This window comes from Alkalicoccus urumqiensis (assembly GCF_002993335.1).
GTDB lineage: Bacteria > Bacillota > Bacilli > Bacillales > Salisediminibacteriaceae > Alkalicoccus > Alkalicoccus urumqiensis.
Window position 1 is genome coordinate 345,342 of sequence record NZ_PVNS01000001.1, and the last position, 44,324, is coordinate 389,665.

43 protein-coding genes (1 of these 43 only partly in view) are annotated in these 44,324 nt (G+C 54.7%); 17 read left to right on the top strand and 26 right to left on the bottom strand.

All coding sequences use genetic code 11. The annotated features are described in order from the left end of the window. Together C6I21_RS01500 and araA are read left to right on the top strand one after the other, a co-directional pair. Window positions 1–619: the end of a ribulokinase gene (locus C6I21_RS01500; RefSeq protein WP_105957648.1), read on the top strand. It extends 1,082 nt beyond the left edge of the window; only the last 619 of its 1,701 coding nucleotides appear in the window; its start codon lies beyond the left edge, outside the window; its stop codon occupies window positions 617–619. Beyond that, on the top strand, window positions 606–2,081 hold the full coding sequence (gene araA, locus C6I21_RS01505) for an L-arabinose isomerase (RefSeq protein ID WP_425352465.1): 1,476 nt from the start codon (window positions 606–608) through the stop codon (window positions 2,079–2,081). The genes C6I21_RS01500 and araA overlap by 14 nt, the downstream gene beginning before the upstream one ends. An 87-nt stretch (window positions 2,082–2,168) precedes the next feature. Here araA and C6I21_RS01510 read toward each other — a convergent pair whose 3' ends face one another. The 3 genes from C6I21_RS01510 to C6I21_RS01520 all read right to left on the bottom strand — a co-directional run bounded on the left by C6I21_RS01510 (window position 2,169) and on the right by C6I21_RS01520 (window position 6,588). After that, window positions 2,169–2,735: a DUF7010 family protein gene (locus tag C6I21_RS01510; protein ID WP_105957649.1), complete on the bottom strand. Its 567-nt coding sequence runs from the start codon at window positions 2,733–2,735 to the stop codon at window positions 2,169–2,171. Window positions 2,736–2,792: 57 nt separating this feature from the next. Next, window positions 2,793–4,499, bottom strand: a complete 1,707-nt coding sequence (locus tag C6I21_RS01515; RefSeq protein ID WP_105957650.1) for a DUF2207 domain-containing protein — start codon at window positions 4,497–4,499, stop codon at window positions 2,793–2,795. A gap of 64 nt (window positions 4,500–4,563) precedes the next feature. Continuing rightward, window positions 4,564–6,588 (bottom strand): hypothetical protein, encoded by a 2,025-nt coding sequence (locus C6I21_RS01520; RefSeq protein ID WP_245411503.1) that lies wholly within the window; start codon window positions 6,586–6,588, stop codon window positions 4,564–4,566. A 101-nt stretch (window positions 6,589–6,689) separates the two neighbouring features. Between C6I21_RS01520 and C6I21_RS01525 the strand changes: the two genes are divergently transcribed. The 3 genes from C6I21_RS01525 (at window position 6,690) to C6I21_RS01535 (ending at window position 8,173) form a co-directional block, all read left to right on the top strand. Further along, entirely contained in the window at window positions 6,690–7,238 is a 549-nt protein-coding gene (locus C6I21_RS01525) for a GNAT family N-acetyltransferase (RefSeq protein WP_105957651.1), read from the top strand. Window positions 7,239–7,310: 72 nt separating this feature from the next. Further along, the gene (locus C6I21_RS01530) at window positions 7,311–7,571 is read left to right on the top strand and encodes a hypothetical protein (RefSeq protein ID WP_105957652.1); all 261 of its coding nucleotides are present in this window, start codon (window positions 7,311–7,313) and stop codon (window positions 7,569–7,571) included. A gap of 56 nt (window positions 7,572–7,627) precedes the next feature. After that, entirely contained in the window at window positions 7,628–8,173 is a 546-nt protein-coding gene (locus tag C6I21_RS01535) for a macro domain-containing protein (RefSeq protein WP_105957653.1), read from the top strand. Window positions 8,174–8,214: 41 nt separating this feature from the next. Here the strand turns inward: C6I21_RS01535 and C6I21_RS01540 are convergent, their stop codons facing one another. Further along, window positions 8,215–8,403: a hypothetical protein gene (locus C6I21_RS01540; protein WP_105957654.1), complete on the bottom strand. Its 189-nt coding sequence runs from the start codon at window positions 8,401–8,403 to the stop codon at window positions 8,215–8,217. A gap of 43 nt (window positions 8,404–8,446) precedes the next feature. Further along, window positions 8,447–9,883: an MDR family MFS transporter gene (locus C6I21_RS01545; RefSeq protein WP_105957703.1), complete on the bottom strand. Its 1,437-nt coding sequence runs from the start codon at window positions 9,881–9,883 to the stop codon at window positions 8,447–8,449. Window positions 9,884–10,033: 150 nt separating this feature from the next. On the opposite strand from C6I21_RS01545, the gene C6I21_RS01550 reads away from it, so the two are divergent. From C6I21_RS01550 to C6I21_RS01570, 5 genes are all read left to right on the top strand, one after another. Continuing rightward, the gene (locus tag C6I21_RS01550) at window positions 10,034–11,197 is read left to right on the top strand and encodes a pyridoxal phosphate-dependent aminotransferase (protein ID WP_105957655.1); all 1,164 of its coding nucleotides are present in this window, start codon (window positions 10,034–10,036) and stop codon (window positions 11,195–11,197) included. A gap of 137 nt (window positions 11,198–11,334) precedes the next feature. After that, window positions 11,335–12,090, top strand: coding sequence for a PAS domain S-box protein (locus tag C6I21_RS01555; RefSeq protein ID WP_181186031.1), 756 nt, complete (start codon window positions 11,335–11,337; stop codon window positions 12,088–12,090). Beyond that, window positions 12,087–12,278, top strand: coding sequence for a hypothetical protein (locus C6I21_RS01560; RefSeq protein WP_105957657.1), 192 nt, complete (start codon window positions 12,087–12,089; stop codon window positions 12,276–12,278). Before C6I21_RS01555 ends, C6I21_RS01560 begins: the two co-directional genes overlap by 4 nt. Before the next feature lie 62 nt (window positions 12,279–12,340). Next, window positions 12,341–13,186 (top strand): alpha/beta fold hydrolase, encoded by an 846-nt coding sequence (locus tag C6I21_RS01565; RefSeq protein ID WP_105957658.1) that lies wholly within the window; start codon window positions 12,341–12,343, stop codon window positions 13,184–13,186. Window positions 13,187–13,342: 156 nt separating this feature from the next. Then, window positions 13,343–14,887, top strand: a complete 1,545-nt coding sequence (locus tag C6I21_RS01570) for a BCCT family transporter (RefSeq protein WP_105957659.1) — start codon at window positions 13,343–13,345, stop codon at window positions 14,885–14,887. Window positions 14,888–15,723: 836 nt separating this feature from the next. Here C6I21_RS01570 and C6I21_RS01585 read toward each other — a convergent pair. From C6I21_RS01585 to C6I21_RS01630, 10 genes are all read right to left on the bottom strand, one after another. After that, window positions 15,724–17,022 carry a CapA family protein gene (locus tag C6I21_RS01585; protein ID WP_105957662.1) on the bottom strand — a complete coding sequence of 433 codons (1,299 nt, stop codon included), beginning with the start codon at window positions 17,020–17,022 and terminating at the stop codon, window positions 15,724–15,726. A gap of 13 nt (window positions 17,023–17,035) precedes the next feature. Next, window positions 17,036–17,782: an oxygen-insensitive NADPH nitroreductase gene (gene nfsA / locus C6I21_RS01590; RefSeq protein WP_105957663.1), complete on the bottom strand. Its 747-nt coding sequence runs from the start codon at window positions 17,780–17,782 to the stop codon at window positions 17,036–17,038. Further along, a complete protein-coding gene (gene allB / locus C6I21_RS01595; protein WP_105957664.1) occupies window positions 17,772–19,196 on the bottom strand; it encodes an allantoinase AllB in 1,425 nt (474 codons plus the stop codon). The genes nfsA and allB overlap by 11 nt, the downstream gene beginning before the upstream one ends. After that, on the bottom strand, window positions 19,175–20,125 hold the full coding sequence (locus C6I21_RS01600) for a dihydroorotate dehydrogenase (protein ID WP_105957665.1): 951 nt from the start codon (window positions 20,123–20,125) through the stop codon (window positions 19,175–19,177). The genes allB and C6I21_RS01600 overlap by 22 nt, the downstream gene beginning before the upstream one ends. Next, on the bottom strand, window positions 20,122–20,898 hold the full coding sequence (locus C6I21_RS01605) for a dihydroorotate dehydrogenase electron transfer subunit (RefSeq protein WP_105957666.1): 777 nt from the start codon (window positions 20,896–20,898) through the stop codon (window positions 20,122–20,124). Before C6I21_RS01605 ends, C6I21_RS01600 begins: the two co-directional genes overlap by 4 nt. Next, a complete protein-coding gene (locus C6I21_RS01610) occupies window positions 20,895–22,145 on the bottom strand; it encodes a Zn-dependent hydrolase (RefSeq protein ID WP_105957667.1) in 1,251 nt (416 codons plus the stop codon). Before C6I21_RS01610 ends, C6I21_RS01605 begins: the two co-directional genes overlap by 4 nt. A 103-nt stretch (window positions 22,146–22,248) precedes the next feature. Next, window positions 22,249–23,859: a PucR family transcriptional regulator gene (locus C6I21_RS01615; protein ID WP_105957668.1), complete on the bottom strand. Its 1,611-nt coding sequence runs from the start codon at window positions 23,857–23,859 to the stop codon at window positions 22,249–22,251. Window positions 23,860–23,888: 29 nt separating this feature from the next. Continuing rightward, complete coding sequence (locus tag C6I21_RS01620) at window positions 23,889–25,166, bottom strand: TRAP transporter large permease (protein WP_105957669.1); 1,278 nt, start codon at window positions 25,164–25,166, stop codon at window positions 23,889–23,891. Between the two features lie 73 nt (window positions 25,167–25,239). Further along, window positions 25,240–25,863 carry a TRAP transporter small permease gene (locus C6I21_RS01625; RefSeq protein ID WP_245411504.1) on the bottom strand — a complete coding sequence of 208 codons (624 nt, stop codon included), beginning with the start codon at window positions 25,861–25,863 and terminating at the stop codon, window positions 25,240–25,242. A gap of 103 nt (window positions 25,864–25,966) precedes the next feature. Beyond that, the gene (locus tag C6I21_RS01630) at window positions 25,967–27,085 is read right to left on the bottom strand and encodes a TRAP transporter substrate-binding protein (RefSeq protein ID WP_245411505.1); all 1,119 of its coding nucleotides are present in this window, start codon (window positions 27,083–27,085) and stop codon (window positions 25,967–25,969) included. Window positions 27,086–27,232: 147 nt separating this feature from the next. Here C6I21_RS01630 and C6I21_RS16280 point away from each other — a divergent pair, with 147 nt between their 5' ends. Continuing rightward, window positions 27,233–27,730, top strand: a complete 498-nt coding sequence (locus tag C6I21_RS16280) for a hypothetical protein (protein ID WP_105957670.1) — start codon at window positions 27,233–27,235, stop codon at window positions 27,728–27,730. A 429-nt stretch (window positions 27,731–28,159) separates the two neighbouring features. On the opposite strand, the gene C6I21_RS01640 is transcribed toward C6I21_RS16280, so the two are convergent. Both C6I21_RS01640 and C6I21_RS16145 read right to left on the bottom strand, forming a co-directional pair. Further along, window positions 28,160–29,653 carry a sensor domain-containing phosphodiesterase gene (locus C6I21_RS01640; RefSeq protein ID WP_280953431.1) on the bottom strand — a complete coding sequence of 498 codons (1,494 nt, stop codon included), beginning with the start codon at window positions 29,651–29,653 and terminating at the stop codon, window positions 28,160–28,162. A gap of 30 nt (window positions 29,654–29,683) precedes the next feature. After that, a complete protein-coding gene (locus C6I21_RS16145; RefSeq protein WP_142393198.1) occupies window positions 29,684–29,893 on the bottom strand; it encodes a hypothetical protein in 210 nt (69 codons plus the stop codon). Window positions 29,894–30,121: 228 nt separating this feature from the next. Here C6I21_RS16145 and C6I21_RS01650 point away from each other — a divergent pair, with 228 nt between their 5' ends. From C6I21_RS01650 to modB, 3 genes are all read left to right on the top strand, one after another. Then, complete coding sequence (locus C6I21_RS01650; RefSeq protein WP_105957673.1) at window positions 30,122–31,069, top strand: DUF4349 domain-containing protein; 948 nt, start codon at window positions 30,122–30,124, stop codon at window positions 31,067–31,069. Between the two features lie 76 nt (window positions 31,070–31,145). After that, entirely contained in the window at window positions 31,146–31,886 is a 741-nt protein-coding gene (gene modA, locus C6I21_RS01655) for a molybdate ABC transporter substrate-binding protein (protein WP_181186032.1), read from the top strand. After that, window positions 31,883–32,539 (top strand): molybdate ABC transporter permease subunit, encoded by a 657-nt coding sequence (gene modB, locus C6I21_RS01660; protein WP_105957675.1) that lies wholly within the window; start codon window positions 31,883–31,885, stop codon window positions 32,537–32,539. Before modA ends, modB begins: the two co-directional genes overlap by 4 nt. Before the next feature lie 96 nt (window positions 32,540–32,635). On the opposite strand, the gene C6I21_RS01665 is transcribed toward modB, so the two are convergent. From C6I21_RS01665 to C6I21_RS01685, 5 genes are all read right to left on the bottom strand, one after another. After that, complete coding sequence (locus C6I21_RS01665) at window positions 32,636–34,843, bottom strand: alpha-galactosidase (protein ID WP_245411506.1); 2,208 nt, start codon at window positions 34,841–34,843, stop codon at window positions 32,636–32,638. After that, window positions 34,844–35,665: a carbohydrate ABC transporter permease gene (locus C6I21_RS01670; protein WP_105957676.1), complete on the bottom strand. Its 822-nt coding sequence runs from the start codon at window positions 35,663–35,665 to the stop codon at window positions 34,844–34,846. Further along, complete coding sequence (locus C6I21_RS01675) at window positions 35,665–36,498, bottom strand: carbohydrate ABC transporter permease (protein ID WP_425352466.1); 834 nt, start codon at window positions 36,496–36,498, stop codon at window positions 35,665–35,667. Before C6I21_RS01675 ends, C6I21_RS01670 begins: the two co-directional genes overlap by 1 nt. Window positions 36,499–36,583: 85 nt before the next feature. Beyond that, on the bottom strand, window positions 36,584–37,816 hold the full coding sequence (locus C6I21_RS01680) for an ABC transporter substrate-binding protein (protein ID WP_105957677.1): 1,233 nt from the start codon (window positions 37,814–37,816) through the stop codon (window positions 36,584–36,586). 17 nt (window positions 37,817–37,833) lie between these two features. Further along, window positions 37,834–38,898 carry a LacI family DNA-binding transcriptional regulator gene (locus tag C6I21_RS01685; protein ID WP_105957678.1) on the bottom strand — a complete coding sequence of 355 codons (1,065 nt, stop codon included), beginning with the start codon at window positions 38,896–38,898 and terminating at the stop codon, window positions 37,834–37,836. A 637-nt stretch (window positions 38,899–39,535) separates the two neighbouring features. Between C6I21_RS01685 and C6I21_RS01690 the strand changes: the two genes are divergently transcribed. Then, complete coding sequence (locus C6I21_RS01690) at window positions 39,536–40,753, top strand: Glu/Leu/Phe/Val family dehydrogenase (RefSeq protein WP_181186033.1); 1,218 nt, start codon at window positions 39,536–39,538, stop codon at window positions 40,751–40,753. Between the two features lie 60 nt (window positions 40,754–40,813). Here C6I21_RS01690 and C6I21_RS01695 read toward each other — a convergent pair whose 3' ends face one another. Beyond that, window positions 40,814–41,260: a YkvA family protein gene (locus C6I21_RS01695; protein ID WP_105957680.1), complete on the bottom strand. Its 447-nt coding sequence runs from the start codon at window positions 41,258–41,260 to the stop codon at window positions 40,814–40,816. Between the two features lie 137 nt (window positions 41,261–41,397). On the opposite strand from C6I21_RS01695, the gene C6I21_RS01700 reads away from it, so the two are divergent. Continuing rightward, complete coding sequence (locus C6I21_RS01700; RefSeq protein WP_105957681.1) at window positions 41,398–41,580, top strand: CsbD family protein; 183 nt, start codon at window positions 41,398–41,400, stop codon at window positions 41,578–41,580. Between the two features lie 45 nt (window positions 41,581–41,625). On the opposite strand, the gene C6I21_RS01705 is transcribed toward C6I21_RS01700, so the two are convergent. From C6I21_RS01705 to C6I21_RS01715, 3 genes are all read right to left on the bottom strand, one after another. Next, complete coding sequence (locus C6I21_RS01705) at window positions 41,626–41,919, bottom strand: hypothetical protein (protein WP_105957682.1); 294 nt, start codon at window positions 41,917–41,919, stop codon at window positions 41,626–41,628. A 216-nt stretch (window positions 41,920–42,135) separates the two neighbouring features. Further along, window positions 42,136–42,570, bottom strand: coding sequence for a hypothetical protein (locus C6I21_RS01710; protein ID WP_105957683.1), 435 nt, complete (start codon window positions 42,568–42,570; stop codon window positions 42,136–42,138). A 95-nt stretch (window positions 42,571–42,665) separates the two neighbouring features. Next, window positions 42,666–42,869: a hypothetical protein gene (locus C6I21_RS01715; protein WP_105957684.1), complete on the bottom strand. Its 204-nt coding sequence runs from the start codon at window positions 42,867–42,869 to the stop codon at window positions 42,666–42,668. Between the two features lie 123 nt (window positions 42,870–42,992). Here C6I21_RS01715 and C6I21_RS01720 point away from each other — a divergent pair, with 123 nt between their 5' ends. Continuing rightward, window positions 42,993–44,156: an iron-containing alcohol dehydrogenase gene (locus C6I21_RS01720; protein ID WP_105957685.1), complete on the top strand. Its 1,164-nt coding sequence runs from the start codon at window positions 42,993–42,995 to the stop codon at window positions 44,154–44,156. Window positions 44,157–44,324 lie beyond the last annotated feature (168 nt).

The following is a 44,324-nucleotide window of genomic DNA, read 5'->3' on the forward strand; positions in this document are numbered from 1 at the left end:
GCTTTTAATGGAGAAGGCAGACACCCTTTCGCCCGGCGAAAGCGGCGTTATCGCGCTGGACTGGTGGAACGGCAACCGCTCCGTCCTTGTCGACACCCAGCTGTCCGGCATGTTTCTCGGAATGACACTGCAGACGAAACCGGAAGAGATGTACCGCGCGCTGCTTGAAGCTACGGCGTTTGGTACGCGCCAGATCGTCGACAGTTTCCATGAAAACGGCGTGCCGGTCCATGAGCTTTACGCCTGCGGCGGCCTCCCTCAGAAAAATCCGCTTCTGATGCAGATTTATGCGGACGTCACGAACCGGACGATTTATGTAGCGGATTCGGTCCAGACGCCGGCTGTCGGCGCCGCTATGTTCGGCGCTGTCGCTGCCGGGAGCGCCCGCGGAGGCTTTGATTCCATTACGGACGCTTCCGCTGTCATGGGACGCGTGCAGGAGAAAGCCTACCAGCCGGATCCGGAGAATGTACGTAAGTACGACACGCTTTTCCAGGAATACAAAGAGCTTCACGATTATTTCGGCCGTGGAGGCAACGACGTAATGAAACGACTTCTGCGCGGACGCACCGCAGAAGAAATGACGCAGGCAGCAGGGAGTGGAAATGATGACAGATAACAAAACATCCTTCTGGTTTATTACCGGAAGCCAGCATTTATACGGCCCGGAAACGCTCGATCAGGTAATGGAGCAGACCCGGGATATTACGGGAACGTTGAACGAAGCGCTCCCCTTCCCCGTAGAAACAAAATCCGTGGTAACCACCGAAGAAGAAATTACACGTGTCCTGCGGGAAGCCAATGCGGCAGCAGACTGTGCCGGTGTCATTCTATGGATGCACACCTTTTCCCCGGCCAAGCGCTGGGTGCAGGGACTGATGGAGCTGCAGAAACCGATGCTTCACCTGCACACGCAGCACCATGAACAGATTCCGTGGAACGAAATCGATATGGATTTCATGAACTTAAATCAGTCCGCCCACGGGGACCGCGAGTTCGGTTTTCTCGTGACACGGCTCGGGAAGAACCGCCGCGTCATCGCGGGACACTGGAAGCATGAAACGATCCAGCAGGAAATCGCCGGCTGGATGCGTACGATGGCTGCGGTTCAGGAAAGCCGCCGGCTGAAAGTCGCCAGAATCGGCGACAACATGCGCGGCGTTGCTGTGACAGAGGGCGATAAAGTCCAGGCGCAGAAAGAGTTCGGCTGGACCGTCGACGGCTACGGTATCGGCGACATCAACGAAGTGGCAGCCCGTTTTTCAGAAGATGAGGTTGCTGCCCGCGCCGAGGAATACAAGCAGAGCTACCATATTCCGGAGGAAAAATGGCAGGAGGAAGACTTCCGTCAATCCGTCCTCGGCCAGGCGCGCATTGAACTCGGCATCGAAGCTTTTCTGACAGAGAACGGCTACCATGCGTTCACAACGACATTTGAAGACCTTCACGGCATGGAGCAGCTCCCCGGCCTTGCCGCACAGCGCCTTATGGAAAAAGGCTTCGGTTTCGCCGGTGAAGGCGACTGGAAAACAGCCGCTCTTCTCCGCATGATGAAGACGATGACAGGCAATGACCGCACCACGTTTATGGAGGATTATACGTATCACTTCACTCCGGACGGCGCTCAGGTTCTCGGCTCCCACATGCTGGAGATCTGCCCGACGGTCGCTTCCGGAAAGCCGGAGGTCGCTGTCCACCCTCTCGGCATCGGCGGCAAAACGGATCCGGCACGCCTCATTTTCGACGGGATCAGCGGCGAGGCAGTAAACGTCAGTCTCGTGGATATGGGCGGACGCTTCCGCTTTATCTTGAACGAGGTTACGGCGGTCGAAGTGTCCGAAAATACGCCGAATCTGCCGGTAGCAAAAGTACTGTGGGAACCGAAGCCCGACTTTAAGACGGCTGCGGAAGCGTGGATTTATGCAGGCGGCGCCCACCATACGGTGCTGACATTTGCAGCAGACAAGCAGCAGATCGCCGACCTTGCCGATGCATTCGACATCGAACTCGTCACGATTGATTCTCACACCGATATTTATCATTTCCGCCAGCAGATGAAGCACGCGGCTGGAAAAGCATAAAGAAAACCAGCAAGCGGGCCCCCCTTCCCGCTTGCTGGTTTTTTATGAAGAAGCAGTATCTACACTCTGCCGGCTTCTTTTCCTTTTTCATCCAGTTGTTTCACGTGAAACGCTTTTTCTCCGGCGTTGATAGAGCTGCCGATTCCAAAGAAGCAGCACCATCAGCAGCACAACCATCACAGCGGGTATCGTCCAGTCGGCCCCTCCCGAAGCTGCGTACACCAGCATCACTCCAACAGCACCAGCCGGGGCCATTACATAATAGGCGCGGGAGTTGTAAAACCAGCCGTAGGGATAGAAATGGGCGGAGGTAATGACGGCTAGAAACAGCACCACCTGCTCCGGCGCTTCGGAGAACGCCCAGAATAGGAGCGGAAAGTACATCAGCTGCGCCAGGTTCAAATACAGTCCAAGTGCGGCAAGCGGATGCCCCTCCAGCTTCCAGTCGGCCTGGTACAACGCAGAAAAAACGAGAGACAGCGGAAACATGATACCTGTCGTAAAAAGAACCCCGGTATTCTGCTGAAACAGCGAAAGCGGTAAAAAATGAAGCACGGTGATGACTGTCCAGATCACAGCGCCCGCCGAGAGAAATGCGATCCCGTTTTTCCCGCGTAGGCTCAGTTCCAGCCGCCATTGTTCTACATTACTCATACGCACCTCCAAGGTTCCTTTCAACAGAGAAGGGGTTTCACCTGTCCCTGGACCGCCTTAAAATCCACCGGACCCGCCTCCACCTCCGCCGACACCGGTTCCGCCGCCGATCGATGCCCCGCCGCCGGAGGACGCGCCGTGAGTTTCTGCAGCCGAGGCTTCACGGTGATGAAAGTGGGAACTCGTCAGCAGACCGGCGAAGATAAACAGCGGGATCCCTTCCGGCTGAAGCTGCTGCCCCATCGGTGCGGAAGTATCCATTTTCGGCATCGTTTGACTCAGTTTCGTGACAGAGGCGAGGTGCAGCCCGAGGCCGAACGTAAACGCCGTCTGCTGCGCATCGGCATCCAGAGCCCGCCAGTCTGACGGGGTGTAGGCTTCCACTTCTTCTTTGTAGTCTTTCCACTCTTCTTTCACGCGGTAGCCCCGCTCTGTGCGCGGGTGATAGAGAAGCGCCGCAGCAAAGGAGCCGATGGCAAGCGGGATCAGCACACTCATTTCGATAAACAAGTAATGCACTCCGTAGGATACAGCTGCGGCAGTCAGAATAGAGCCGAGCAGCACGAGGAACAGGCGCAGTCCTTTTTTCGGCACGTGCAGTCCGGCCTGCTTTACTTCGTTATGAACGGCTGACGCCCACTTCTGTTTTTCGGAAGTAAAGGTGTTGTACGTCTCTGCATCCTTCAGCTTTTCTTCCATCCGGCTCATCGTAAACGTTTCGTCCCGGCCGAGCTCCACAAACAGCAGCGAGGAAAGAATCCGCTCGGCTTCGTTCATTCCTTCTGTCCGGACAAGTTTGTATTCATCCGGTCCGAGCTGCTCGGCATATCCCTGACGGACGAGATCCAGAAGGGCTGCCGTCAGCTGCTCGGATCCGGCCTGCGGGCGGAGATACCAGATATGCGCCGGCAGACTCACCTGCTGCTCCGGTACCCCTTTCTCATACGTTCTGGAGACGGCGTCTTTTTTGTACGGACGGTACCGCTGCCAGTCGATAAAAAGCGGCACCAGCAGCAGAAGGAGCGCTCCGCCGATCAGAAACGGCGCTGCACCGGCGAGCAGCTCCTGCCGGTCGGCAAATGCTGCCGCGGCTTCTTCCCGGCGCTCCTCTTCTGCTGCAATCGCCGTAAAGGCGTTTTCTTCCGTGGTTTCATCCATCTCCGGGAACAGCGCCGCATCAAACGCTGCACGGACGTCACCAATTTCCCCGTCCGGGACCCGGGCCGGGCCGAACACGGCCGCCGCATTCTCTTCCATCCCGGATTCGTCCGCCATCGCGCCGTACCCGAGAGCCGCGGTATCCTCCGACATGTCCGGTGCATGCACCCGGATCGTCATCGACTCATAGGCCGTTTCGTTGGAGCTGTCAAAAAACGCCCAGTAAAATTCAGCTGCTTCCGGTCCCTTTTCCATCGCGTCGTGAATCGCATACGTCAATGCGACCGTAAACGTCTCATCTTCGCCGGGCCGCTGGATCCGGTGTTCGATCTCTTCCACCGTTTCAATCGGTACCACTTCTCCGTCTTCACGTGCTTCGAGCCCGCGGATCGATGTGTCCTCCGGATGATTCAGCGTGCGGACGACGCCGTTAAAATCCCCTTCAAACGCGTACGTGAACTGCTCTTCCACCAGCACCGTGCCGTCCTCCTGAAGGTAGGCGTCGATTTCCGCTTCAGGGATCGTCAGTTCAAATGCCTGCGCCGGTCCCGGCAGAACGCTGAGTGCGATCAGTAACGTCAGTAGAGCTGTCATCCATGTTTTCATAAAGGGTTCTCCTCTCTTTGCTGACTGGGTTACGGTTCAGCGCGGCAGATGTTTCACCAGTTCGTTACTCCGAAAACAATTCCTGGATAATACCGTACGACTGCTTCAGCCGCTCTTCGGACGGCGGCTCCCCCCACGTTTCCCAGGCGTACCTTCCGGAGAGACTGCTTCCCTGCTCCACGCGCAGGCCGATATCCTCAATGAAAATGGATTGGTCCATCGCCGGCTCCAGCTCTCCCATAAATTCCCGCTGGCTCGGATCTTTCGCATTCAGCATCATCCACGGAATACGCAGTTCCACGAGGCCGTTCTCCTCCGACCAGGCGAAGTCGGTCAGGGCGTCGTATGCTTCGTCGTCCGGATCGCCGATGCCTTCCTGGAGAGTCCCTGTCTCTTCGTATTCAAACGGAAGCACTTCTCCGGTATCCGGGCGGATCTGTTCCCGGTTCAGCGCAAGCCGGATTGGATGAAAAGCATCCGGATCCTCCGTTTCCTCAAGCTCCTCATTGTAATGGTAGTAGAACGTATCATAATCGCCGATCACTTCCATCACCCCTTCTCCCGGGCGGAGCGTGATGCGGAAATCATCGTCTGTATCCGGACGGACTTCGACGTATAAAACGACCTCCTCCGGAAGCTCGCCTTCCGCTTCATAGCGAAAGTACAGATAACGCTCATCGTGAAAGGCCGCCAGCTGCTCTCCGTCTACTTCCGAGAGGATCGTTTCGTCCTCCCACTCTCCGCTTCCATCGATCCGCACGGCGTGGGTATCAAAGCTTAAAAGACCGAACTGCTGCTCATTCGTCTGGGCGTTGGACCAGAACGGGCGGCGGTCCGGATTGTCATAGTCCATCGTGTTCCACGTCCGCTTGAACCACTCATCCTGCCACGTGAAAATGAGACCGCCGAGAAACTCCTGATCCCTGATTTCCCGGAACAGATGCGCGTTGATCTCCCCCTGATCCACTTCCGAATGGTTTCCCTGATCCCACCCGTACGGATTGGAGTGCGTGTTTCCACGCGAAGCCGGCACACCGAACTCGGCGATCAAAACCGGCATGTCATGCGCTTCCTTGAGATCATTTAAGTACCCTGCGTAGTTGCTCGGCTCCCCGTCATATCCTTCGTAATTCACGTAGTCCTCCTCCAGATTCAAAAAATCCGGGTAATATGGATACACGTGATACGACGCAAACTGTCCCGTTTCTTCCGCTGCACCGCGCACATGAATAGCATCGGCATTCACCGAAGCCATATCCTCCTGCTCCGAAGGTTCCGCAGGCTGGTCCAGCACGTCTGTCGTCACCCAGTTCGTAAAGCTGAACGGACGCATCGATGCATACGTATCTGCCTCATAAGCAAACAAAACGTCCAGCTGCTCCGCCAGCCAGTATTCAATCGGGTCGGCGTTTTCCGTATGTGTGTAGGTGCCGTCATAGTCCCCGAGCTCCGGGTATTCCTCCAGCATATGCTCCACCATAAACGGGTACCACTCAATGCCGATCACCCAGCTCGTCACATACGGAGAAATGTCCGCCTCGTAGCTTCCCGACGCATGCCCCGGCCGTTCAGGAAGCTCCGCATTTCCGTGGATCACATCCACCGCATCCTGCATTTCCGCCTGAAACGTCTCCACAATCTCCGAAGTGAACGCATCGAGCGTTTCCTCGAGCGGCTCCTCGTCGATCCAGACACCGTGCATAATATACAGCGTTTCCTCATGGCTCTCATTGAACCGGAGCAGCTCCTCATAAAACGCCGGCGGATGAATCGTATACACACGAATCGTATTCGCATTCATCTCCGCAATCTGCTCAAACCAGCGCCGGTACTCCTCCCGGGATATGCCCGCATCCCCCGGAAACGTTCCCGGTTTCGCCATACCCATATTTACACCCTTAACTTCCTGCGCCTGCCATTCCTCTTCCATGTAAACCTCCAGGGCGTCCCCCTGAATCCGGGCCGCATACTGCAGGTCATCCGCTTCCGCCTGAATCACCGAATGCTCCATCGGACGATCCAGAAAATAAAACGCCGCCGCAAACACCATAACGAGGATCCCGGCAGCCACTGTTATCCACTTCTTCATCAAATTTCTCCTTCATATGTAGTATGCATCCAGTATACAATAGAAAAAGCTGGGAAACGAGCTGTACAACCAGTGAATCCGTTACTTTAGGAGGAAGACTTATGTTCTCTCATTCTATTACGCAGGACATCGACCTGTCGCTGCTGCTTCCGAAAGATGCTGATGCGCTGTTTGCTTTAACTGACCGCTCCCGGTCGCACCTGCGCCGTTTTCTCCCGTGGGTGGATGCCGTGCAGTCCCCGGAGCATTCCGCGTCCTTTATACAGGCCGGATTGAATCAGCTTCAGCAGAATAACGGCTTTCAGCTGGGTATCTGGCACCAGGGAGCGCTTGCCGGCGTTATCGGGCTGCATTATATCAACCACGCGAACCGCTCCACGTCCATCGGCTACTGGCTCGGGGACGGATTTGAAGGAAACGGGCTGATCACTGAATCCTGCCGGGCGCTCATCGACTACATGCGCCGGGAGTTCCGCATCAACCGCATCGAAATCCGCTGTGCCGTGGAAAACGAGCGCAGCCGTGCCGTGCCGGAACGTCTCGGCATGACACACGAAGGCCGTATCCGCCAGGCTGAATGGCTGTATGATCATTTTGTCGATCACGACATCTACGCCTCTGTCGCAGAAGAAGACAGCCCTTCCGTATGATATGATATAGAAAAGCGCCTGCCGCGGGGAACTGCCCCGTGAAACGGGTTATTTTACAAAGGGGGCATCTTGTTGAACATTCTGCTTGCACTGCTTTTATTTTTTCAGGTCATCATCGCACCGATTCTGCTTATCTGGAGCGGAAAGCGGAACCTGTCGCTCGTATTGAGCGTCGTGCATTTTTTCTTAATTGTCGTTTATCTTTCACCGGCTTTATTAGGCTCCATGGTCCACACCGTCCTGTTATATGTGCTTTACGTCATCAGCTTCGGTTTTTCACTGTATGCCATTCTGCTGTACCGGACGAGAAAGAAAAAAACACCTTCCGCCTGAGTTTCCACTAAGCAGCGGATGGGTATCACCTATACAGAAGCAGAGGAGGGAAGCTTATGCAGTGGAAACAGGGAACCGCAGTACTGGAAGTGATTCAGGGGGACATTGCGGCTCAGCCGGATATCGATGTCGTCGTCAATGCCGCAAACGCACAGCTTGAAACCGGCGGCGGTGTCGCTGGGGCGCTCCACCGCGCAGCGGGACCGGAGCTTGCGGAAGCTGGCCGGTCCTACGCACCGGTTCAGCCCGGAGAGGCGGTAATGACAGACGCATTTTCTCTGCCGAACAAGGCTGTCGTCCACTGCCTCGGGCCGGTCTACGGCCGTGATGAGCCGTCGGATGTCCTCCTCGCCAGCTGCTACAGCGGCGCGCTGCGTCTCGCAGACAAAGAAGGATACACGAGCATTGCCTTTCCTGCCCTGTCGACCGGCGCTTTCGGCTATCCGCTGGAAGAAGCCATTCATGCCGCCGTGCCGACTGTGCTCGAAGCACTCCGCTCCCTCGAACACGTCACCTTCGTCCGCTTTGTCCTTTTTTCCAATTCGGACAAGGACGCCTATATCCGGGAGCTCGAATTCCAGATCGGCCCTGGAAGTGAATGAAAAAGAAACGTCCGGACCGCCATGCAGGCGGCCCGGACGTTTTACTTCTGTTCGTAGGATACGATTTCCGCATCCTCTTTTTCTGTTTCCTCCCGGAGTTTTTCCGCGATGTAAGACCGGTCTTCGAACTTCTCATCCGGCACCTCAAACACGATGACCCCAGGTACTTTTTCCTCTGTTACCTGTCCGTCTATCCCTTTGGACGCTTTATAATCGACTTTAATACGCATCGTATCGCCTCCCTATCCTTCCCTTACCCGGGATGTCGGAGATTTACGCTTCCGATGGCTCTTTTTCTCCGGACGACCGTGCTTCATCCTGCTCCGCCTGCTTTGCGGGGCTCTTAATAAACAGTGCAATGATAAAGCCGATAAAGGCAAGGATCGTGGCGATCCAGAAGGAGATATTCACCCCGTAAATCATCGCCTGATTCATTTCCAGACTGGACGGGGCAGCCGCAGCCCCGACGGACATGACCGTGACGAGAAACGCGGTGCCGAGCGAGCCGCCGACCTGGCGCAGTGTGTTATTCATCGCCGTGCCGTGCGGAATGAGCCGCTCCGGCAGCTGGTTCAGGCCCGCCGTCGTAATCGGCATCATCACCATTGCGAGACTCAGCATCCGGAAGGCGTGTACGATCGCCAGATAGGCAAACGGCGTATCTTCTGTGAGCCGGGTGAATAAAAAGGTCATGACGGTCAAGAGCGCCATCCCGGAAATCGCGAGCCAGCGCACGCCGACTTTATCGAAAATCCGTCCGGTGACCGGATTCATCACTCCCATCAGCACTGCACCGGGAAGAAGCATCAGACCGGACTCAAATGCCGTATAGCCGTGCATGTCCTGCATGTAAATCGGTAGAATCGTCGCCGCTCCGATCATCGACATGAAGACGACGATACCGATGACATTCGTCAGCGCAAAAATGCCGTACCGGAACACCCGGAACTCGAGAATCGGCTCTGACAATTTCAGCTGACGGAGAATGAACCACGTCAGTGTCACGGCGCCGACTGAAGCGGAAAGAAGCACTTCCCAGCTTCCCCAGCCGGCGGTTCCGGCGCTGCTGAAGGCAAACAGCAGTCCGCCGAAGCCCATTGTCGACAGCATAATCGACGTAATATCGATCGTCGGGAACGTCTGTTTTGTCACATTTTTCAGGACGAAATAGGCAATGACGAGGTCGAGAAGCGCAATCGGCAGGACGATGTAAAACAGCGCCCGCCACGGATACTGATCAACGACCCATCCGGAAAGGGTCGGGCCGATCGCCGGTGCAAACGCGATGACAAGCCCGACGAGCCCCATCGCCTGCCCACGCTTTTCCACCGGAAAAATCATGAACAAAACCGTCTGCATAAGGGGAAGCATAATCCCTGCACCGCTCGCCTGCACGATCCGTCCGGCAATAAGCACTTCAAAGTTCGGCGACACGGCTGCGATCAGTGTTCCCACTGCAAACAGGCTCATCGCCGACATGAATAATCCTCTCGTCGTAAACTTTCCAATTAAAAAAGCCGTAATCGGGATCATAATCCCGTTTACCAGCATAAAAATTGTGTTGATCCACTGGGCCAGGTTCGCATCAATACCTAGATCCGCCATGATCGGCGGAATGGCCGTCACTAAAAGCGTCTGGTTTAAAATAGCGACGAACGCTCCAGCAAGAAGCACTGCGACCAGCGGCCCTTTTCGTATGGAATCCACCATAAATACCGCTCTCCATTCCGTTTTCCCACCTATACGATTATACCGAATTTCCTGCGGAACCCGAAACAATGTGCTCGTTCTTCCATTTGTCATCCTGAGTCTGCTTTCGTACAATAAAGGGAAATCGATTTCTTTCCAGGAGGTGCCCGCATGCATTCTTTTCCCTCATCCAGCCGGCTTAAGCAGCTGCCGGAGCAGTTTTTTGCCGATCTCGTCAAACGGGCAGCGTCGAAAGAGGACCTTATTAATCTCGGACAGGGCAACCCCGATCAGCCGACGCCTGTACATATCATAGAAGCCGTGCAGCAAGCTTCAGCGAAACCGGAGCATCATAAATATTCTCCGTTCCGCGGACGCCGGTTTCTCCGGAAAGCGGCGGCGGATTTCTACGAAAGAGAATATGGCGTGACACTCGACCCGGATACCGAAATTGCGGTGCTTCCCGGAGCCAAAACCGGCCTGGTGGAGCTGAGCCTGTGTCTCGCGGATCCGGGGGACACGGTGCTTCTTCCGGACCCCGGCTATCCCGACTACCTGTCCGGCACGTCGCTTGCCGGTGCCCGGACTGTCATGATGCCGCTTCAGCAGAAAAACCGGTTTCTGCCGGATTACGGGGGTCTTTCCAAAGACAATCTCGACCGCGCCAGACTGATGTTCCTGAACTATCCGAACAACCCGACCGGCGGATGTGCCGACCCGTCCTTCTTCGCGGAAACGGTGACACTTGCCCGCCGGCATCATATCTGCGTCTGCCACGATTTTGCCTATGGCACGATCGGATTTGACGGAACGAAGCCGCCGAGTTTTCTCGAAACGCCCGGAGCAAAGGAAACCGGCATTGAAATTTTCACACTCTCCAAAGCGTACAACATGGCCGGGTGGCGGATTGCATTTGCCGCCGGAAATGCTTCGGTTATTGAACAGCTGAACCTCATTCAGGACCACTTGTTTGTAAGCCTTCCCGGAGCCATTCAGGAAGCCGGAGCGGCGGCACTGAACGGCAGTCAGGACTGCACCAGGTCACTGACCGCTTTGTACGAACGGCGGCGGGACGTTCTCCTGGCAGAGGCGGCCCGGATCGGATGGGAGATCCCACCGCCGAAAGGTTCCTTTTTCGTCTGGGCTCCGGTGCCGGAAGGCTTTACATCTGCTTCGTTCACCGACCTTCTGCTGGAGAAAGCCGGCGTCATGGCTGCTCCGGGTCACGGATTCGGTGCCCACGGAGAAGGCTGGGTCCGCCTTGGCCTGGTCGTTTCTGAAGAAGCGATCGCCGAAGCGATGCAGCGGATCGACCAGCTTTCGCTCTTCTCCTGAATGCTGTCATCTTCTGTCATATTCTCTTTTTCCCTGTTTTTTAAAAGAAAGTGTCGAAAACATGTTTAACTCTGCAAAAAATCGGGAAAAATCATCTAATGATGTATGACTATAGGTACCTTTTGGAGGGACGGTCCATGCTGAAGACAGCATTCGATTTTATCGACGAAGGCATCCTGATTACGGATGAAGAACTGCGCGTGCAGTTTATTAACAAAGCATTTGAACGATTATTTTCGCTTAACCGCGAAGAAGTTTCCGGCGCCCCTGTTTATGAGATTTTCCCGGATATTCCGGAAAGAGAAAAAATGCTCGAGCGTACGAAACGTCAGGCTTCCGGCCAGAAAGCTCCGGAATTCACTTTTCCATGGAACGGCCGGAATTATGTTCTGCAGGCGGAGACGGAAGTCGGAAAAACGGAGGATGGGACGTTTTTTATTGCGAAAGTAACCGACCTCACCGATCATGTCCAGGAGCAGGAGCGGCTCATGAAGGCCGTGGATGATTTAAGCTCAAAAGTGATTCTGCTGCACGATGACATCGGCATTCTGCCATTGTATCCATTTTTGACGGAGGACCAGGGGGAGCGGACGATCCACCATGCGATGAAACAGTGCACGGAAGAGCAGCTCTCTATGCTTATCGTTGATTTATCGGCCATTAAAGATCTGGAAGATACATATGTAAACATGCTGACACGTCTTCTGCAGATGCTTTCACTTCTCGGTCTCGACGTAAAAATTTCCGGTGTGCAGCCGGAAGCAGCGGCCGGGATGGTAGATTATAAACATATTTTCCGCTGTTATCCGACGTACAGCCATTTAAAAACAGCGCTCCGTGCCCTGGATTTTCAGCATGCGGAGAACCGGGAATCGGCAGGTGTCCGACGATGAGTACTGAAACCACCCTTTCTTCCAGACTGGAAAAGGCCCAGGCGGACCTTTTTCATAAACGGAAAATGATGGGAAAACGACGAAGCAGCTATATGATCCGGCGCGCAGCAGATGAAGCGGCTGTGCTGGAAAGCCGCATCATCCAGCTGGAACAGCGGCTGTATGAAATCCGCCTGCAGAAAAGCTGAGACGTTTTCTGCGTCCTCCCGCCGGGAATAGATGTCTATTCTGGCCAGCGGGAGGTTTTTTTATGGAGGCACGGGTCATCACGGTAAACAATGTAAATCTGCTTACACGGACAGCGGGGCCGGAAGCCGGGCCGCTTATTGTTCTGCTGCACGGATTTCCGGACTCGGCCCGGACGTGGACGCATCTGCAGGAAGCACTTGCCGCAGACGGATGGTTTACAGCAGCGCCGGTGCAGCGGGGCTATGACGGCAGCAGCCGGCCGGAAAATCCCGCATCATATCATCTGGAGGAGCTCCGCCGGGACGTGCTCGGTTTGATCCAGGCATTCGGCCGACGGGATGCGGTCCTGATCGGCCACGACTGGGGAGGTGCTGTCGCCTGGTATACGGCGGCCGTTTCTCCGGAATCGGTGCGGGCGCTTCTTCCCATCAACATGCCCCACCCGGCTGCGATGCAGAAAGAAATTCTGCGCCTTTCCAGGCAGACGCTCCGGAGTCAGTACGTTGCTTTCTTTCAGCTGCCGCGTCTTCCGGAAAAGCTGCTGACGCCTTCTGTGCTTGAAGCGTCCCTTGTAAAGACAGCCAACCCGGGGACGTTTTCAGAAGAGGAGCTGCAGGCATACCGGGAAGGGTGGCAGGAGGAAGACACGCGGAGGACGATGATCCACTGGTACCGGGCGCTCCGGTACATCCGCTTTCCTTCTCACCGCATTCAGGTGCCTGTGCGGATGCTGTGGGGGCTTCAGGATCCGTTTCTCGACAAGGAAACCGCTAAAAAGAGCCTCTCCTGCACGGAAAACGGCCGTTTGATTTTCGTTGATGACGCGACACACTGGATCCATCATGAGCACCCCGCCCTGACTGCACGTCTTGTAAAAGAGCTCCTTGCTTCTGCCGATGAAACGTAACCCGCCCGGTCTGCCCGGGCGGGTTTTTTGTGCTTTGGACTGCCCATTTCCAATAGATACCCATCACCTTTCAGACTATTCTTTTTCCTTCATTAATGTTTATTTTTAACTTAAGCGGGTACACCCCACTGAAACAAGTTTTTAGGAGGTATCTTTATGGACAAGGACGAACGCGGCAGGCTGATTGATTACCGCATTTTTCTCCCTGCGCTGCTGATTGTAATCCTGATCAGTCTGCCCCTCTCCCTATATGAATCTGCGTCGCTTGATGTGTTAAACCGCATCTTCGACGAAATCGTCCGTGCGTTCAGCTGGGGCTACATATGGTATGCCATTATTCTGCTCGGTTTCGGACTTTATTTATCTTTTTCCAAATACGGAAACGTGGTGCTCGGCGATCCTGCGCAGAAGCCGCGTTTTTCGCTGTTTGAATATGCGTCGATTTTAATCGCAATGGGCGTCGGCTCGACGATCATGCGTACAGGTATGGTTGCCTGGACAGGTGTGGCCAACGACCCGCCGTTCGGTATGGAAGCCGGATCCACCGAAGCCCTCCTCATGGGGAACGCGTACAGCATGTTCATGTGGAGCTTTCAGGTGTTCGCCATTTTCGTCATGGCCGCGCCGGCGATGGCCTACATTCTGCACGTCCGGAAACGGCCGCTCATGCGTATTTCCGAAGCATGCCGGGTTCTTTTCGGCGACCGCTTTACCGATGGGTTCGGCGGCAAAGTGCTCGACATTATTTTTCTCGTCAGTATTTTATCCGGAGCTGCCGTCACACTCGGCCTTGGCACCCCGATCGTGACGCACAACCTGGCGCGCCTGTTTGATCTGCAGATGACCTTCACCCTCACGCTCGGCGTGACGCTTTTATGGGTCATTCTCTTCTCGCTCAGTGCCTACCTCGGCATTGAACGCGGGATTAAGCGGCTCAGTACATTCAATATGTACCTTGCTGCCGGATTCGCTGTATTCGTCATGCTCTTCGGTCCGGGTGTTTTCATTCTGGATTATTTCACCGACTCGCTGCGGACGCTTGTGACGAACTACGTCGACATCTCGCTTTATACCGATTCGCTCGCACTCGGCGACGCGACATACATGCAGACGAACACCGTTTTCTGGTTCGCCTACAGTGCCACGTGGGCGATGCTCCACAGCATTTTTGCTGCTAAAATCTCGGAAGGCCGGACAATCAAGGAAATGATCATGACGTATCTGCTCGCGCCGACGATGCTTTCCTGGCTTGCAACAGGCGTTCTCGGCGGACTCGCTGTCCACCGTCACGTCACCGGTTCTCTCGACGTACTGGCTTTGACGGAAAACGGCGAACCGGTCGCAGCGATCCCCGAAATACTGTCGACCCTTCCGTTCGGTGAGATCGCACTCGTCGTCTTCATGATTGTCGCCATGATCTTTTTAACGACGACACTCGATTCCACGACGTACACAATCGCCGCCTACACGAGTACGCGGAACATGGCCGAGAACGAGCCGTCCCGGAAACTCCGCATTATCGTAGCGGCTATCATTGCCGCGGTTGCTCTCGTTCTGATGCGGATCGGCGGACTGCCGCCGCTCGAAGTCGTCTCCGGGCTGCTGGGACTCCCGATTATCCTGCTCCAGTTCTGCACCATTGCAGCGATCATCATCATGCTCCGTCAGGACCGTGCCTGGGAAAACAACGTACGCAAATAAGAACGAACCGGGAAGCGGAAGCATTCGGAGCCCTATCGAATCTTCCACACCTTGCTTAAGACCAGGCAGACACTGCCTGGTCTTTTTGCTGCTGCAGCATTATTGATAACGGTTTAATGCGGATGGCTGCGGCGGGAGTGGCCGCAGCGGTTATTCGGGCTGGGGCTTTTCGGCATAGTCTCACTTCGGAGGGATTCAGTCCGACAACGGCGGCCTGGAGTCTAACAACTCCGTCTGCCGCTCCGACAACTCGATGGTCCATTCTCACACCGGCCTTAAAGTCTAACTTCCAGCTCCGAAAGTCCAGCTTCTCCCGTGCAAATTCCAACAACGCACCGTCAGAGTCCAACTTCTCCATGCCACGCCAGGCGGCTGAAAAGAGCGGACCAGCTATAGAGCAGCCCGGCTTTTCTCCGGAAAGCCTACAGCAAGCTTCTGCTATGAATCCTTCGTATTTCACCTCTAATTTACTGCGCTTCGGAGCGTCCGGCAGGGACGCCGGTGGGATTCGTTCTTCGCTTCGGCACGGCTCCGCGCGGCCGCGCCGCATGGCAGAAGTTCGCTGCCCTGCGCCTTAAACCAAAGGCCTGCTCCGCTGATGCTATACAGCCGTGCAAACAGCGCCCGGCTGGAAGAGGCTTCGAATTTTCTGCTATAAAAAAAGAACAGCTCCGGCACCAGCTGCCGGAACTGCTCTACTGCACTCTGCCTGCCCGGGATCATGAGCACGTGCTAAAGGGGGTACGTACGTAAAAAAGGTGCAGGCAGCGGCACGCCCGTGCCGGAACCGTACCCGGGATTCCCCGGATCCGGTTCCCGCAGGGCGGGAGACTTCCCTAAGAAAGACGGACGATTCCGGTGCCGTCTTCCTGGATATCGATCACGGTGCCGAACGGCCGGGAGAGCTCCTGCATTGTTTCCACCGGCCGCGTGCGCCGGGTCCGTCCGGGCCAGCCGCGCTGACTCCGAGGCTGGCCCCCGCCGAGGTCAATTGGGTGGAGTTCAAGGCGGGTCAGCTTTCCATGCTGCATTTCCCAGAACGGCACGACAGATTCCCAGACACCCGGGTGAAACGCAAGTCCTTTGCCGCCGTGGCTTCGTGTATCGAACGCTTCTGCCGGCGAAGCACTGTCGCTCATGCCGTATTTGGCAAAGAAATCATACGGAAGATCCGATACCGTCTCGTTTTGAAAAATGAAGTTGCCGAGACTGTAAAAAATCGGCTTCCCCTGATACACTTCGATTCCCCGGAGAATATGCGGTCCGTGGCCGATCACGGCATCGGCGCCTGCATCGATCCACTCGCGCGCGGCCTCCTGGTGAAAATCGGCAGGGGCTGCTTTATCCTCGCCGTCCATCTCGTGGGAATGGATGCTGACGAGGACGACATCGGACGAGCCGCGGGCTGCTTTGATCTGCTCTTTCATGCGGAGACGGTCGGCTTCCCGCACGCTGCGCACGGTCCCTCTGCCGCCGACGCGGAAACGGAGCGGACCGAACGTCAGCGAATCTTCCGCGTCGGCTGTTTCAAAGCCCTCCTTCACGGCCAGATGATGATCGGCGTTAATGTCGGTGCGTGAAAGAATCGTCTGCAGGACACCGGCTTCCTCCGGTTCGATATGGTGCAGTGTGTCAAGGTGAAGCGGATTGACGCCGGGGCGGCCTTTCATGGTGCGGCTTGCGTAGCCTGCCGCCCAGGAAGGGTGAAACGTGGACGTTGCGGCAATGAGCGCCGCCCTTCCTTTCGTCGTCTCCACGTAGGCAGGGGCTGCTGCATCTGCCAGTGTCGGACCGATACCTGCGTACGTCATCTCTTCCTGCTTTAAATAACGCTCGGTTGCTTCCAGGCCGTCGTATAAATAATCCAGGCTGTGGTTCGTTGCGGCATTGAACAGATTAAACCCGTAATACTTCAAATCCGTAAGCACGCCCGGGTCTGCCATGGCCCACGTTCCTCCGCTGAATGCAGAAGGGGTTCCTTCTTTCTGATGGACCGTCGTTTCCAGGTTCGCAAAACGGACATCCGCCTCCCTGAGAAGGGAACGGAGTTCTGCTGCGCGGACGTCGTTTTCCGGGAGACGCCTCGTAATAAAGCAGTCGCCCACCGCGGCAAAGCGTATCGGTTCCTGTGTCATCGGTAGTTCCCTCCTACTGCATCGAAAATCCCTGATTTATTAAAAACGGGGTGAGGTCCCGGCGCCGTTTTTTAGCAAAATACCGGCTCATCTCTGTGCTCCAGTCGGTATCGCGCTGATTGGTGGAACGGGCGGTGTAGTATGCATGGATCGCTTCATCGAACCGGTTGAGCGCACGCTGCAGGCCGTCCGTGCGGTACGTGTTCTCGAAGACGACCGCTTCTTTTGGCAGGCGCGGCTTCTGCTCAGGGATTTCCCCGGCATAGCCGAGGCACATGCCCATCACCGGAAACGTGTACGGCGGGAGATCCAGGCATTCCCGGACCCCGTCCGGCTCATTGCGGATGCCGCCGATCATCACCCCGCCGAGCCCGGCTGCTTTGGCTGCGATATAGGCGTTTTCTGCCGCAAGCGCTGCATCGACGGCGCCGACGAGGACATTTTCGGTTTCGTGAATTTCAAACGGCTGCTGTCTGGCTTCGCTGATGAGAGAGTGCCGGTAAAAGTCAGCGGTAAACACGAGAAATTCCGGTGCCTCCTCCACGTAGCGCTGATTGCCGCATAAGTGGGCAAGGCGTTTTCGTTTCTCCGGATCCGTGATGCGGATGATGCTGTATGCCTGGATGTGGTGTGACGTCGGAGCGCGGCGGGCAGCTTCCAGAATCTCCTCCAGAACCGCTTCCGGCACCGGTTCATTCGTGAATGACCGGATCGAGCGGTGCTGATGCAGCAGATCCATTAACAGCGGATCAACGCCCATACACGCTCCCTCCCCGTCCCGGAGGAGCAAACCATTCTCCGTATCCTTCCGTACCGCTCTCCACCCGGCCGTCTTTCATAATCGTACGTCCACGGACGATCGTCATCTGCGGCCAGCCGGTGATGTTTCTTCCGTCGTACGCCGTTACTTTCCCTTTGCTGTGGAGTTTTTCCCGGTCGATCGTTCCAGTTTTGTTCATATCCACAATCGTAATATCCGCGTCGGCGCCCGCGGTGAGTGTGCCTTTTTTCGGATCGAGACCGAAGAGGCGGGCCGGATTTTCCGAAAGCAGGCGGGCACAGTCGTTCAGGGTGATTTTCCCGTCTGTCACAGCCTGCAGCATGAGCGGGACTAGTGTTTCCACGCCGCACATGCCGGCGGGAATATCCCAGAGACTGCCATCCTTTTCCTCCGGTGTGTGCGGGGCATGGTCCGAACAGACGTGGGAAATCGTCCCGTCGGCAATGCCGCGCCAGATTTCCTCCTGATCGGAGCGGTGCTTGACCGGTGGATACACTTTCATCTGCGGTCCTACTGTGTCGTAGTCTTCCGCGGATAAAAATAAGTAGTGCGGGCAGGTTTCGACCGTAATCGGCAGGCCTTCCTGCTGGGCTCTGCGGATACGGCGGACAGACTCACCGGCGCTCACGTGCAGAATGTGAAGCCGGACTCCGGTTTCTCTCGCCATGTCGATGCCGGCCTGGACGGTCATCACTTCTGCCAGTGCCGGACGCCCGCGGAGAAGGTCTTCGTACGTGCGGCCTCCTTCTGCTTCCACGCCTCCGGTGAGTGTCTGAATGAGGTCGTTGTTTTCTGCGTGTACGGCAAAAATACGACCGGTCGACGCCACGTTTTTCATCATGCTGTACACTTCGCCGTCATGAAACGGCGGAATGACACTCTCCATCCCCGGCTTGTAGTTATACATAAGCTGATACGTCTCCGCATGCACGGCATAGCCCCAGAAGAACTTAAAGGCCGCCACTCCCGCGTCATCAAGCGGTGGAATGTCCTTCTCGTTCAAATGCCCGAGGCAGATCCCCCAAAGCGCGAAATCAACCGCTGCCTGACGGCCTAAATGGGCCTTCTGCTTCTCCATATTTTCCGTATTGTTGACAGGTGGATTCGTATTCGGCATTTCAATGACGGTGGTTACGCCGCCCGCTGCAGCGGCGCGCGTCGAATGGGCGAAGTCCTCTTTGTGGGAGGCTCCCGGATCTCTTGAATGAATGTGGGTATCAATAAATCCCGGAAATACGTACTGACCGGAGGCATCGATATCTTCCTCAATGTCTCCTTCCAGTGTCTTCGCTGTAATGGCTGCGATGCGCCCGTCCTGAATATAAATATCCGCTTTCCGCGTGGCATCTCCTGTTACAATCGTTCCATTTTTTATCCGCTTCTGCCATGCCATAGTACTCCTCCTTCTGAAGGCTTCATCTTCACGCCGCCGATGATGTCCTGAATCGATGTCAGCTCATGGCGGATCATGTATGCTTCAATGTCGTCGAGTGTATCGGTTAAGGCGGTCGGATTGATAAAGCTTGCTGTTCCGACCTGCACCGCTGAGGCGCCGGCGAGCATCATTTCCAGCGCGTCCCGGCCGTTCATGACGCCGCCGCAGCCGATAATCGGAATAGATACCGCCTGTGCCGCCTGATAAATCATGCGGACGATGATCGGCTTCACTGCCGGTCCGGACAAGCCGCCCATGTTGTTGCCGATAAGCGGCTCGCGGGTCTCCACATCGATCGCCATCGCCAAAAACGTGTTGGCAACCGTAAGCGCATCGGCGCCGCCTTTTTCTGCCGCGGCAGCAATTTCCTGAATGCTCGTCACGTTCGGCGTCAGCTTGGCGATCAGCGGAACCCGACTGACTTCTTTCGCCCGTGAGAGCAGCTCATAGGTGACGTCTTTATCCATACCGAATGCCAGTCCGTCTGCCTTTAAGTTGGGGCACGATATATTTAATTCGAGCGCGTCCACGTCGGGGTGGCTGCTCAGTGTTTTCGTCATTTCGGTAAATTCATCGATATCCTCCGCGGAAATACTCGGAATGAGCGGAGCATCGTAGGCGGCATACTCCGGAATGGTCTCTTCCAGGTATTTCTCCAGCCCTTTCGACTGAATGCCGATCGAATTGATCATGCCGCCGTGGGTTTCACACACCCTCGGCGTTGCATTTCCGGGCTGCGGAAGATTCGTAATGCTTTTTGGCACGAGCGCGCCGAGCCGGTTGAAATCGACGGCTTCGGTCATCTCCGGTCCGAATGCGCCGGAGGCCGGCATCACCGGGTTCGGCAGTGTCAGCGTACCAATTTGGACGTTCAGATCGAGCGTCATGAAATCACCACCTGTTCCATTGGGAAAACGGGCCCTTCATAACAGACCCGGACGGAATGTTCTTTTCCGTCTTTTTGAATCGGGGAGACGCAGGAGAAACAGGCGCCCATCGCACAGCCCATCTGTTCTTCCAGGGCAATTTCCCCCTGGAGTCCGTATTCGTGGAGAAGCCGCTGATTTAACAAAGACAGTCTCCGGGAGCCGCACGTATAAAGGGAATCGATGTCTTTTTGTTCAATAATCTCCCGCATCTGGGCTTCGACTGCTTTCACGTCGCTGTTTCCCTGCTCCTCGGTGACGCGGTACACCTGCACGCCCATTTCCTCCAGCATTTCGCCGGAAAGAAGATCGTCTTTCGTTCTTGCACTTAAAATGGCCGTACAGCCGGTGCCGTTCTCCACTGCTTTCTGTGCGAGGGCAGCAAGCGTGGCGATGCCGACGCCGCGTGCGGTAAGCAGAATTTCTTTCTGGGAGCCGAGCTGGAATCCCTGTCCGAGCGGCCCGAGTACATCAAGTGTATCCCCCGTCTCTTTTTTCGTCATTTCCACTGTGCCGGCTCCTTTGACGAGATATAAAAACTCGAGCGTCGTCTCCGTAATCCGGTAGACGCTCAGTGGTCTCCGTAGAAACGGCGACAGTGCTTCGGTCGTCCGGAGGTGGAAAAACTGGCCCGGATCGACGTTTTCAGGCATCGACGTGCGGTCGACGACCATCAGCCAGTACCTTTGGGATACTTGTATGTTTTTCAAAACAGGGAGCAGATGTTGTTTCATGATGATACCTCCCGTGTAATTTCCTCAGCGGTTTTCCGGATGCTTTCTTCCAGCACATCGACACCCGGCAGAATATCTTCCATTTTCGTATACTCGTCCGGATGATGGCTCAGTCCTTCTTCCGATGGAACAAAAATCAGTGCCCCCGGCCAGCGCAGCGCCATATTCATGACATCGTGTCCGGCACCGCTCATCATTACTTCCGATTCAATGCCAAGTGACTCCGCACTGTGGAGCAGGCGGCTCCGGAGCTCCGTATCCAGATGAACGGGATCTTCTTCGGAAATCACTTCCGGGCGGATCTGGACCTCCCGCTCTGCTTCCAGCGATTTCGCCAGATCCTGAAACGAATCGGCAATCCGCTTCCGCGAAAAGCGGTCGGTGCTCCGGATATCCACATCAAACTGACAGCGGCCGGGCACGATATTCATGCCTCCCGGGTACGCTTCAATCCGTCCGACGGTCGCCACGGTGCGGAATGCCCGCTCATCGATCGCTGCTTTCTCCAGGTGGAGAATCAGCTCGGACGCAGCGGTCAGCGCGTCCTGCCGCATGGACATCGGCGTCGTACCGGAGTGGGACGCTTTTCCTTCCACTTCCACCCGCATGCGATACGGTGCAGCAATGCCGTCCACGATACCGACCGCACTTTCCGTGGACTTCAGAATCATCCCCTGTTCGATATGAAGCTCAAAAAAGGCACGGATGTCATCTTCGGCACGGAACGCGCGGCACAAATCTTCCGGATCATACCCTGCTTCTTTAACTGCGTCAAAAAACGACGTTCCGTCCCGGTCCATGAGTCCCGCGAGTGTCTTTTCCGCCACGTTTCCGCTCATCAGCTTGCTCCCGATCGTCGCCATACCGAACCGGGACGATTCTTCGGCGCGGAACACGATGACCTCCACCGGATAGCGGGTAACGGTATTCGTCTCGTTCAGCCGGGAAATCACTTCCAGCCCTGCGAGCACGCCGAGTGTGCCGTCATACCCACCGCCGGCGTAGACAGTGTCCAAGTGGGAACCGACTGCCGCCGCAGGTCCTTCTTCTTCCCCCGCCCGGCGGCAGATCAGGTTGCCGGCCGCATCCTCCCGGCAGGTCATGCCCTCTTCTTCACACCACGTGCGGAAAAGGGCGGCCGCTTCCGATTCTTCCTTTGAATACGCAAGCCGGAACAAGCCGGGTTCCTCCCGTCGTCCAATGCTGTTGATTTTCTTCAGTCGTTCTTCCAATCGTCTGATACTCATAGCCGCCTCCCTGCTGCCGTGTGCAGTTATCTAGTGTATTCGAAGTATAGCACCGGCTTTTCTTTCATTCTTCAGCGCAGGCGACAGAATCCAGAACCGATTTTTATCGATTTCGATGAGCCTGGTGCATGAAATAGCCGATTTTTAATCCAACCTGCAGGTTCAGCTTTCCTTCCGACGTCTGAATAGACTGGCCGGTTAAGGAACTGACCCGCTGCAGCCGGTATTTCAGCGTGTTGACGTGGATATAGAGCGATTCCGCTGCAGCGGACATCGATTCATTCTGTTCAAAATACGCCTCCAGGCTCCGGACGAGATCGAGCTGATGCTGTTCATCGTATGCGGCAAGAATGCCGATCGTCTCCTGGTAAAAGGCGTTCAGCTCCTCTGCCGGAACGACGTTGACGAGGAGCCGGAAAATGCCGAGCTCGTCATAGTGAACGTAGTTTTCCCCGGAAAGTTCGAGGCTCCGGCTGATCGACAGCGCGAGACGCGCTTCTTCACAGACGCCCTTCAGTGCGGTGATGTCCGTATCCGCTTCCCGGCTCACTCCTGCGTAAGGCTCTGCCTGCACGAGACGGCCGAATTCACGGATGAGCATCTGCAGGTCGGTTTTCATCCGGTCCCTTTTTCTGCCGGCGGCAGGATACAGCAGGTAGAGCGTCTGGTGCATCGTTCCGAGCACGGCTTCGGGTTCGACGCTCCGGAGAACGTTTTCAAACTGGGCCATGTAGCCGCTGTAGCCGCTCTCCTCCCCCGGCCGCCCAAAATGGATGGCGCAGCAGACGTAGCCCCGTTCCGGGCGTATATTGTAGACAGCCGCCTGCTCCCGGAGTTCCACAGGATCGGTTTCACTGCCTTCCAGAAGCTTCCGGAGAAACTCCCGCTTGTATTGAAATTCCACTTCGTACTTCACTTTGCGCCGCATGAACTCAAGCGATAAAATCGCCGCGGCCCGTTCAAAGACGGCAAGGTCGGTTTCCAGATGATCGAATTCCTGATCCCAGCTGGAAATGACGCCGTAGAGCATGCCGTCGATCAGCACCGGCGCGGTAATACAGCTCACCTCCACCCCATCGGCGGAGTAGCGTGTCAGACGCACCGGCCGCTGCAGGTGTTCGATTTCTTTTATCTGCCGCTGTGTAAGCGGCTGAAACGGCGACGGGTCGAGCACGTCGTCGAGAAATGGAACGAGACTTTCAATGGCAATCTCATGCTTTGTCAGGCTCCGGAGAACGTCCATAAAGTGGCGCACGCCGGAGCGGCTTAATGAAATTTCATTGAGCAGGTGATACGCTGCCTCGATGTCCTCTTGAAGCACCGCTTTGCGGTCAAAGATACGGTTCATGACCGGGGATAAAATATCCAGGTAGCTGATATGCTCGGGGATTTCCAGTACCGGAAATCCGAGCCGGTCCGCTTCTTCCAGAAGCACCGGCGGTATATCCTGAATAAACCGGTTCGGTTTAATGGCGAGTGCTGCTGTCCCGCGCTCATGAAGCTCCGCGATGAGGCGTTCCTGCGCGCGGAGGTCATCCTTGATCGGATACATGCTCGTCAACAGGAGCTCGTTTCCTTTGAGCCAGCGGACGATATCCGGCACTTCCATAATCGTTACATACGTAATTTCTTTTTCCAGACCGGCGCGCCCCGCAGCCACACGGCACTCTTTTAAGCCGCCGATCTGCATCGCTTCTTTTAATGTGATCGTCATTTTCCTCTCCCTTTCCGGGTTATGCCGGGTTAATCAAACAGGTAGAGAAGGAACAGTGCCGATGCGGGAATGTACGTAATGATCGCAAGGGCGACGAGCTGTACCGCGAGAAACTTCCTCAGTCCGGGGAACATCTCCATCATGTTGAGTTTCGATATCGTCTGGGTGACGAAAATGTTGATGCCGAACGGCGGTGTGTACATACCGATCGCCAGGTTGCAGATCATGATAATTCCAAGGTGCACCGGATCGATGCCGAGCTGCATACCCGCCGGGAAAATAAGCGGCGCAACGATGATAATCGCGGCGATCCCTTCCATGAACATCCCCATGATGAGAAGGGCGATGTTTAACAGCAGCAGGAACAGGAAGATCGATGAAATGTTCTCTGTAATGAACCCGGCAATCTGCTGCGGCAGTCCTCCGCGCGTCAGCAGCCAGCCGAGAATCTGGGCCGCTGCGACGAGCACGAGCACCTGCGCCGAAGTAATCGCGGAATCCACCGATACTTGATAAAACTTTTTCAGACTCATCTCTTTGTAGACGAAGGCACTGATAATCAGTGCGTATACAGCTGCAATGCCGGCAGCTTCAGTCGGGGTGAATATACCGCCGTAAATCCCGCCGAGAATGATGACCGGAATTAACAGCGCCCAGAATGCTTTCTTAGTAGCCGTGAACAGCTCTGTTTTGGTCGCTTTCTTATCACGTGGCATGTTGTGGCGCTTGGAATACCAGTAAATGTAAGCAATCGTGACAAGCCCGATAATCAGCCCGGCACCGATTCCTGCTGTAAATAAGTCCCCGACAGACACGGTCGTAATAACCGCTGCGAGAACGATGAGCGTGATACTCGGCGGAATAATCAGGGACACCGCTCCGGCTGAAGCAAGCAGTCCCGCTGAAAAGGACGGATCGTATTTTTTCCGGATAAGCTCCGGGTACATGATTTTTCCGATCGCAATAACTGTCGCCGGGCTCGACCCGGACAGCGCACCGAAAAACATGCTCGATACCTGCGTCGTCATTGCCACGCCGCCCGCCAGATGGCCGACGAGGGCTCTTGCCCATCGGAGGATTCTGTCAGACAGCCCTCCACCTTCCATAATATTGGCTGCATAGATGAAAAACGGCAGCGCCATGAGTGCAAACTGATCCAGTCCGCTGAACATGCGCTGGACGAGAATCATCGGGTTGATGTCACTGACAAACACGACGCTTAAAAACGACGCCAGGCCGAGCGCGACGAAGATCGGCGTGCTGATTAACAAAAAGAACATGAGTAAAATAAATAACACCGTAGTCATCCGCTTATTCCTCCAGATCGAAGCAGGACCGGCACGCACCGGTACCTGCGGTCATTTTCCTTCCCGGGAAGTGCTAGTTCTGTGGCTCTTCGCTCATATGGTTCATTTCCTGTGTTTCATCCTGTTTCCACATCCGGATCGACAGGCCGATGATATGAATGATGGAAATGAGACAGCCGATCGGAATGACCAGATACACCCAGTAAATGCCGATCTGCAGCGACGGTGTAATCTGATTGGAGTCCATGGAAAACTGGACCATCTGCGCTCCGTACCAGCCGAGAAATGCGAGAAAGAGAATCGACAGCACGTTAACAAACAGCTGGATCGCTTTAGCCGCTTTCTTCGGAACGTAATCCAGCAGTACATCGATGCCGACATGAATACCCTTGCGGTAGCAGACCCCCATGCCTAAAAATGCAATCCAGATCATCAAATACCGGACGAGTTCATTGGCCCAGCTGACATTGGCGGAAAATCCGTACCGGAGGACGACGTTGGCGAACAGAATAATCGTCGCGGCGATGATCAGAATACCGATAAATCCTTCCTCTGCACGCTTTAACACGCGCAGTCCTTTTTCTACTGCGGGCATACTTCCCCACTCCTTCTCTACAGGCCCTGCCGGGAAATCAAAAGAAGCCGTCCGTGATCCCTCCCGTCCCGCTTCCACTGACTTTCCGGCCTGCCTGATCATTTCGTACCTCGTCAGGAAAGAAAGGAGGAGAGCGGTGCTGCCCCCTGCAGGACTCTCTCCTCCGTTTTCCTTTTCAGCTGCGTTCAGCCGGACGGACCAAGTGTTACTCTCCGCCGGTCACTGATTCGATTTCTTCATAAAGCATGTCGAGCAGTTCCTGCTGGCGGTCGTTGGATACTTCCTCCTGATGAAACTCGCGCGACATTTCGCGGAACGTATCCAGCTCTTCATCGGTCAGCTCGTAGTACTCTGCATCCGATTCATCGATCGCTGTCCGGTACTCATCTTCGGTTTCTGCCAGGTTGGTCCGGGCCGCCTCCACGCCTTCTGCCTCGGCATCGCTGATGAGCTGCTGTACGTTTTCATCAAGCCCTTCAAACCAGCCCTGGTTGGCCATGAGCAGGTAGGTCATTGTGCCGTGGTAACTTTCAATGACGTAATCCTGGACGGTGTGGTAATCATTTAAATAAATCGTCTGAAGCGGATTTTCCTGCCCGTCAACAACGCCCTGCTGGAGCGCGTTAAATACTTCTGCATACGCGACCGGCTCCGCATTTCCTCCCCAGTATTCATACTGGTTGATCAATGTCGGTGCTTCCATCGTACGCATCGTCAGCCCTTCAAAGTCAGACGGTTCATGGATTTCCTGGCCGTTGGTCGTAAAGAGCTTAAATCCGCCCGGCCAGTAGCCGAGTCCGGAGAAACCGCCGTCCTCAAGCTCGGTGAGCAGTTCTTCCCCGACTTCCGAATCCTGTACTTCATATTTCTGGTCGATGTCTTCCGGCCAGAGGTATGGGAAATCCACCAGTTTCACGTTTTCGACAAACGGAGAAACAACCGCCGATGGCTGCATCGTAATGTCGATTTCACCGATCTGTGTACTCTCCACCTGCTCCCGGAGGCTTCCCATCTGGGAGTCCGGGTACAAGTCGACCGTGACAGATCCGCCGGACTCTCCTTCAATATACTCCTGGAATGCAAGTGCCCCGGCATGCTCCGGGCTGTCCTCCGGCTGGTTATGGCTGAAGGTTATTTCAAGCTCCGGATAATCGCCGCCGGCTTCCGCGTTTCCGCCGTTGTTCTCATTGGATGTATCCGCATTTTCCGATCCGCTGTTGTTTCCTGTATCCGCTGCATCCGTGTTCTCCTCTGAGTTTCCTCCGCAGGCTGCCAGTGTCAGCAGCACAGCTGTCGACAGCCCTGCCCATTTGATCGATTTCACTTGATATTCCCCCTTCAAATTTAACTATCCATAACTCCGGGGCCGTCCCCATCAGTTATACAACTAATCTTACAATTTTGACTTTTCCCTGTCTTTGTCTATATCGACAGGATGAACGGCTCTTTTTTGTCTGTTTAACCAAAACAGATGAAAATAAAAGCGCTTTATCGACATAATACGACATATAGAGGCCTTTTTATCCGCGGATTTTTCGACAGACAGCCGAAACTTGGTTTCTATTGGAGGTTTCCTGACAGAGGATTTTTCGGGAAGGAGAAGAAGTGTGTGGAAAGTGCCGGCTTTTGTTATGCGGCGCCCGGTTTCTGCTGGGTACCTGTACGGCAGGGAATAACCGCAGGCGGGGCGCTGTTGATGGATGAGGGGTTGGAGGGAAGTGAAGTTTTTCTGTTGCTGGCGGAGTATTTTTTCGGAACGGGGCAAAGCTCTGGTCCGATACCTGCGATTTCTGGTCCGATACTCTGGAAATGGTGGTCCGCTGCGGGCTCATTTTGGTCCGATTCCGGCGGCCTGGTCCGGCAGAAGCCGGCCGCGTTCCGCTTTCCAGCAGTGCTGGTCCACCGGGCCCGTTTTTTGGTCCGAAAGCAGTCTATCGTGGTCCGCATTTCAGCTCTCTACATAAAATAAACCAGACAGAAACCACCTGGTCTTAAAAGAAAAGAGAGATCTATTGAAGAGGTTCCCGCTTCCTGCCTGCACCTGCAGCCGTCCAACGCTTTTATTACAAGAAGCACGGCTCCGCGCGGCCGCGCCGCATGGCAGAAGATCGCTGCCCTGCGGCTCAAACCATAGGCCGGCTCCGCTCATGCTCTCCAGCCGCGCAAATACCGCCCGGCTAGAAGACAAGCCCACGGCAAGCTTCTGCCGGGTAGCGGAGAAGCTCTATCAACAGAAACAAACGGTACATGGAACAGAACGTCGAAATGCTATAACCCTTGTCATCCCTGCTCGAAAGAGGCTACGACTTTTATCCTTTCTTGTACTTCAAAAAAGACTGCGGCGGTCTGTGGGAAGACCGGCCGCAGCCGTGTATCGTATACTATGCCCCTTTTCCGCTCACTGCGGCAGATACACATGACGGGGTGGTTCGTTTTTGTAGTCGAGCAGCTGCGGGAAGGACACGGGACGGGAAAAGTAAAATCCCTGCAGAACCCCGCAGCCCCGCTCCTGAAGCATCGTCCACTGTTCTTTCGTTTCGACTCCCTCTGCCACTACCTGCAGTGAAAACAGCGAAGCGATGGACAGAATGTGATCCACCATGCGCCGGTGGGTTTCATCTTCATCCATTTTCCATATGAAGGACCGGTCGAGCTTCAGCGTGGTCAGCGGAAGTTCCTGCACGTAGGTCAGTGACGCGTGCCCGGTGCCGAAATCATCAAGTGCCACCGACACGCCGAGGTTCCGAAGCGCATATAGAAATTCCTGCAGCTTGGAGAAAGAGTCCTGGTACGTAAACTCGGTCAGCTCAATTTCCAGAAGCGCCGGCTCCAGCTTCGTCCGCTCGAGCGCTTTTTCAATCGTAAACAACAGGTCATCGGCGTGCTGATGAAACGACGATACATTCACCGCTACCGGAAAACGCGCTTCTTCCGGCAGTTCCGACAGCTGGCTGCACGCTTCGTTGATGACCCAGCGGTCGATTAAGTACATCCGGCCGGTTTTTTCCGCTGTCTGCAGGAAAACATCCGGACGTACGGCGCCGAATGCAGGATGGGCCCACCGGAGCAGCGCTTCTGCTCCGACCATGCGGCCGCTCTCTGCATCTACTTTCGGCTGGTACTGCAGGTAAAATTCGTTGTTGTACAGCGACGGCTGGAGATCGTGCGCGAGCCGGCCGGTAAACGTTCCGTGCTGATCCGGGGGCATCGTTTCGTAGACAAGAACCTGATCTTTGCCGCTCTGCTTCGCGCTTTTCATCGCCGATCCGGCCCGGCGGACCGCTGCATCAAGCGATGTTTCTTTCGTCCGCCGGGCACTGATGCCGCCGCTGACGGAAATATAGGCCGGCTCGGTGCCGATCCAGAACGGTGTCTCCATCTGCAGCGGCAGCTGATGCGTCAGCCGCTCCAGCCGGAGGTGGTCCGCTTTTTCCAGCACCAGAAGAAATTCATCGCCGTTCATGCGGAACAGCAGATCGTCTTCCTGCAGCAGAAGCTGCATGCGGATGCAGAACTGACGCAGAATCGTATCCCCCGCCTGTTTGCCGAGCGTGTCATTTAACGAACGGAAGTTGTCGAGGTTTAATGAAAGAACCGCTTCCCCTGTCGTATGTCTTTGTAAAAAACGCTCATTGTATGCTTCTGTCAGTTCATCGTGGTAGTGACGGTATTCCAGTTCCACCGCCTTCCCTAAAAGAGACGCCATTTTCTCCAGGTGGGACCGCTCTGCTTCGGAGAAGGTGTAGGCCGTCGGGTGGAGCAGGCAGAGGGAGCCGAAAACGCGTCCGTTCGGGAGGACAATCGGGACGCCGAGGTAGGCGCCGATGTGAAGCGAGTGGGTGACGTCGAGCTTTCGGGACCATTCGTGTTCGTTGGTGTTGTGCAGCTGCAGCGGCTCACGGCCGCCGTGGTAAAGGTGCTGTCAGTAGGACTGCTCGAGGGGCAGCTCGAGGTCTTTGACCGGGGCGGTCCCGCTGTTGTCCAGGGCATCGATGACCCAGAAGGACCGGTCGTTCATGTAGGAAATGAAGATAGTGTCTACGCTCGTGATCGTCCGCACGACTTCCAGCACATGACGAATGACGACAGAGAGGCCTTCATATTCCACCACTTCCCGTTTGGATATGTACATGTCCCTTACCCCTTCCTTTTGTACCCATTCGAAGTTCACAGGCATATTATATCACAATACTTCTTCAGAAAAAGGAGGACTTTTCCATTCATTGTGTTCCTGCTTTGGAAAGGGGATTTTTGTGAGAAAGGCGTCACTTTCGGAAGAATTCCGTGCTCTGTCATCTTTTTGTAACTTCCTTATTTTCCCGTCGACCAACAGGTAAGAGAAAAAAAGGAGGCGTTTTACATGAGACGAAAGGGGTTATTCTTTATCAGTCTGGTCCTGGCTGTGCTCCTGCTCGGGGCGTGTATGGATCAGAGCAATACGGCGGAAAATAACACAGCGGATATGAATGCAGCGGATGATGCCGCGGTTAATGAAGCGGAGCAGGAGGACACGGAAGCGGGAGGCTGGGCAGAGGAAGAATCCGAAGCCCCGGCTGCTGCTGAAGATAGTGGATCACAGCCGCCGGTGACGGAAACGGAATCGTTCGGCCAGCAGGTCATTTACACGGCCGAGATGTCGATCATCGTGGAGGATTACGATCAGGTGGAACAGAACCTCCGCGACGAAGTGGCTTCCCGGCAGGGCTACGTTGTTGATTCTACGATGCAGCAGGAAGGAGAAGAAGAACGGCAGTCGGGCTCAATGACAGTGCGTGTGCCGCGGGAGTCGTTTGAAGACATGCTGACGGCGGCGGAGGCCGGTGCTGTGGAAGTGGAGTCGCTTTCGACACGCGGCAACGATGTATCGGAGGAGTATGTGGATCTGGAGGCACGGCTGCGTTCGCAGGAAATCGTCGAAGAGCGGCTGCTTTCCTTCATGGAGGATGCGGATTCCACGGATTCGCTGCTGCAGATATCCAGTGACCTCTCAGACGTCCGAAACGAAATCGAACGGGTGCAGGGAAGGATGAATTACCTGGATGACCAGATTGCCTATTCGACGATCACAATCGCCATCCGGGAAGAGCGGGTGCACGTGGAGCCGCTCCAGGACCAGGCTTCCTTAAACACGTGGGAGCGGGCGGAGAGCATGTTTATGTCGACGGTAAACAGTATTCTGCAGGCAGGTGCTTCGCTGTTTGTGTTCGTTGTCGGGGCCTCTCCGGTCCTCATTCCACTGCTGCTTCTGGCGGCTGTGTCCTTCTGGTGGTTCCGGCGCCGCCGTATGGCTCCACGAACCGAGGGGTGACGTGCTATAATAGCGTCAGATTGGAAGAAAAGGGCAGTCCGGCTGCCCTTTTTCCCTGAACAGGAGCTGAATGACCGTGAAACGACTTATTCTATGGCTGCTCCCCACTCTCTTTCTCGTGGGCTGCGGCGATGAAAAAACAGAAATACATATCGCCGCTGCCTCCAGTCTGACCGAAGTGATGGTGCCGGTGACAGACGCTTTTGAACGGGAAAACCCGGAATATGAAATCGTGCCGACGTATTCGGCTTCCGGTACACTGAAGGATCAGATTTTACAGGGGAGCCGGGCGGACATTTTCGTTTCGGCTGACCCGCGCTGGGTCGATGAACTTGAGGAAGCACATATGCTCGAAGACCGGGTCGACCTTCTCGGCAACCGGCTGGTGCTTGTCTCCCCGACCGAGCGGGACTGGGTCATCGACGAGCTGACGGACCTCCCTTCCATGCACGAGATGGAAACGATCGCGATAGGCAATCCGGATCTTGTCCCTGCCGGCGCGCATGCCAGAGCCGCTCTCGAAGAAGCCGGGCTGTATGACATGCTGGAGGACAAATTTGTTTTCTCCGGCGACGTCCGTACGGCTATGCAGTACGTCGAGACGGACAATACCGATGCCGCATTTGTGTATGAAACCGACGCGCTCGCCTCCGGCTCGGTGCGGAGTGATCTGATCATCGACACGCCGGAGCCGATCGTGTATCCGGCTGCGCTGATGGAAGATCGGGAGCAGGAGGAAGCCGGTGCTTTTTATGCGTTTCTTCAGGAGGAAGAGGCGCTGCAGATCTTCCGGGAGCACGGGTTTCAAATCCCATGAGTTTCTGGAATCCCGTCCTCCTCTCCTTTCAGGTCATCGTCCTGGCAAGCCTGATTGCTTTTACCGGCGCCATCCTCGCCGCCTGGCTGATGCGCGGACGCCGGTTCCGCGGGCGGCTGCTCTTAGAAACGTTTCTGATGCTTCCGCTCGTGCTGCCGCCGACGGTGATCGGCTTCGCTCTGCTCGTCCTTTTCGGACGGAACAGCTGGGCCGGACAGCTGTATGAACTCCTCTTTTCCCAGCCGATCGTGTTTACATACGCCGCTGCCGTGCTCGCGGCTGCTGTCGTCGCTTTTCCGCTGATGTATCAGACGTTCCGCTCCGGATTTGAAACCGTCGATGCGGACCTGATCGCAGCCGGCCGCCAGCTCGGTGCAGGAAACTGGGAGCTTCTCCGGTGGATTCTTTTGCCGCTGGCGTGGCGCTCCATCCTAACCGGCTTCATGCTCGGGACGGCCCGCGGGCTCGGTGAATTCGGCGCAACGATCATGATCGCCGGGAGTATTCCCGGACGGACGGAGACGATGCCGACGGCCATCTACAACGCCGTCCAGACAGGAAACACCGTCACGGCCGCCGGCTGGGTTGCGGTGCTCATCGCTTTTTCCTTCGTGCTTCTCGCTGCCGTGCTCCGGCTGACACCGAAGGAATAAGCCGCTTTCTAAAGCACAAAAAGAGACCGGCTTCCTCCCTTTGACAAAGAGAAAAAGCCGGTGCATCCAGCATCCGCCCTCGGCGGATGCTGTTTTTTATGCTTTCACTTCCTTCAAGTGCCACAAATGGCTCTGGAAATCGTGCTCGATGACCGGAATGTCGATACCGGCATACATGAGTTCATCACCGCCGAAGGCGCGGTCCAGTCCATCCACGCTGTAGACGGCATCCGGCTTTAATCCATCGAGCTTCACACGCACAAACGGCGCATTCGCTTCGGCCAGACGGTGCATGTAGACAAAAAGCGCTTCGGAGCGGTCTGAAGACACACGGATTGTCGCATAGCTTTCCGTTTGAAACGGATCGGCCAGCCGGTAGAGCGTACCATACTGGGACAAGTGGCGGACCTCTTTGTAGCGGCGCACCTGATCCCGGATTTCGACCATTTCCGCATCACTCAGCTTCGTCACATCCAGCTCGTAGCCGAGGTTCGCCTCCATCGCGACGTGTCCTCTCGCGGCAAGCGGCGTCGTACGTCCGACCTGATGGTTCGGTACATCGGAAACATGCGCCCCCATCGCCGCCGACGGATACGCAAGGCTCGTTCCGTACTGAATCCGCGTCCGGCTGACCGCATCGGTGTTGTCACTCGTCCACGTCTGCGGCATGTAATAGAGCATGCCCGGATCAAACCGGCCGCCCCCTCCCGAACAGCTTTCAAACAGCACTTCCGGAAACTCCTGCGTCAGTTTCTCCATCACGTCATACAGCCCGAGCATATACCGGTGAGCCGTTTCCTGCTGGCGGTGCGCCGGAAGCACCGGACTGCCGATTTCTGTCATATTCCGGTTCATGTCCCACTTCACATAGGAAATCGGCGCCCCTGCCAGAAGCGTACGCAGCTGCTCCAGAATGTGTGCCCGCACCTCAGGATTGGCAAAATCCAGCACCAGCTGATTGCGCGACTCCGACCGCCTTCTTCCCGGCACGTGCAGACACCAGTCCGGATGAGCGCGGTACAGATCACTGTCGACCGAAATCATCTCCGGCTCCACCCAGATCCCGAAATCCATGCCGGCCTCCTTCACTTTTTCCGCAAGCCCCTGCACGCCGTCCGGCAGCTTCCGCTCATCGACCGTCCAATCCCCAAGCGAGGAGCGGTCATCATCCCGGCGGCCGAACCAGCCGTCATCGAGAACGAACAATTCGATTTCCGCTTCCGCTGCCCGCGACGCTATCTCCAGAATCTTTTTTTCATCGAAATCGAAATACGTCGCTTCCCAATTGTTGATCAGAACCGGCCGCGTGCGGTGTTTCCACGAACCGCGCACCAGGTGCTCCCCGTACAAATGATGAAACGTGCGCGACATCTGACCGAGCCCCTCCGAGGAATAGACGAGCACCGCTTCCGGCGTCGTAAACGTCTCCCCCGGCGACAGCTCCCAGGAGAAGCCGAACGGCTGGATGCCGACGTTCACGCGCGTTCCGTCAAACTGATCCACCTCGGCACTCGCGAGAAAGCTGCCGCTGTACACGAGGTTCCACGCAAATACTTCTCCGGAAGTCTCTGTCGCATCCGGACGCACGAGAGCGAAAAACGGATTCTGCTGGTGGCTGCTTGAGCCTCTCCTGCTCTCCACCACTGCCCGGCTCTGCCCGAGCGGCGTCCGCACCATATCCCGCTCCCGGTTGTGCGCTCCCGGTAGATGAATATATTCAAACGCCCGGCTGCGGAAATCGACGTTGGCAGAGGAGGCTTTCTGAATGACGAACGGCTCGCCCCCCTCATGCACGATCGACGCCGACCGCGCGAGTGCATCCGACGCGTGGAACACGGTATACCGAAGGAAAATCGACACCTGCTGCAGTTCATCCCGGAGCTCGATGATCAAGGTTTCCGCTTCGGCCTCTCCGGCATAGGAAGCCGGCAGCCCATCGAGCGCAGGCTTTCCCTTCTGCACGGTATAGCTTTTATAGCGGAAGTCCGACACTCTCGAACCGTCCGCCCACTCGATTTCAAACGCCGGATCGCGGTAATCGGTATTGCCGTAGGCCGGATATTCCAACGGCGTCGTATCCAGCGAAAACGTCCGGTCCTCTTTATTCGGGTTTCCGGAGAAACCACGGTCCTCATAGCGGACATCGGCGCTGCCGCGGTAGCGGGACAGTCGTCTGCCCCAGTACAGATGCGTGAGGTAGCCGCCTTCCTGTACTTTCATCACATAACTCATGCCGGGCCCCTGAAGGTGAAACACCCCGGTCTTCTCTTCCACGTGGATCGCTGCTGATTGAGTCATCGTCATTTATTTGATCGCTCCTTGGGTTACGCCGCTGATAATCCAGCGCTGCAGGAATAGATAGAGAAGTATCATTGGAAGCAGCGCCATCAAATAAGAGGCGAACGCGAGATTGTAGTTGGTGCCAAACTGAGATTGAAATACGTACTGCACGAGCGGGAGAGTATGGTCCTGGCGGTCGCCGAGTATAACGAGCGGCAGCAGAAAGTCATTCCATGCCCACAGTGCTGTCAATATAGCTACTGTGGCGTTGATCGGAGACAGGATCGGGAAGATAATTCTCCAGAAAACACCCCACCGGGAGCAGCCGTCCACGATTGCTGCCTCTTCCAATTCTTTTGGAATGGTCTTGATGTAGCCGGTGTAAAGAAATACGTTAAAGGCAAGACCGTAAACGATATAGAGCAGGACAAGACCGTTTAGGTTCATCAGACCGATTGTGCTCATTTGGTTCACAATTGGGAGCATGATGATCGGAAACGGCACAAACATAGCGCTTACAAAATAGTAAAACAGGAATTTGTAGCGCTTCCGATGCATATTCCGCGCGATCGCATAGGCGACAAGTGAGTTGGAAAGCACCGTAAAGATCACTGTAAAGATCGTAACATAGAAACTGTTTCCAAGCGCATTAAAGAAGTTCGTCATTTCGATTGCGCGGATAAAGTTTTCAAATGTAAACGAAGCGGGAAGTGCCAGAATGGAGTCGGCGGTTTCTGCCGGTGTTTTAAACGCATTGACCACGGTGATGTAGAGTGGAAAAAGGATAAACACGCTGCCGAGAATAAGCAGGATCGTAACCGGCCAGTTGTAGCGGGTGCGTCCCATTACATCTGCACCTCCCTCTTCTGAAGAATTCGAATCTGAAATACCGAGATGACGACGATAATAATAAAGTAGATGACCGCGTTCGCTGACTGCAGCGCAAACTGACCGCCGGCAAAGCCATCCTCATAAATTAATAAGGAGATGGACTGCGTCGCTCTGCCCGGTCCGCCTCCGGTCATTGCTACGACATGATCAAAGACCATCAGGAAATTTTTCATCGCAAGTACCATGTTAATAGTGAAGAATGGCGCAATAAGCGGAAACGTAATTTTCCAAAATTCCTGCCACTTATTCGCTCCGTCCAGACTCGAGGCTTCATATAAATCACGGTCAATCGTTGCAAGGCCGGCCAGATATAAAATGGTATTGAATGCAGCCGCCTGCCAGACGGCCATGATCACGACTGCCACCCAGGCGAGATCGCGGCTGCCGAGGATGCTGGTTGTCAGCGAGGTCAAACCGATTGTTTCCGCAATTCCAGGGATAAAAACGGCGAAAATGAAGTTGAAAATAAAGCCGACGATCAAAATACTTAAAATATTCGGCATGAAATAGACGGCACGGAGCGTCTTATGAAATTTGATTTTCGCATTCAGTCCGAGCGCAATAATAAGGCTGATAATATTGACGAGAACGGTCGAAACGATAGCAAACTGAAAGGTAAAACCATAAGCGTTATACACCCGGCCGTCCTGAAAAATATTAATATAGTTCTGAAAGCCGACAAAATCCCATTCTCCAAAACCGCGGTAGTTAGTAAAGCTGAAGAAAACACCCTGAAGAACAGGAAGTGTATGAAAACTAAAAAACAAAATCAGTGCCGGCAGCACCATCAATGCATACGGAGAAGGTTTTTTCTTCAGCCATCCTGCCCGGCGGGGGCCGGAGCGGGCGTTGTCCCGCTCCTGTCGCTGTGCATTATTCGTTAGAGAGTCGCTCATATTCGTCATCCAGCTCCTTTAGCAGGTCTTCTTTTGTTCCGTCCAGCAGGTAATCCTGGAACATTACATCGATCTCAAAGCCCTGCGGATAGTAATGATCGGCAAAGGACGCAATCCGGCCATCATCAAAATACTGCTGCAGCTCAGCAAGCGATTCGTCTTCCTGTTCTGCCCCCTCTACCGGAGAGAACATGCGCTGACTCTCAAGGTACAACTCAATATTTTCGGGGTCGAGCAGGAATTCAACAAACTGCTGCGCTTCTTCCGGATGCTCTGTATCTTCGCCGATCATCAAAGCGACATCGACACCGGATACAATGTCGTTTTCGCCGGCTTCATTCGTTGCCGGAAGCGGAAAGACACCCAGATTCATATCCGGATTGGCATTCAAAATTTCTCCAATTGCCCATATGCCCTGCATGTACATCACTGATTCTCCGTTGGAAAAAGAAGTATTGCCCATGTTGTAATCCTGGCCGAATACATCATTATCTGTATACTGCAGCAGTGTTTCGAGTTTTTCAGCAACTTCTCCGTATTCTTCACTGAAGGAAGTTTCCCCTGCCTCTAAAGCATCGAAGAATTCTTCTCCATGAATATTAGATGCCAGGGCGTTTAGCGGCGGCAGAATGGTCCACGATTCCCCGTAAGTAGAGTAGAACGGCACTTCTCCTTTTTCTTCAATTTCTTCTGCCAGCGCTGTGAACTCGTCCCAGGTTTCGGGAATTTCCAGCTCCAGCTCTTCAAATAAGTCTTTATTGTAGATAACCCCGTTCGCGTTCACCGTGTGCGGCAGCGCATAAAGTTCGTCCGTGCCTGTAAGACGCTTCAGCATGTCTTCGTAATTATCATCAACTTCAGATAACACATCACTGTCGGACATATCTTGAAAGACGCCGGAATCGCCAATATCTCCGAATGTTGCGCCACCGTTAATCGTCAGGACGTCAGGTATGTCGTTTTGTGTCAGGCGGGAAAGAAGCACCGTATCTGCATCCGGTACGTTATTCTGCTCCACCTGGATACCAGGATTCTCTTCTTCAAACTTGGCGATCAATTCATCAAATTCATCCACGGCCTCTGCTTTAAATTGAAAGAATTCCAGTTCCACCGTTTCCCCTTCTGCACTACCTTCTCCTCCGCCGTTTCCACAGGCCGCCAGAAACGCTGTCATTCCAAGAACAACGCTGATACAAATTGATTTTTTCATGTGATTCTCCCCTTTATTTAGTCTGAGTGTGCTGCTTTGGCTCCGCAGGACTCCCGTACGATCATCGTTGTCGGTACAATCACCTGCAGCGGTACGTCCCGGCCTTCCATCCGCTCCAGCAGCAGGCTGCAGGCGGTTCGCCCCATCTGTCCGCCGTATAGCTTGGTTGTCGTCAGCGGCGGGGTGACGTACTTGGCAAACTCCACGTCATCGACACTGACGATGGCCGTATCATGCGGCACCGAGTACCCGGCTTCATTCAACGCCCGGATCGCGCCTAGGGCAATCGGGTCGCTCGCTGCAAAAAAGGCACTTGGAAGCTCTCCCTGGGCGAGCGCCTGCTTCATCATGTGGTAGCCGGCGTGCGACGACCAGTCGCCGATCGTATCGTCTCCGAGGAAAACGAGCGCTTCCTCGTAAAGATTCCGCTCTTTCATGAAGCGGATGAAGTACGTCAGGCGGGGGTCCACTGCTTCTTTGTTCCGCTGGTGCAGATACTGTGTCATTTCCCGGCCGCCGAGGAAACCGACTTTTTTATGTCCAAGCTGCATCAGGTGCTGCAGCACATTTTCGGATGCCTGATCCAGATCGGCGAGCACGGAGTCGAACCGGGATTTATCCGGTGACTGATCAACAAAAACAATGTTCGGGTGCGGATACAGCGCTTCGATATCCTCCGCCGTGGATTTACCGATAACGATAATGCCATCCAGCTGCTCCAGCGCACCCTCTCCCTGAAGCCGGCGGAGCCGCAGCGTGACTTCCACGTGCATTTCGAGCTCCTCCGCTTTGGCCTGAATGCCTTCAATAATTTCGCGGAAATAGGGATCCTCCTGGTCATCTTCTGTGTTGTTCCACGTGAGAATACCGATTTTCCAGGCACGGACCGTCTTTTTGACGTATGCCTTTTTCGAGCGCCGCTTCATCGGCTGGTACTCCATCTTTCTTGCTACTTCCACCACCCGCTGCCTCGTTTCATCCAGAACGACGATGGACTGATCGTCATTTAGAATTCTCGAAACGGTGGCAATCGACACATTGGCGGCTTCCGCAACTTCACGAATCGTAGCCAGGGTAAACACCTCCTTTTGTTAACTTCTTTTTTGCTGAATTGACTGTATCTTAGCATTATGTATTCGCTTTCAATATCGTTTTTTCGGTAAAACATCAGTAAAATATAAATTTTTTATCAGTAAACATAATTATTTTACCGATATTTTACCGATCATGCTTATAAAACCTCCAGTGCGGAGCAAAAAACAGGCTTCCCTGAGCGGTGAGGCACTGAAAAAGTCTCTATTAAAGAAACTTTAACCTTTTCAATTAGGGAAATCAGACTGCACTACAGACGGAAGCTTGCCGCGGGCATGGCCTCAGCCTCCTCGAACATCCTTTGGATGTTCTGTGGGGTCTTCACCTCATGCTTTTCCCGCGGGCGTCCCCGTCTTTTGTTTCGTCTGATTGAGCCTGGGATAAAAAGCATGAAAATGGTCAAAAAAGTTCCATGAAAAAAAGACGACCAGATCCAAAAAAATTGGAAATTGGTCGTCTTTTTTCTGTGAGTTTACTTTCGTTCAATTAAAATCGAGAGATTTTCAGTGGCTTCCCTGAGCGGAGTACCTGCTTTCCTGAATCTTATTTCATGCTGCTTCGTTCATCCTAGAAAAGGGTAAAGAGACTCATATCGTTTTGAAGGAGGCATCCATGAATCTTGATCAGATGAATACATTACTTGAAGAAGCAGGAGACTATCTCGGCGTAGACCACTCTTTTGCCGGGCTGCTCCGTATTCCCGAACAGCAGATTGCCATCTCCATCCCCTACCGCCGCGACGACGGCTCGATGCACACGGTGCCCGGTTACCGGACAATTCACTCGACACTGCTCGGCCCCGGTAAAGGCGGGATCCGGCTTCATCCAGACACCGACTCCGAAGAAGTCCAGCTTCTCGCCTGGTGGATGACAATGAAAACGGCCCTGCTCCACCTGCCGTTCGGCGGTGCCAAAGGCGGCATCGCCGCGGATCCGGAGGATCTGTCCAGCCGGGAAAAGGAAAATGTCATCCGCTCTTATATTGATAAGCTGCATCCATTCATCGGCAGAGATACCGATATTCCTGCTCCCGATGTCAACATCGGACAGCAGGAAATCGGCTGGATGATGGATCAGTACGAGAAGCACCACGCCGATCCGTATCATGCGACCTTCACCGGCAAAGAGGAAATTATCGGCGGTGCCCCCGGACGTGTGGAAGCCACGGCTGCCGGTGTTGTACAGACGATCGAATGCTGGCTGGAAGCGAACAACAAAGCAGTCCATAAGCAAAAAATCGCCATTCAGGGAGCCGGTAACGTCGGCGGCATCTGCGCGAGGATTCTGTCGGAAAAAGGCGCCCTTATTACCGGAATTTCCGACTCTTCCCAGGCGCTTCATGACAGCAGTGGCCTGGACGTGGAAAAAATCCTCACCCATAAAGAAGAAACCGGCCGGCTGCAGAAGACCGGCGGGAAAGAGCCGGACACGATCTTTGATGCCGACTGCGACATTTTCATTCCGGCAGCGATGGAAAACCAGCTGACAGAAAAGACGGCCGGCAGACTCCAGGCATCACTCGTTGTTGAAGGTGCCAACGGCCCGACCTCTGAAGATGGAGATAAAAAACTTCAGGAAAGAGACATCGATGTGCTTCCGGATATTTTAAGCAATGCCGGCGGTGTCGTCGTTTCCTATTATGAATGGCGGATGAATGAGCGGAAGGAAACATGGGAGAAATCCCGTGTGCAGAAAGAGCTGAAATCCGCGATGATCGACGCGTTTGAGCGGGTGCACGACATCAAGCAGGAAGTAAACGTCCCTTACCGTACAGCGGCTTATTATGCCAGCTGCCGGCGTCTCGCAGACGTTATGGAAGCAAAAGGTCTGCTTGCTTCCGGGTAATTATTTCCCGGGAAATGACGAAGAAAAGAGCTGCCGGAAATGGTTCTCCGGCAGCTCTTATTATTTTCCCTCCGGCCTGAAGTCATCCTTCAGCCCTTCCGGCTCTTCGTTAAACCAGGCGGTCGTTTTTTCATACGCCCGCTGCTTTGTCTCATCGCTGACATGGGAAATAACTTGATACAGCGCGTAGATAATAATCGTCAGGTCATCAGTGAAACCGATCACTGGAATAAAGTCTGGGATCACATCCACCGGCAGGATCAGGTACCCGAGTGCACCGACGATCGTCATTTTCGCTTTTTTCGGCACCGCATCATCCTGCATCGCATAAAACAGGGTCAAACTGTAGTATACAAGCTTTGATCCCATTTTCTTTGCGGCACTCCGGAGCTTCTCCCAGAACTTCGATTCGCTGTAATGCTCCTTTCCCCGGGAAATCTCTTTTTCTTCATCGATTTCCTGCAGCCGGCTTTCGTATTCTTTGTTTTTTCGAAAAGGCAGTCTCATATTCATCCCTCCATCTGTTCGTCTACTATTTATTATTCCTTTTTTGGGAAAATGTGAAACCGGACAGACACAGGTTTTAATTACCGGTGCAGCGTGAATAGCCCTTGTAAGACAAATTTTAAGAGGAGGCGGTTTTCATGGCAGATAAAAAAGGCTGGAGCGAAAAAGTCAAAGGCGCTGTAAGCAAAGTGAAAGGTGAAACGAAAGATCAGGTCGGCAACGCAGCAGACGATCCGAAGATGCAGAAAGAAGGCAAGAAAGACAAGGTAAAAGGCGATTTTCAGGATCAGGCCGGCGATGCCAAAAACAAAAACAATTAATGAGCAAAAGACCGTCCGGTAGCCGGACGGTCTTTTGTTTCGTATTTACCTTGCTGCATCCCGGAACGCACTGGCCAGAATCCAGACGGCAGCGATCGTATGCAGGATCCAGCCGACTACAGGAATCCAGCCGAGAAAAACGGCCACCAGACCACTGACACTCGGCAGCTTCGCTGTACGGTACGTAAACGCAATCAGCAGGGTAATAATATGCAGAACAAGGGCAATGCTCAGTGCAGAATAGCCGCTGAACACGACAATGCTCCCTCCAATAAATGGAATCGCCAGCAGTGCTTCAAAACCGCCGGACGCAAACTTCGAAAACGCAGATAATTTCACTCGTAGTTCCTCCCTTTTTCTCATTCTCTCTATCTTCTACGTTTTCCATACCCGAATGTTCCCGATTTCACGCATCGCCCGGCGGAATTAGTTTCCTGTTCCCATACGGATGGTTTCAGCGGCACCGGGAACCGGCAGCAGTCCGAAAGGTTCCGGGCTCTGCCAGGCGAAAAGGCTGCAGCCGGTAGATGTCACCCACCGCTGCAGCCTTTTCCTTTACCACCTTCCGCCGAATCCGGAGGTCTTTTCTTTATACACGCATGTCATCAGAATAAACCCGACGGCAATGCCCGGCAGCTGCATCCGCCCGCTCATCAACAGCTCGTTAAGCGAACCGGAGGCAAGCGTTAAAAAGCCGGGACCGTGCACGGCGAGAAGCGGGTAGCAGGCAAAATAGAGCATGGGGAGGCCCATGAATACGATCATCGCGCCGCTGATCGTCCAATTGCCGTCCGAGCGGAACTGCCGCACGAGAATCGGCAGGCCGAGCAGTATCCCGATGATCACATATAACAGCGGCACATACAGCCCCGGACCGCCGTCCGCGCCGGTTTCTTCCTGAAGCAGTGTTCCGGTATCCACGATGAGAAAATAAACGAGCAGCAGCACAATCGTATAAATCAGATAGCCAAGAATGCGTTTCCAACCCAATTCCTACCCCTCCTTCTATGTATCTTTTCTCAGTGTATCATAGACCGTGCAGGGCGGAAGTTGGAAATATGGAACACAAAAAAACTGAGGTGGATTTACCACCCCAGCAGCCGTTCCCGTTCTTCTTTCAGGAGTTCCACTTTGTGCTCGACGGCGAGCCGGTCCTCCGGTTCCATCGGCACATCGACACTCAGCTTTTTTTCTTCCAGCTCAATTTCCTCTGTCAGTTCATCGTACCTGCGCTGTGTTTCGGCCGGCAGGCTTTCAAGCCGTGCCTGGTGCTCTGCTTTGCGGTCCATGGCGTTTCCTCCTTTGTATCGGGTCTCCCTGACAGTATAGCAGAAATTCGTTTTTTGCAGACGCTTTCACGACTTGTGCTATAATCAGGCGGCGGGAAAGGTACCATCAAAGGAGGAGAAACCATGGAAAATTTTGTTTTTCAAAATGCAACGAAGCTTCTTTTCGGCTCCGGCCAGGAGAAAGATACCGGCTCAGAAACGGCGGCGCTCGGGAAAAAAGCGCTGCTTCATTACGGCGGCGGCTCGATTAAAACAACCGGTCTCTACGACCGTGTCAAAGCGTCGCTTGAGGAAGCCGGTGTGGAGGTTGTGGAGCTGGGCGGTGTGAAGCCGAATCCGCTGATCAGCCTCGTACGGGAAGGCATCGAGCTCTGCCGGACGGAAAACGTCGACGTCATCCTGGCTGTCGGCGGCGGGAGTGTCATCGATTCGGCTAAAGCGATTGCCGCAGGGGTGTACCATGACGGCGATGCCTGGGATTTCTTCACAGGAAAAGCCGAGGTGACAAAAACACTGCCGATCGGCGTTGTGCTGACCATACCGGCAGCCGGCAGCGAAACGAGTGCCGGAAGTGTTGTGACGAATGAAGAGGGGGAATACAAGCGGGCATTCGGTCATGAATCGCTCCGTCCGAAGTTCGCCATACTCAACCCGGAGCTGACGTACACCCTCCCGTCCTATCAGACGGCCTGCGGTATTACGGATATGTCGGCGCACATTTTCGAGCGCTATTTTACGAATTCCACGCACGTCGATGTGACGGACCGCCTCTGTGAAGGCACGCTCCGCTCCATCATCCGTCACGCGCACACCGTGCTTGACGAGCCGGAAAACTACGATGCACGGGCGGAAATTCTGTACGCCGGCACCATCGCCCACAACGATACCCTCGGTGTAGGAAGGATCGGTGACTGGGGCAGCCACGACATCGAGCATGAAGTCAGCGGCATTTACGACATCGCCCACGGCGCCGGACTTGCGATTATTTTTCCGGCCTGGATGAAGTACGTGTACAAGCACGATGTGGAGCGGTTCGCCCAGTTCGCCAACCGGGTATGGGACATTGAAATCGACCTGAACGACCTGGAAGGCACCGCGCTTGCCGGCATTGAACAGGTGGAGAACTTTTTCGACTCCATCGGCATGCCGACGCGCTTAAGCGACGTCGATATTGACGACACCCACTTTGAGAAAATGGCCGCCAAAGCAGTGGAAAACGGCCCTGTCGGCCAGTTTGTAAAGCTGGAAAAAGAAGACGTGAAACGGATTTACGAGCTTGCTCAGTAATCCAGGAAGAGAAAGCCTGCACCCGGGCTTTCTCTTTTTTTGTGTGCCTGGCATGTCTGACAGCTAGGTGGTGAAAGTCCACTACGGGCTTGGTAATGGGAACCGTTAGCGAATGGCAAGGGTGTCCGGGGTGACCCGGAATCTGAAGGAAGCCGGACGCAAACACAC

What these genes read in the sequence shown, in the direction of transcription:
- C6I21_RS01560 (WP_105957657.1), top strand. Translation starts at nt 12,087, where the DNA reads ATGAGTACTGAAACCACCCTTTCTTCCAGACTGGAAAAGGCCCAGGCG.
- C6I21_RS01670 (WP_105957676.1), bottom strand. Translation starts at nt 35,665, where the DNA reads ATGGGACGCACCCGCTACAACTGGCCGGTTACGATCCTGCTTATTCTC.
- nfsA (WP_105957663.1), bottom strand. Translation starts at nt 17,782, where the DNA reads ATGGGCGTTGATCCGCTGTTAATGGATCTGCTGCATCAGCACCGCTCG.
- C6I21_RS01525 (WP_105957651.1), top strand. Translation starts at nt 6,690, where the DNA reads ATGTTCTCTCATTCTATTACGCAGGACATCGACCTGTCGCTGCTGCTT.
- C6I21_RS01550 (WP_105957655.1), top strand. Translation starts at nt 10,034, where the DNA reads ATGCATTCTTTTCCCTCATCCAGCCGGCTTAAGCAGCTGCCGGAGCAG.
- C6I21_RS01555 (WP_181186031.1), top strand. Translation starts at nt 11,335, where the DNA reads ATGCTGAAGACAGCATTCGATTTTATCGACGAAGGCATCCTGATTACG.
- allB (WP_105957664.1), bottom strand. Translation starts at nt 19,196, where the DNA reads ATGGCATGGCAGAAGCGGATAAAAAATGGAACGATTGTAACAGGAGAT.
- C6I21_RS01570 (WP_105957659.1), top strand. Translation starts at nt 13,343, where the DNA reads ATGGACAAGGACGAACGCGGCAGGCTGATTGATTACCGCATTTTTCTC.
- C6I21_RS16145 (WP_142393198.1), bottom strand. Translation starts at nt 29,893, where the DNA reads ATGTACATATCCAAACGGGAAGTGGTGGAATATGAAGGCCTCTCTGTC.
- C6I21_RS01615 (WP_105957668.1), bottom strand. Translation starts at nt 23,859, where the DNA reads ATGACGATCACATTAAAAGAAGCGATGCAGATCGGCGGCTTAAAAGAG.
- C6I21_RS01720 (WP_105957685.1), top strand. Translation starts at nt 42,993, where the DNA reads ATGGAAAATTTTGTTTTTCAAAATGCAACGAAGCTTCTTTTCGGCTCC.
- C6I21_RS01540 (WP_105957654.1), bottom strand. Translation starts at nt 8,403, where the DNA reads ATGCGTATTAAAGTCGATTATAAAGCGTCCAAAGGGATAGACGGACAG.
- C6I21_RS01520 (WP_245411503.1), bottom strand. Translation starts at nt 6,588, where the DNA reads ATGAAGAAGTGGATAACAGTGGCTGCCGGGATCCTCGTTATGGTGTTT.
- C6I21_RS01700 (WP_105957681.1), top strand. Translation starts at nt 41,398, where the DNA reads ATGGCAGATAAAAAAGGCTGGAGCGAAAAAGTCAAAGGCGCTGTAAGC.
- araA (WP_425352465.1), top strand. Translation starts at nt 606, where the DNA reads ATGATGACAGATAACAAAACATCCTTCTGGTTTATTACCGGAAGCCAG.
- C6I21_RS01650 (WP_105957673.1), top strand. Translation starts at nt 30,122, where the DNA reads ATGAGACGAAAGGGGTTATTCTTTATCAGTCTGGTCCTGGCTGTGCTC.
- C6I21_RS01625 (WP_245411504.1), bottom strand. Translation starts at nt 25,863, where the DNA reads ATGATCAGGCAGGCCGGAAAGTCAGTGGAAGCGGGACGGGAGGGATCA.
- C6I21_RS16280 (WP_105957670.1), top strand. Translation starts at nt 27,233, where the DNA reads ATGAAAATAAAAGCGCTTTATCGACATAATACGACATATAGAGGCCTT.
- C6I21_RS01675 (WP_425352466.1), bottom strand. Translation starts at nt 36,498, where the DNA reads ATGGTGCTGCCGGCACTGATTTTGTTTTTTAGTTTTCATACACTTCCT.
- C6I21_RS01715 (WP_105957684.1), bottom strand. Translation starts at nt 42,869, where the DNA reads ATGGACCGCAAAGCAGAGCACCAGGCACGGCTTGAAAGCCTGCCGGCC.
- C6I21_RS01600 (WP_105957665.1), bottom strand. Translation starts at nt 20,125, where the DNA reads ATGACGCTCGATCTGAACGTCCAAATTGGTACGCTGACACTGCCGAAC.
- C6I21_RS01605 (WP_105957666.1), bottom strand. Translation starts at nt 20,898, where the DNA reads ATGAAACAACATCTGCTCCCTGTTTTGAAAAACATACAAGTATCCCAA.
- C6I21_RS01690 (WP_181186033.1), top strand. Translation starts at nt 39,536, where the DNA reads ATGAATACATTACTTGAAGAAGCAGGAGACTATCTCGGCGTAGACCAC.
- C6I21_RS01515 (WP_105957650.1), bottom strand. Translation starts at nt 4,499, where the DNA reads ATGAAAACATGGATGACAGCTCTACTGACGTTACTGATCGCACTCAGC.
- C6I21_RS01610 (WP_105957667.1), bottom strand. Translation starts at nt 22,145, where the DNA reads ATGAGTATCAGACGATTGGAAGAACGACTGAAGAAAATCAACAGCATT.
- C6I21_RS01680 (WP_105957677.1), bottom strand. Translation starts at nt 37,816, where the DNA reads ATGAAAAAATCAATTTGTATCAGCGTTGTTCTTGGAATGACAGCGTTT.
- modB (WP_105957675.1), top strand. Translation starts at nt 31,883, where the DNA reads ATGAGTTTCTGGAATCCCGTCCTCCTCTCCTTTCAGGTCATCGTCCTG.
- C6I21_RS01585 (WP_105957662.1), bottom strand. Translation starts at nt 17,022, where the DNA reads ATGACACAGGAACCGATACGCTTTGCCGCGGTGGGCGACTGCTTTATT.
- C6I21_RS01510 (WP_105957649.1), bottom strand. Translation starts at nt 2,735, where the DNA reads ATGAGTAATGTAGAACAATGGCGGCTGGAACTGAGCCTACGCGGGAAA.
- C6I21_RS01695 (WP_105957680.1), bottom strand. Translation starts at nt 41,260, where the DNA reads ATGAGACTGCCTTTTCGAAAAAACAAAGAATACGAAAGCCGGCTGCAG.
- C6I21_RS01620 (WP_105957669.1), bottom strand. Translation starts at nt 25,166, where the DNA reads ATGACTACGGTGTTATTTATTTTACTCATGTTCTTTTTGTTAATCAGC.
- C6I21_RS01535 (WP_105957653.1), top strand. Translation starts at nt 7,628, where the DNA reads ATGCAGTGGAAACAGGGAACCGCAGTACTGGAAGTGATTCAGGGGGAC.
- C6I21_RS01565 (WP_105957658.1), top strand. Translation starts at nt 12,341, where the DNA reads ATGGAGGCACGGGTCATCACGGTAAACAATGTAAATCTGCTTACACGG.
- C6I21_RS01665 (WP_245411506.1), bottom strand. Translation starts at nt 34,843, where the DNA reads ATGACGATGACTCAATCAGCAGCGATCCACGTGGAAGAGAAGACCGGG.
- C6I21_RS01545 (WP_105957703.1), bottom strand. Translation starts at nt 9,883, where the DNA reads ATGGTGGATTCCATACGAAAAGGGCCGCTGGTCGCAGTGCTTCTTGCT.